The organism is Agromyces kandeliae, assembly GCF_009674665.1.
GTDB lineage: Bacteria > Actinomycetota > Actinomycetes > Actinomycetales > Microbacteriaceae > Agromyces > Agromyces kandeliae.
Map to the genome: position 1 here is coordinate 57,672 of NZ_WKJD01000008.1, position 44,335 is coordinate 102,006.

The following is a 44,335-nucleotide window of genomic DNA, read 5'->3' on the forward strand; positions in this document are numbered from 1 at the left end:
CATCGCCGCCTCCTCGCGCTCCGCCGAGCGCGGCCGGAGCTCACCGACCCGTCGTTCGAGCACACGACGGCCTGGGCGGATGACGCGCTCGACCGGTTCCGGATGGATCGCGGCGCCCCGGACGCGCCCGAACGGGTCGTGGTGCTCGCGAACCTCGGCGCCTCGCCGTGGGCGATCGAGCTCGACGGGCCCGCCGACGTGCTGCTGGCGACCGACCCGGCGCTCGCCGAGCGCGGTGCGCCCGACCGCATGGTCGAACTCCCGCCCGAGACGGCCGTGATCCTCGCCGTCGCGCACGGATCGTAGGCTGGGCGCGTGAGCATCCCGCAGCACCGTGCCGACCTGGTCCGGCAGGCGGTCGACCGCTTCGCCGAGTTCGAGCGCGCGCTCGACGGGCTCGACGGCACCGCGCTCCCCGGTCACGATGAGCCGATGACGGTTGCCGCCGCGCCCGAGCCGCGCGACCGCGACGCGGTCGACGTGGTCAACCACCTGCACGCCTGGCACGTGCTGCTGCTCGGCTGGCTCGCCGACGACGCCGCGGGCGAGGTGCCCGCGTATCCGGCCGACGGCTACACGTGGCGCGACCTCGACCGGCTGAACCGCGACCTGCGCGACCGGTATCGCGGTGAGGGGGATCCCGCCGCCGCCCGGGAACGGCTCCGCGCGAGCCACCTCTCCGCGCTCGCCCGCCTCGACGCGATGACCGACGCCGAGATCTTCACCGACGGTCGAGCGTGGCTCGGCGGGGCGAGCCTGGCAGAGCCCGCCCACGAGTGCCTCGGCGGGCACTACGCCTGGGCGCTCGGCGCCATCGCGGGTCCCGCCGCTCCGACGGTCGCCTGACGCGAGCGGCACCGCGGGGCGGCGGGCGGTCACTTCGGGAGCCGTGCCGTGTCGAGGCCACGCACGATCAGCCACCCGGCGAGGACCAGCCCTTGGACGGCGAGCGGTGCGGTGAGCGCGAGGTAGGGCGCGCCGACCACGTCGACGACGCGCGCCAGCAGCAGGACGCTCGCGGTGATCGCGGACGCGACGCCCGCCACGCCCCAGGTCGACAGCCACGCCGGGACCATCCGCCATCGGAGGAGGAGCACGAGGAGGAGCAGGTCGCCGAGTCCCATGATCGTGATGACCACGACGTGGTTGACGAGGTCGCGCCCGTTCCGCACCGTCTCGGCGAGGATCGCGTACGTCTCGGCCGCCGGAGTGCCGATCGCGGCGTCGTAGCCCTGGGCGAGGTCCAGGAGGAGCGACAGCATGACGACCGCGAGCAGGTGGAATCCGCACATGACCAGCCGGAATCCGACGAAGCCGACGCTGAGTGCCGGACTCGCGCGCCGCAGGATCGGATGGAGGACGAGCGCGAATCCGGCGTACGCGGCGACCATGACGACCTGGAAGAGCGCGCCCGAGATGAGCTCCGCGCGGCGCTCGGTCACCGATCCGAGGTGGTCCGGCTCCTCCAGGACGGGGACCACGCTGAGGATTCCGGCGATGAAGGCCACGAGCACCAGGGCGCCGGCCGTCGCCGCCGCACGGCGCTCGGGTGTCGAGCGCGCGCGCCCGGCCGTTTCGGTCGGACCGCTCCGCGATACGTCGTGCTCTCGTTCCATCTTCGTCTCCTATACAGGTGTAAGGTCAGCGTGACAGCCGCAACTATACACATGTAAGGTCAGGAGTCCACGGTCCCGTGAGGAGATGCCATGCCGGTCCGACCGCCGCTCAGCCCGGAGCGCATCATCGCGGCCGCCGTCTCGCTGGCGGACCAGGGCGGCGTCTCCGGCGTGAGCATGCGCAAGGTCGCGGACTCGCTCGGCGTCGAGGCGATGGCGCTCTACCACCACGTGCCCAACAAGGAGGCGATCGTGGACGCGATCGTCGATTCCGTGTTCGCCGAGATCGAGGTCGCGCGGTCCGATGCGGACTGGCGGAGCGACCTCGAGCGGGCGGGCTGGTCGACACGAGCCGCCGTCGCACGACACAGTTGGGTCCTCGGACTCATCGAGTCACGCGACCACGTCGGCCCCCACCGACTGCGACGGCACGATGCCGTGCTCGGGATCCTCCTCGACGCTGGGTGCGCTCCGATCGAGTCGGTCCTCGCGGTCTCGGCGCTCGACAGCTACGTGTACGGATTCGTGCTGCAGGAGAAGCAGCAGGCCCTCGCCGAGCCGGCGGACGTCGAGCGGGCGGCCGGCCTGCTGCTCGACGGGACCGCGGATGACCTCCCCCACCTCCGTCGCGTCGCCGCGGCCGCGCTCGGGGGGTCGGCCCCGAGTCCGGACGAGGCGTTCGCCCACGGGCTCCGCGTGATCCTCGACGGGCTGCCCTGCGTCCGGCCGCGCTGAGCGACGACTCGGTGCAGACCCTGAGGCCCGAGCCGCGGCCGACGCCCTAGGCTCCGGGCATGTCGACCCGATCCGGCGCCGCGGGCGCCGACGCCCACCACCCTGCACGCCATCCCGGACGGAGCGCACCGGCGACCCTGGCCCTCGCGCTGGCGGCGGCGACCGTGTTGAGCGCCTGCGCGACCCCATCCGGCGACATCGCGTCGCCGACGACCGAGGCGGCCGCGCCGACCCCGTCCGGCGTTCCGACCGAGTCGGCCGCGCCCGGATCGATTCCGCCCGAGTCCCGGTACGACCTCGGATGCGACGACCTCGTCCCCGCATCCCTCGTCGGCGACGTGTTCGCCGCCCCGGTCGAGGCGACCGACCCGCTCGTGACCGCGTCGTCGGCCGGGATCGCCCTGCCGCGGATGACCTCGATCATCGCCGTGGGCGGCCTCGCGTGCGAGTGGTCGAACGGCGAGCCCTACAACAGCCGGTACGGCGCGAACCCCGCGCACGTCGGGCTCCTCGTCACCGTCGTCCCACCGCAGGCCGGCGGGTGGAGCGACACCGCGGTCCGCTTCGGCATGCCGGCGACGGCCACGAGCTGCGGCGGATGGAGCTGCACGGCCACGCAGGTCGCGTCCGGTGCCTGGGTCCAGGCGCAGGCGATGGACGGCTCGGGCGAACCGGACCCGACGGCGTTCGGCCGCGTGGTCGACGCCGCGGTGGCCGCCATCGATGCCGCGAGTCCGCCCGGGCCGCAGGCGACGACGGGTTCGGCGATCCCGGGCGACTGCCAGGCGGTCGTTCCGGACGCAGTCGTGGAATCGGTCACCGGCGTCGCCGATGTCGTCGAGACGTCGTGGGCCGGCGGGTGGAGCGAATGGGCCGAGGCGAAGACGATCGCCGGCGACCGCGGCTGCCTGTGGCTCAGAGCGGACGCCGATGAGGTCGTGGTCGGCACGGACTGGGTTCGCGGCGGCCGCTGGGCATACGACCGCATCGCCGACGGCGGGGGCCTGATGCAGGCCGGATCCGACCTCGGGCTCGACCTCGTCGCCCCTGATCTCGCCGTCCTCCGGTGCGATCCGGCCGACGGCCACTGCGCCGTCGACCTGCTGATCGGTGCCGACTGGGTGCAGGTCAGCGCGCCCGATGAGGCGGTGACGGTCGCCATCGCATCCGAGATCGCGAGCAACCTGGCCGGCTGACGCCCCTCCGGGCCGGTTCAGCCCGCCGACGACGTCTTCCCGGCATCCGCCGCACCTCCGCGCTTCGCGGCGATCGACTGTCGTAGCGCCTCCATCAGGTCGATGACCTCGCCGCCCTCCTCCTCGGCCTGCTCGCCGAACGTCGCGGCCGTGTCGAGGGCGTCGCCCTGCTCGAGCTTCGCCTGGATGAGGGTGCGGAGCTCCTGCTGGTACTCGTCGACGAACTGCTCGGGCTCGAAGTCGTTCGAGAGGCTCTCGATGAGCTGCTTCGAGAGGTCGAGTTCCTTCGAGGTGATCTTCGCCGGCTCGTCGAGGGCGGGGAAGTTCGCCTGCCGCACCTCGTCGCTCCAGAGCAGCGTCTGCACCATGAGGACGTCGCCGAACACGCGGAGCGCCGCGAGCCGCGTCTTCTGGCGCAGCGCCATCCGCACGACCGCCGTGCGGTCGGTCGACTCGAGCGCCTCGCGCAGCAGCACGTAGGCCTTGTTCGACGCCGAGTCCGGCTCGAGGTAGTAGCTCCGATCGAACATGATCGGGTCGATCTGGTCGGTCGGCACGAACTCGACGACCTCGATCTCGCGGCTGCGTTCGGCCGGCAGCGACTTCAGGTCCTCGTCGGTGATGATGACGGTCCGCTCGCCGTCGTCGTAGGCCTTGTCGATGTGCTGGTACGGCACGATCTCGCCGTCGATCTCGCACACCCGCTGGTAGCGGATTCGCCCGCCGTCGGCGTCGTGCACCTGGTGCAGGGACACGTCGTGGTCCTCGGTGGCGCTGTACAGCTTGACGGGCACGTTGACGAGGCCGAACGTGACCGCCCCCTTCCACACGGCTCGCATGCCCCCCAGTACACACCCCGCCCGGCCCGAGCGATACCCCTCGCCCTCCGCGCCGGGCAGGATGGGGGCATGGCGCAGGGCCCCGCGCAGCTGGTCGACGTCGACGGACGTCGGCTCCGCCTGACGAGCCTCGACAAGGTCATGTACCCGGAGACCGGCATGACCAAGGGCGAGATGATCGCCTACTACGCCGAGATCGCGCCGGCGATGCTGCCGCACGTGGCGGGCCGCCCGATCACGCGCAAGCGCTGGGTGAACGGCGTCGGCACCCCGGGGCATCCGGAGCAGGCCTTCTTCGAGAAGAACCTCGAGCACGCGCCCGAGTGGATCCGCCGCGCGGTGCAGCACCACTCCGACGGCGACAAGACCTATCCGGTCGCCGACAGCCGGGCGACCCTCGTCTGGCTCGCGCAGATGGGGGCGATCGAGCTGCACGTGCCGCAGTGGCGCTTCGACGCGTCGGGCGGGCCCGGGAATCCCGATCGCATGGTGTTCGACCTCGACCCCGGCGAGGGGGCCGGCCTCGGCGAGTGCGCCGAGGTCGCCAGGATGGTCCGCGACATCCTGCACCCGATCGGCCTCGACCCGGTGCCCGTGACGAGCGGCAGCAAGGGCATCCACCTGTATGCGCCGCTCGACGGCGCGCAGACCTCCGAGCAGGTGTCGGCCGTCGCCCACGAGCTCGCCCGTGCCCTGGAGGCCGACCACCCCGACCTCGTCGTCTCGAGCATGAGGAAGACGCTGCGGGGCGGCAAGGTGCTCATCGACTGGAGCCAGAACAACGCGAAGAAGACCACGATCGCGCCGTACTCGCTCCGGGGGCGCTTCCGCCCGACCGTGGCCGCGCCGCGCACCTGGGCGGAGCTCGACGACCCGGGCCTCCGCCAGCTCGAGGCCGACGACGTGATCGCGATGGTCGCGGAACGCGGCGATCCCATGCTCGTCGTCGCCGAGGCATCCGCCGCCGGGCCGCTCAGCACCTACCTCTCGATGCGCACCGCCGGGTCGACGCCCGAACCGATGCCCGAGTCGGCGTGGGGCGTCCCGAACGACGGCGACCCGCGCTTCGTGATCCAGGAGCACCACGCGAGGCGCCTGCACTTCGACCTGCGACTCGAACGCGAGGGCGTGCTGAAGAGCTGGGCGGTCCCGAAGGGCGTGCCGGATGACGCGGGCACCAACCACCTCGCCGTGCAGACCGAGGACCATCCCATGGAGTACCTCGTCTTCGAGGGCTCCATCCCGGAGGGGCAGTACGGCGCCGGCTCGATGACCGTGTGGGACACCGGCACCTACGAGACCGAGAAGTGGCGCGACGACGAGGTGATCTTCACACTGCGCGGCCGGGTCGGCGGGCCGCTCGGGCGCGTGCGTCTCGCACTCATCCGGACGCAGGGCGACGGCGAGAGGAGCCAGTGGCTGCTGCACCGCATGAAGGAGCAGCGCGCCGGGCCCGGCCCGCAGCATGCGACGGATGCCGCGGCCGCTCCGGCCACGACGGCGGCGCGGGCCACGCGGCGGCGCGACCCGGGCACCGCCCCGCGCGACCCGATGCCGAAGCCGATGCTCGCGGTCCCCGGCAGCGCCGGGCTCGTCGGGGGCGGTGACTGGGCGATCGAGTGGAAGTGGGACGGGATCCGCGTGATCGCCCGCGTCGACGACGGCGTCGTCCGGCTCGTGACCCGCAACGCGATCGACCGGACCGCGACGTATCCCGAGCTCGCGGGCCTCGCGTCAGCGCTCCGTGCCGACGCGGTCGTCGACGGCGAGATCGTGGCGCTCGACGAGGAGGGGCGTCCCGACTTCGGCCTGCTGCAGCGGCGGATGAACCTCGGCCGGCCGCGGGAGATCGCCGCGGCCGCGGCATCCGTGCCGGTCCGACTGCACCTGTTCGACGTGCTCGAGGTGGCCGGGACGCCGACGGTCGACGAACCGTACGACCGGAGGCGGGAGCGACTCGAGCGACTCGTGCGACCGAGCGCCGACGCGCCCGTCGACGTGCCGCCCGTCGTCGACCTCGACCCCGAGGCCGCGCTCGAGGAGGCGGAGCGGCTCGGCCTCGAGGGCATCGTCGCCAAGCGACGCGGTTCGCGCTACTCGCCGGGCGTCCGGAGCGACGACTGGGTCAAGGTCAAGCTCTCGCAGACCCAGGAGGTCGTGATCGGCGGGTACCGGATGGGGGAGGGGACGCGGATCGGCCGCATCCGCTCGCTGCTCGTCGGCGTGCCGACGCCCGACGGACTGCGGTACGCCGGGCGGGTCGGATCGGGCCTCCGCGAGCGCGAGACGGAGCGGTTGCAGGGAGTGCTCGACGAGCTCGCGGGGGACGCGTCGCCGTTCCTCGACGTCCCGGAGGCGGATGCTGCCGACGCCGTCTGGGTCCGGCCCGAGATCGTCGGGGAGATCGAATTCGGGGAGTGGACGAGGACCGGGGTGGCGCGGCATCCGCGGTGGCGTGGGCTCAGGCCGGACAAATCACCCGATGACGTGCGGTTCGAGGGCGGGACGGGTTCGGGGGACTTCGCTGGGAGGGGTCCGTGAGTCGCGGTCATGGGTGATTTCGCCGGTACCCGCGTGGGGGTTAGTGTTCTGCCGTGGGAACCCTGTATTACGGCGACGCCGGAACGCCGATCGAGATCGACGACCGCGCACTCGCCCACCTGAAGATCGCCATCACGACGAAGCTCCGTCGCAACGAGAGCTTCACCCTGTCCTGGCGTCACGTCGACGGTTCGACGCGCGGCCGCAGTTCGCTGTGGCTGCACCCTGCGATTCCGCTCCGGTTCGTCTTCGAGACGCCCGAGGCGGGCGAGCTCGACCGGGAGTGGATCGAGGACCTCATGCGCGGCGCGAACTCGGGCGGCGGCATCGTGCTCGACCTCGAGCGCGAGGATGCCGGACAGCGCCCTGGGCCGAAGCCCGTCGAGGCGGCCTAGCGGCCGCATGCGGCCGGCGTGGCGCTCAGCGGCGCCGGAGCTCGCCGGCCGCCGGGCAGTCGAACGGGTCGCGTGCGGCGAGCCCGACCCGGTTCAGGTACCGGATCACGATGCCGTACGAGTCCACGAGCGTGGTCTCGGTGTAGGGGATGCCGAGTGAGCGGCAGTGCTCCCGCACGATCTCGCGCGCCCGACCGAGGTGCGGTCGCGGCATGCTCGGGAACAGGTGGTGCTCGACCTGGTGGTTCAGGCCGCCCATGAGCGGGCTCGTCCAGCGGCCCGTGATGTTGCGGCTCGTCAGCACCTGCTTGCTCAGGAAGTCGAGCTTCGCATCGGCGGGGACGAGCGGCATCCCCTTGTGGTTGGGCGCGAACGACGCCCCCATGTAGACCCCGAAGACGGCCAGCTGCACCCCGAGGAACGCGAAGGCCATCCCGAGCGGCAGCGCCCAGAACACCACGGCGACATAGGCGCCCAGCCGCAGCGCGATGAGCGTGAGCTCGAGGGCGCGGCCGGGGATCGCGCGGCGCTCGAACAGCGATCGGATCGAGGTCACGTGCAGGTTCAGGCCCTCGAGGAGCAGGAGGGGGAAGAACAGCCAGCCCTGCCGGCGGGTGATCCAGCCGATCAGGCCGCGCTGGCGCGCCGCGTCCTCCTCGGTGAACGAGATCGTGTCGAACTCGATGTCGGGATCCTTGCCGAGGCGGTTCGGGTTGGCGTGGTGCCTCGTGTGCTTGGTCATCCACCACTGGTAGCTGATGCCGACCATGACGGTCGCGACGAAGCGGCCGACCCGGTCGTTGGCCCGGCCGGAGGCGAGCACCGCGCGGTGCGACGCCTCGTGGGCGAAGAACGCGAACTGCGTGAAGATGATGCCGAGCGCGGCCGCGATGAGCAGCTGGTACCAGGAATCGCCGAGGAGTACGAAGCCGGTGATCGCACCGCCCAGCGCGAGGGCGAGGCCGCCCACGAGCAGGGAGTAGAAGACCGGGGTGCGGCGGAGCAGGCCGCTCTCCTTGATGACCTGGGAGAGTGCGGCGTAGCTCTGGGTCACGCCCGGACGATCGCCGCGCGGTTTGGTGGAGCGGATCGCACCGAGGTGCGATGCAGGGATGAGTGAAGTACTGATGATCCGGCCCGTCGTCGTCGTCGACTTCCCAGCCGGTGTGTTCACGGGCGTCCGCCCGTTGTCGATATGGCAAGCGTACGTGCGCATATGTACCGCCGGACGTACGTTGGGGCGATACCCAGCAGACGCACGGTCGACGCGCGGATCACCCGGCGTCGTCGACGAGCAGCTGCAGCAGGGCGCGCTCGCGGCCCCCGCCGAGGCGGGCCAGCCGGCCGTGCTCGTACGCCTCGACGATGCGCGGGTCGACGTAGCTCGCCCTCGCGATCGCGGGCGTGTTCCCGAGCACCTCGCTCGCGTGCACGATCGCGTCGCGGACCGCAGCGGCGCGCGCCCGCGCCGTCGCCTCGGTGCCGAGCTCGGCGAGCCGGTCCGCGGCGGCGATGGTGCCGCGCAGCGTCCGGAAGTCCTTGGCCGTGAAGTCGCCGCCCGTCCGCGACCGGATGTCCTCGTTGACGTCGACCGGGCCGAGCGGCCGCATGCGCCGCCCGTCCGCGAAGGCGTACAGCCTCGCCGCCGGGGACCGGTCCGACATCCCCTCGACGAACGCGGCGAGCGCCGCATCCTCGAGCACGAGCTCCTGCGCGATGCCGCCCTTCGCGCGGAACCGGAACCGCACCGCGCCGGCGCCGTCCAGCTGGGCGTTCCGCACGAGCAGCGTCGTCAGCCCACGGCTGCGGGCCTGCGCGAGCGACTCCTCCGACCCGATGCGGATGGCGCCGAGGTCGAGCGTTCGGAACGCGGCGGCGAGGACCCGCTCGCGCAGCAGTTCGTCGAGTGCGAGGTCGCGGCGGACGCCGCGCCGCGCGTCCGGGAGCACCTCGGCGAGCGCGGCCATCCGCTCGAACTTCTCCGCGTCCTGTCGCTCGCGCCAGACCGGGTGGTACAGGTACTGGCGTCGACCGGCGGCGTCGACGCCGACCGCGAGGATGTGCGCGTTCGGCGCCTCGGAGATCCACACCTCCGTCCACGCGGGCGGGATCGCGAGGTCCGCGATGCGGTTCCGGTCTGCACGATCGGCGAGCGAGCCGTCGGCGTGGCGGTACGTGAAGCCCCGGCCGCTGCGACGGCGCGTGAGCCCGGGCGACGCGTACGGTTCGACGCGTCGCAGCCGCGGCATCCGTCGCCTCTCAGTGGTTGCGGAGGGCGTCGATGAGTTCGCCCTTGCGCAGGTCGCTGTAGCCCGTGAGGCCGAGCTCCTTGGCCCGCTTCCTCAGTTCGGGCACGGTCCAGTCGTCGTAGCTGCCGGACTCCCCGCCCTTCCGGCCGACGGCGCTGCGGCCGCGCGCTGCGGCGGCGTTCGAGATGCGGGCCGCCTTCTCCTTGGACGCGCCGTCGTCGCGGAGCTCCTCGTAGAGCTCGGGGTCCTTGAGCGAGTTCTCTCCTCGTCGATTGCCGGGCATGTCCTTCTCCCTTCCCTGACGCCGCCTCAGATCGGCGTGCCCCCCGTGACCGGGAGGATCGCCCCGGACGTGAACGACGCGTCGTCGGACGCGAGGTAGACGTAGGCGCCCGCGAGTTCGGCCGGTTGGCCGGCTCGACCCAGGGGCGTGTCCTGCCCGAAGCGGGGCAGCGTGTCGGGCCATCCCGTGGCCGGGATCAGCGGCGTCCAGATCGGCCCGGGGGCGACGGAATTGACACGGATGCCCCGGGGCCCGAGTTCCCCGGCCAGGGCCTTCGTGAAGGCCACGAGCGCGGCCTTCGTCATCGCGTAGTCCACGAGGCGCGAGGACGGGTCGAAGCCCTGGATCGACGACGTCGTGATGATCGACGACCCGGCGTCCATGCGCGGCACCGCCGCCCGGGCGAGGAACACGCTCGAGTAGAGGTTCACGCGCATGACCTCGTCGAAGTCGTCGGTCGGCACCTCGTCGATGCCGCCGCGGTCGCGCTGGTGCGCGGCGTTGAGCACGAGCAGGTCGATGCCGCCGAACGCATCGCAGGTCTGCTGGACGAGGTCGGCGCAGTGCTGCTCGTCGACGAGGTCGCCGGGGAGGAGCTCCGCCTGCTGTTCCGCGTCGCGGACCCAGTAGGCGGTCTCGTCGGCGTCCTCCTGCTCCGAGGGCAGGTACGAGATCGCCACGTCGGCGCCCTCCCTGGCAAAGGCGATCGCGACGGCGCGGCCGATTCCGGAGTCGCCGCCGGTGATGAGCGCGCGACGGCCCGCCAATCTGCCCGAGCCGCGGTAGCTGTACTCGCCGTGGTCCGGTTGCGGGGTCATCCGCGGCGTCATGCCGGGCGGAAGCTGCTCCTGCCGGGGGAAGGGCTCGGCGGTGTGCTTGGTGGTCGGGTCGACCAGATGGTCATGCACCGGGACCTCCTCGTCCGAATGTCCGTGCGGTCACGCTACGCGCCGGCGGGCGATGGGCCGAGGGGGTTGACGGGCTCGGCCCGAGGTGGGCGGGAGCGCGGTAGCGTCGTCGCCATGGGAACCCTGTACTACGGGAACGCCGGGACGCCGATCGGAATCGAGGACAGGGCGTTGGCGCATCTGCAGGTCGCGGTCGTCACGAAGCTCCGTCGCGGCGAATCCTTCACGGTGTCGTGGCAGCACCCCGAGGAGCAGCCGGACGGACGCAGCACCCTGTGGCTCCACCCGAACATCCCACTGAGGTTCGTCTTCGACGACGCCGAGCCGCCCGAGCTCAGCCGGTCCTACCTCGAGGAGCTCATGCGCAGCGCGAACTCGACGGGCGGCATCCAGCTGGTGCCCGAGCAGATCGACCTCGAGTCGGCTTCCGCCGACGAGGGCGACGGGTCCGAGCCCGCTGACGCCTAGGGTCGCAGGTCCGGGTCCTCGCCGACGACGCCGTCCGCGTCGAATGCACCGGAACCGGCGGTCGCGGTCGCCGCACCGCCCCCGTGCACCTCGCCGCGCCAGGTCCCGGTCGGCAGCTCGCGCGCCTCGATGAACTCCTTGAACTTCCGGAGGTCGTGCTCGACCTGCCGGTCGTCGAATCCGAGCGCGGCGCCCGCCTCCTCGACGAAGCCCTCGGGCTCCCACTCGACCGTCACGTCCACGCGCGTCCGGTCCGCCGAGAGCGGACGGAACACGACACGACCGCGATGGTCGACCTCAGCGGTCGTGCTGTGCCAGGCGACGTGATCGTCGGGGACCTGGTCGGAGATGTCGGCGTCGAACTCCCGGGTGACGCCGCCGATCGACACCACCCAGTGGGTCGTCGCGTCGTCGACCTGACGGATCGCGTCCACGCCGCTCATGAACTCCGGGAACGTCTCGAACTGGGTCCACTGGTCGTAGGCCACGCGAACCGGGACGTCCACCTCGATGTCGGCGGTCACGGTCGTGCTCATGGTGTTCTCCCTCCGTCGCGACGCGCAGTGGTGCGCGTCGGGCCGCCACCGTAGGCAGGCCGGCATCGGAGGATCGAGGGGTTGCCGTGGGGGAGGACGGCTGTTATCGCCCGGGGGCCGTGCTCACTCGAAGTCGAAGGGTTCGTTCTCGTCGGGCTCGGGCACGTTCTGCAGGCCGCTCGTGCTGTTGGCGGAGAGGAGCATCTGCTCGATCCACAGGCGGTTGAGCTTCGGCGGGCGGTTGCCGCTGAACACGAACTGCAGCGGAACCGACTCGTGGAGCCAGAGCGTGGTGCGGCCGCTGCCGTGCTCGATTCCGTGGTCCCAGGTCATGGCGAAGCTCTCGGACCGACGCAGCTTGTTGATGATGGCGACGCGCAGGTGCGCGAGGGTGCGGTCCTCGATCTCGATCTCGCGGTTCGAGGAGTTGTAGATCAGCTTGCCCATGGCGGAATGCTAGTGCCGACCGCGGCTTCGGGGACCACCCGCTTCCGATCGGGGATATCCGATCGCCCGCGCGTCCACGGGTCTCACGGCGACGGCGACGGGCGCGACGCGCCCGGGCGGACGCGCTCGATTGGCGCACGGACACGACGTGGGATAGAGTAACCGGGTTGCCTGATGAGCCGAGAGGTTCCGGGCGACATCCCATGCGCCCGTAGCTCAATGGATAGAGCATCTGACTACGGATCAGAAGGTTGGGGGTTCGAGTCCCTCCGGGCGCGCAGGGTGAGGCCCCGGATCACCGCAGAAGCTGCGGATCCGGGGCTTCGTTCGTCGGCGCCACGCTGGTTCGTCCCGCTCCTCGACCCGCGGCGGCTCCCTCGTCAGAAGCGCGGCGGCTCCTCGGCGGGACGCACCCGCAGCCATGCGACGTGGCACGGATCGAGCACGATGCCCCGCTCGAGCGAGACCCGCCGATCGGTGATGAGTTCGTGCGCCTCGGGTGCGAACCCCGAGAGCGTGAGCGCGTCGATCGTCGCCGGTGCGTCGCCGACGTTCGCGAGGCAGAGCACCGCGCCGGGCGCGCCGGGCGCTGCCGTGCCATCCGTCGCCGCCGGGCGCTGGTACGCCAGGACCGTGGGGTGGTTCGGGTCGAACGGCGTGAGCCGCCCGCCCGCGAACTCGGGTGTGCCACGTCGCACGTGGATCAGGCGGGTGAGTCCGGCGTACACCGCGCCGGACGGGGTGTCGCGGTCGTACCGAGCGGCGTACGCGTCGGCGGGGCGGCGCGGCCGGTTGACCCAGCGGCTGTCGTCGGCGAGTGCGGGGTCGTCGACGTAGCCGTAGTCGTTCAACTGGGCGACCTCGTCGCCGAGGTAGACGAGCGGGATGCCGCCGGTCGACAGCGCGATCGCGTGGGCGAGCAGCACGCGGTCGACGCCGTGCGGGTCTCCGGCCTCGACGCCCGCGAGCGACGCCGTCGTGCCGGCCACGCGTGCATCTCCCGTGCGCGGGTTCTCCTGGAACGGCACGCCGCGCGCGAAGCTGCCGGGGAAGCGGTTCACGTAGAACGCGTTGAGGAACCGGCGATGGTCGAAGCCGTCGATGCCGAGTTCGGCGGCGTCCTCGTCGGCGAACGTCCAGCCGATGTCGTCGTGGCCGCGTACGTAGTTCACCCACGCGCAGCCGTCGGGGATCGCGTGCCGGCGTTCGAGGGCCTGACCGAGCATCCGCGGGTCGCGCGTCGCGAGGGCGTCCCAGGTGAGCGCCATCTGCAGCGGGTTGTACGAGAGCTGGCACTCGGCGGGTGAGATGTACTCGACGACCTCGTCGGGGTGCACGATCGCCTCGGACTTGAACAGCAGACTCGGCGCGGCGATGCGCAGCACCGCGTTGAACGCCTGGAGCAGGAGGTGCGCCTCGGGCAGCGACTCGCACGGGGTGCCGAGCCGCTTCCAGATGAAGGCGACCGCGTCCATGCGCAGCACGTCGACGCCGAGGTTCGCGAGGAACAGCATCTCGCCGGCCATCGCCCGGAACACCGCGGGGTTGGCATAGTTCAGGTCCCACTGGAACGAGTGGAAGGTCGCCCAGATCCAGCGCCCGTCGGGCAACTGGACGAACGACCCGGCGTGGTCGTCGGGGAAGATCTCGCGGACCGTCCGCTCGTACGCGTCGGGCATCGTCCGATCGGGGAAGATCAGGTAGAAGTCCTCGTGGGCCGGATCGCCCGCGACCGCGCGCCTGGCCCATTCGTGGTCGGACGCGGTGTGGTTGAAGATGAAGTCGAGCACGAGCGAGATGCCGTTCGCCCGGAGATCGGCGGCCAGGTCGCGCAGGTCGTCGATCGTGCCGAGGTGCGGCGCGACCGCGCGGTAGCTCGACACCGCGTACCCGCCGTCGGAGTTGCCCTCGGGAACGGCGAACAGCGGCATGAGGTGGAGGTAGGTCAGGCCGAGCTCGACGAACTCGGGGATCCGCGCCCGGATGCCGGCCAGGTCGCCCCCGTAGCGGTCGACGTAGCAGACGCCGCCGAGCATGGCGTTCGAGAGGTACCAGGTCGAATCCTCCTCCCGGCGCGCATCGGCCGCCTTCAGCTCGGTCGGACGTTCGGACCAGGATGCCGCCGCGTCGGCGATCACGCCGGCGAGGACGTCGAGGGCGTCGTCGCGCTCGCCGTAGAGACGGTGGAACAGTCCGTGCAGCACGGGGAAGGCGGAGGAGAGGCGCCGCTCGAAGTCGGCGTCGCGGTGGGCGGATGCGGCGGGATCCGCAGGGCGGACCCGGGCGAGGTCGACGTCGGCGTCGGTTCCCATTCGTGCCATACGCCCAGCCTGCACCATCCGCACCGCTGCGGCCCGGTACCCGCTGCCCTTGCCCCTCACCCGCTCGCGTGCCACGATCCCGAGTGGGGGAAGGGGCGACGCATGGCGAAGCGGTACCCGGACATCAGCGACCACGGCCTGATCGGCGACCTGCAGACGGCGGCGCTCGTCTCGACCGACGGCACCATCGACTGGTTCTGCAGTCCGAGGTTCGACGCCCCGAGCGTGTTCGGTTCGCTCATCGACTCCCAGAAGGGCGGCTTCTTCCGCATCCGCCCGGTCGGCATGGAGTACGTGACCCGGCAGCTGTACCTGCCGGACACCGCCATCCTCATCACCAGGTTCCTCACGGATGCGGGCGTCGGCGAGGTGATCGACTTCATGCCGATCGCCGAGGGCCCCGCGACCGACCGGCACGCCATCGTGCGGATGGTGCGGGTGGTCCGGGGTGAGATGACCTTCGAGGGCGAGATCCAGCCGCGCTTCGACTACGGTCGCGCACCGCACCGGCTCGTGCCGTCCGGGCCGGGCGCGAAGTTCGTCTCCGACGACCTCGTGCTGACCCTCCATCGCGTCGGGGACCCGATCCTCCACGGCGACGAGCGTGCCGGGAAGGTCGAGGTCGTCGACCGGGGGGTCAAGGTCACGATCACGCTCCGCGCCGGGGAGCTCACCGGCGTCATGCTGGAATCCGGCGACGTCGATGCCCGCCAGATCAGCGAGGACGAGCTCATCGGCACGTTCCTGGAGACGCGACGCTACTGGCGCCGCTGGAACGACCGCTCGACGTACACCGGCCGGTGGCGGGAGATGGTCGCCCGGTCGGCGATCACGCTGAAGCTCATGACGTACGCGCCCACGGGCGCGCTCGTGGCCGCGCCGACGACGGGGCTGCCCGAGCAGATCGGCGGCGAACGGAACTGGGACTACCGGTACACGTGGATCCGGGACGCCTCCTTCTCGGTCTACGCGCTGCTCAGCCTCGGCTACCAGGACGAGGCGGAGGCCTTCGTCGGCTGGCTGCTCCAGCGGATCCACGAGGGCGTGGGGTCCGACACGGCGCCCCTGCGGATCATGTACCGCGTCGACGGCTCGTCGGACCTCGCCGAGGAGACGCTCGACCACCTCGCCGGGTATCGGAAGTCCAAGCCGGTCCGCGTCGGGAACGGCGCGTCGGACCAGGTCCAGCTCGACATCTTCGGCGAGGCGATGGACTCGATCCACCTCGCCGACACGCACGGCCTCGAGCTGCCGCACGCCGGGTGGATGAAGGTCCGGGAGATGCTCGACTGGCTCTGCGACCACTGGGACACGCCCGAGGAGGGCATCTGGGAGACGCGTGGCGGGCCGCAGAAGTTCACCTACGGACGTTTCATGTCGTGGGTCGCGCTCGATCGCGGCATCCGCATCGCCCGGTCGCACGGGCGGCCCGCGTCGATGACCCGCTGGGTGCACGAGCGCGACCGGATCTACGAGCGCATCATGGAGTCCTTCGACCCCACGCGCCAGGCCTTCGTGCAGCACGAGGGCAGCGACGTGCTCGACGCGTCGCTCCTGCTCATGCCCCTGATGGGGTTCATCACGCCGCGCGACCCGATGTGGATGTCGACGCTCGAGGCGATCGACGAGTCGCTCGTCTCGGACAGCCTCGTCTACCGGTACGACCCCGCTGCCGCGCCCGACGGGCTGAGGGGCTCGGAGGGCACGTTCACCCTGTGCTCGTTCTGGTACGTCGACGCCCTCGCACGCTCCGGCCGCCTCGACGAGGCGCGACTCGTGTTCGAGAAGATGCTCACCTATGCCAACCACCTCGGCCTGTACGCCGAGGAGATCGGGCTCACGGGCGAGCAGCTCGGGAACTTCCCGCAGGCCTTCAGCCACCTCGCGCTGATCAACGCTGCGGTCAACCTCGACTACCAGCTCGACCACGGCTCGGGCGACGTCGAGCCGGTCCTCCGGCGTGGCCGACGGATCGACTGACCGCGCCGCGGTCGGGCGCCGGCTCCGAACCGAGGAGCGGGCGGATGACGCGTGCGCGCGGTCGGCGCCTGTGAATCCGCCATGGATCCCCGCTGTCCCCCGGAAACGGTCTTCGGCGGGACGGAGCCCTCCGGTTAGGCTCTCACCGGTCAGATTCCCGCGATCGAGAGTTCGACTATGAGGGGTGCGAGCGCCGCTGCGACCGGCCAGGCGCCGGTCGCCCGTCACGCTGCCCTGGTGTCGGCGATGGTCGCGATCGCGATCGCCGTCGCCGTCGCCGCCGCGACCCGGCTCATCCACCTCGTCCCCCACGCCCACGAGGGCGTGCACGGCCTCGGGCATGTCGTGGTCGACGTGCTCTGCCTCGTCGTCGCGGTGCTCGTGGCGCTGCTCCTGCTCGCGGCGCTCACGGTCGCCTCCGTGCCCGAGCGGCGACGTGCGGGGCGTTCGGGGTGCTTCGTGCCGCAGGCGAGCCCCCAGATCGGCGCGTTCGCGAACGCCTCGGTGTGGGCGACGATCGCAGCACTCGCGGTCGGCAGTTCCGCCGAGGCCTTCGACGGATTCCCGGGCGGCCACCTCGCTGCGTGCGCCGCGCTCGCGGGTGGGCTGGGGGCCACGACCGGCGCAGTCCATCACCGAGCCCACCACCTGTCCGTCTACCGATCGTTCAACGTCGTCGCGATGCTCCTCGCGGCCGGATGCCTCGCGAGCATGAGCCTCACGGACACAGGCGAGTGGTGGGCGCGCAACTTCAGCACGCTCGGCACGTCCGACGACGTCGCCGCCGTCTGGTTCAACGCCGGCCTGGTGCTCTCGGGCGGGGCGATGGCGGCGATGGCCGGTCGGCTCGTCCGGGGGCTCGCACGCCCCGAGTACCGGCCGCGCAGGGGCGCGCGCGTCGTCGTCCACGCGTTCGTCGGCATCATCGGCTTCGCGCTCGCCGGCGTCGGGCTCGTGCCGATCGACGCCGACGAGACGCTGCACAACGTGTTCGCCAGCGCCGCCGGCGCCGCGTTCTTCCTGCTGGCCGCCGGGTCGCCATGGCTGGTGCGACGGATGCCGCGCAGGCTCGTCGCGACGTCGGTCGCGGCGCTCCTCACCGAGGTGGCGGCATGGGTGGTCTACGACGGGCTCGGCTGGGCGTCGCTGACGGTGTTCGAGGTCGTCGCCTTCGCGCTCGTGTTCGTCTGGCTCATCGCGTTGGTCGTCACGACGCATCCCGAACGCGTCGACGCGCCCGCCCTCGCGGCGGCGGTCGGCGAGCTGGTCGCGGCTCCTGCACGTGGCGCGGTCGCGGTCGGCGACCGGGTCCGCACGACGACGATCCCGACGTTCGCGTTCGCCGGAGTTCCGCCGCCGGGAATGCATCCGAGCCTCGCGCGTTCCACCTGATGAGCCTGCGGGCCGACCGGCCCGCGAGGAGAGGAGACCCCGTGACCGACGACGATGTCGAAATCGTCCGCGACGACGAGGCGAGCCGCTATCGGCTCCTGCTCGGCGGTGGCCAGGCGGGCTTCGCGAAGTTCCGAGCGAGTCCCGGCCGGATCATCTTCACCCACACGGTGGTCGACCCGGCGTTCGAGGGCCGCGGCCTCGGCTCGATGCTCGCGAGGTGGGTCGTGGAGGATGCGATCCGACGCGGCGAGCGGATCGTGCCGCGGTGCCCGTTCATCGCCGCGTGGCTCCGGAAGCACCCGGGCTACGAGGAGTCGATCGACTGGCCCGGCGGGCAGTCCGCCACCGCCTGAGCACGGCCCGAACCGGAACCTCGCGTCCGATCAGTGCCCCCCGCTCTGGGGCACTGCCGCCGTCTCGGCAAAACGATACGATTCCTCAATACCCGAGTCGGGACCCGACCCGACAGATCGCTGCACCGCGGCGAATGCGACCGGATGTCCCAGCACGGTCGCTCGGGAGGTGGCTCGCCGAGCTCAGTTCGGGTCGCTCGGCGGGGAGGGCCTCCTGTGAGGCCGCGGTGGGGCGGGAGGTAGGGTTCCCGTCCCACCGTCATGCCCGCACGCGGCCCCGCGTCCCAGAAAATGAGGACTGTTCGATTCTCTCGAGAGGGAGTAGGAACAGGAGCGGAGCATCGATGCGCCGGAGCGCGCCATCCTCCAGCGCCGATGCGCCGCCGAGCAGATCGCTCGGCCCGACCGGGCGACGGCGGGCGCCGGAGCGCGCCGCGCCCCGAGGCATCCGGGGGGATGACATGCCGTCGATCAACGTCATCGGGATGGGGCGCGGCCACGGACTGGGAACGGTTCGCACCATGCCGGAATTCCGGACCCATGTGGAGTCGAGCGCCCTCACCGATGCCCAGCGCCGGACGCTCGTCGACCAGGCCGAGATCCTGATCGACGGGCTCTACGTCCACCTGCCGCTGAAGCGCGCGATGCACGCCGTCGACCCGCTCCAGAGCCTGCGACTGCTCCGATCCCGGCTGCCCATGCTGACCGAGCCGGAGTTCCACATCGCGCTGCAGCGGGTCTTCCTCGGCCTGCGCGACCTGCACACGAACTACATCCTCCCCGACCGGTACGTCGGCTTCGCCTTCCTCGGCATCCTGGTCGAGCGCTGCGTGGAGGGCGGTCGGCCGCAGTGGATCGTCACGAAGACGTTCGACCACCTCACGGGCGACCCCGACCTGGTCGTCGGCGCCGAGGTGACGCACTGGAACGGCACGCCGATGGCGATCGCGGTCGAACGCAACGCCGCCCGCGAAGCCGGCAGCAACAAGCCGGCCAGCCTCGCCCGAGGGCTGGAGAACATGACGATCCGACCGGTGCGGATGTCGCTTCCGCCCGATGAGGACTGGGTGGACCTGACGTACCGCGTCGGTGGCGCGGAGCACGAGACGCGCCTGCCGTGGCGCGTGTTCGAATCCTCCGCGGAGGTGGGCGGCGGCGATGCGAGCGCGGGGCTGCCGAGCGGCATCGCCTCGCCGGCGTCGCACCTGATCGGGCTGGACCTGAAGACCGAACTCAGCCGCCAGGTGAAACGGCGGCTGTTCGCGCCCTCGTCGCTGAAGGAGGAGGCGCGCGTCGAGCGCAGTACGCTCGACGTTCCGCGGGCCACCAAGGCGCAGCAGGAGGCCGGCATCGTGCCGACCACGCGGCCGACCGAGCTCAAGGCCCGCACGGTCACGACGGCCAGTGGCACGTTCGGGCACCTGCGGATCTTCACGTTCTTCATGCAGGACCGCCAGATCGCGGCGTTCATCGAGGAGGTCGCGCGCCTGATCTCGGTGCTGCCCCGGGACGGGCTGATCCTCGACGTCCGCGGGAACGGCGGCGGCTTCGTCATCGCGTCCGAGTTCCTGCTGCAGTTCTTCACGCCCCGGCGGATCAGGCCCGAGCCGATGCAGTTCATCAACACCCGACTGACCGCGGACCTCTGCGGCCGTGTGGCCGACTACCGCGACTGGAAGCCCTCGATCGACGAGTCGATCACGACGGGGGCGCCGTTCTCGCGGGCGCTGCCGCTCTACCCGGAGGACGTCGTCAACGGCGTCGGCCAGCTCTACCACGGCCCGGTCGTGCTGGTCACCGACGCCCTCTGCTACAGCGCGACCGACATCTTCGCCGCCGGCTTCCAGGATCATGCGATCGGCCCCGTGCTCGGCGTCGACGAGAACACCGGAGCGGGCGGTGCGAACGTGCTGACCCACGAGGACCTGCGGGCGGAGTGGACGGGTGGCCCGCTGCGATCGCTGCCGTCGGGCGCCGCGTATCGGGTGTCGCTCAGGCGTTGCCTGAGGGTGGGCGATCGCTTCGGCCAGCCGGTCGAGGATCTCGGGGTCGTGCCCGACGAGTCCCACCAGCTCACCCGTCGGGACGTGATGGAGGACAACGTGGACCTCATGGAGACCGCGGGGACGCTGCTGGCCGCGGGAACCGCCCGGCTGCTCGAGGCCGAGCTCGGCGCCACGGCGAACGGGCGGCGCACCCTCACGCTGCAGACCGACTCGATCGACAGCGTCGACGTCTACCTCGACGGACGGCCGGTGGGCACCACGATCACCCAGGACGGGACCACCGAGCTCGAGGTCGCGGTCGCCGGCGCGAGCGCCGACAGCGTGCTCCGACTGGAGGGGTTCGACGGCGACGACCTCGTGGCGTCGCGCCTGATCGCGTTGTAGCGTCGCCGACGTCCCGGCGTCCCGACGTCCCGACGTCCGCCGGATCAGTCGCCCGGCCGGTGGTCGGGCCGGGTCGCGTCCTGCGCCTCGCGGAGCCGATCGCACAGGCCGATGAGCTGCTGCAGCTCGTCGTCGTCGAGGGTGCCGCCGACGCGGTCGGTGATGGCCTCCATGTGGTGGATGGCGGCGCGGCGGAACTCCTGGAAGCCCTTCGCGGTGAGGTGCACGATCGTGCCGCGACCATCGAGGGGGTCGTCGGTCTTCTCGACCCACTCGCGCGCGGCGAGTCGGTCGACGAGTCGGCTCACGCTCGGCTGCGAGATGAGGACGTGCCGATTGAGCTCCTTCAGTCGGAGCCGTCGGCCGGGCGCGCGCGAGAGGTTGAAGAGCACGTCGTACTCGTTGAGCGACATGACCTCGGTCGGGAACTCGGCCGAGAGCCGTCGCATGATCGAGACCTGGGCGCGGAACAGCGCCTCCCAGGCCGCCACCGCCATCGCGCGATCCGCCAATCCCGGCTCCTCTCCTCGGACGGGCGGCGCACCGCCGCCGATGAGACCAAGGATAGGGATGCATGGACTCCCGTGGTCGTCCGGTGGCCGGGATGGCGTGGCCGGGGCCCCTCAACTGGGGGCGGACACGGTTGAGGGCCGGTCGTAGAGGCTGACGACCGGCCCTCTCCCTTGCACCAAGAGTGTCCTGCAATCACATTCCGCACCGGCCGCCACAGCAAACAACCGGTGCGCTACGAATATATAACGGATCGATAACGGGCGCTAGTGGAATGTGCCCCGAATGCGGGGGAGTTTCCTGCGAGTCCGGAGTCGAAGCTCAGAACACGTCGGGGCTCGGCGTGGAGGCCTGGCGGATGGAGACGTCCGCATGCCGGTCGAACCGGTAGCCGACGCCGCGGACCGTCCGCACGATGTCCTGGTAGTGCGCGAGCTTCGAGCGCAGCCGGCGGATGTGCACGTCGATGGTGCGCTCGTTCGGGATCTCGTCGTCGCCGGCCCAGAGCCCGTCGATGAGCTCGTGGCGGTCGATCGTGCGGCCCTCGCGGAGGACGAGGTACTGCAGGAGCTCGAACTCCTTGTACGTCAGGCCGGCGGGCTCGCCGTCGAGCAGGACGCGCTTCCGCGAGATGTCGATGATGACGCCGTCGGGGTGGCGATCGGCGTCGTCGCTGAGCCCCTGCGCCTCGCGCTGGCGGGCGAGCGCCGCCGGGTCCTGCAGGGCGAGCCGGACGACGTCGACGTCGCGGCCGCCGGCGCCCTCGGGTGCGAGGGCGACGGCCGCGTAGGTCTCGGCCGAGGGGGCGAGCTCCGCGGTGAGCGTGCGCAGTGCCTCGACGATGCGGTGCAGGCTCGTGCCGTCGGCCGCGGCCTTCAGCTCGTCGATGCCGACGTAGAGGACGAAGCCGCGCGCCTCGGTGCCCTCGGGCACGGCGCGGACCCTCGGTGCCGCGTGCGCCGCAGATGCCGCGGGCGAGACGGGCGCCGCGGTCGGAGTGCCGGCGGGGTTCGGTGCGGCCGCCGGGGCCTCGGTGCGGGCAGCGGTCGGCTGGGGTCGGTACGCCGCCGGGTGCGTCGGGCGGGCGACAGGGTGGGCGGTGCGGACGGCGGGAGCGAGGGTGAGAGACATGGCGGATCCTTGTGCTGAAGATGCGTCGACGGCCCCGTCGCAGCGGGGTCGGAGCGAAGGCCCGAGTGGGCCGGGGAGAACCCGATCAGAGCTGTCGGGTTCGACGGAGCCGTTCCGATCGGGGTGGGATCGGTCGCGTGCTCGGCGGGGGTTCGCTGGTCAGCGGCACATTCGACAACACATGGGCGCACGCGCCGGCATCATCGTGCCGGCAGTCCGCTGAGCCTCGAGGGCGGTCAGGGAGCGTGCGGTGTCAGTCATGAGCGAAAGTCAAACCCACGCCCTCGGATGTGTCAAACCGTGACCATCCGAAGACCGTGTGTGACGTCGCACGCGGTGCGCGAGGGGCGACCGAGACGGAGGAGGTCAGACGCCGCCGGGGTTGCTCGCAGAAGATCCTTCGACGAGGCGCGAGTTTCTCGAATCTTGCCAGATCGCTTCCGCGTCGGCGTGTCTCACAGCGAAGATCCTGCGAGGTGAGGGGTTCGTAACACGAAATGTCGGTCACCGGCGCGCCGTGACGCGCGAGCCGCCGGCGAGGTCAGACGGTGCCGTACAACCGGTCGCCGGCGTCGCCGAGGCCCGGCACGATGTAGCCGTGCTCGTTGAGGCGCTCGTCGACCGCGCCGAGCACGACCGTGACGTCGCGGCCGGCCATCGCCTGCTCGACGGCCTGGAGGCCCTCGGGCGCCGCGAGGATGCAGATCGCCGTCACATCCGTCGCCCCGCGTGCGAGCAGGAAGTCGATCGCGGCGATCAGGGAGCCCCCCGTGGCGAGCATGGGATCGAGCACGAAGCACTGGCGACCCGACAGGTCGTCGGGCAGGCGCTCCGCATACGTCGTCGGCTCGAGCGTCTCCTCATTGCGGGCCATGCCCAGGAACCCGACCTCGGCCGACGGCAGGAGCTTCACCATGCCCTCGAGCATGCCGAGGCCCGCGCGCAGGATCGGCACGATGAGCGGCTTCGGGTCGGCGATGCGCACCCCGGTCGTCGGCGCGACCGGGGTCACGATCTCGAGGGGCTCGACGCGCACCTCGCGCGTGCCCTCGTAGGCGAGCAGCGTCATCAGCTCCTCGACGAGCGACCGGAACACCGGCGAGGGCGTGTTCTCGTCGCGGAGCACCGTGAGCTTGTGGGTGACGAGCGGGTGGTCGGCAACGTGGACTCGCATAGGCTCGAGTCTAGTTGCGGGGGTTCCGCCGATGAGAAGGGGCGAACGATGCCGGTGCAGCGCCCTGAGCACGTCGAATGGATGCGGCTCGCCCTCGCCGAGGCATCCGCCGCCCTCGTCACGGGCGACGTGCCCGTCGGCGCCGTCGTGGTCCGCGGCGGCGAGGTCATCGCGACCGGGCGCAACGAGCGCGAGCTCCACGAGGACCCGACGGCGCACGCCGAGCTCCTCGCGATCCGAGAGGCCGCACGCGTCACCGGAGACCGCCACCTCACCGACTGCACGCTCGTCGTCACGCTCGAGCCCTGCGTGATGTGCGCGGGCGCGATCCTCGCCGCACGCGTGCCGACGGTCGTGTTCGGCGCCTGGGACGAGAAGGCCGGCGCCGCCGGCTCGGTCTACGACGTGCTGCGCGATCGTCGACTGAACCACCGGGTCGAGGTCTACGCGGGCATCGAGGCGGATGCCGCGGGGCGCCTGCTGCGCGACTTCTTCGAGGACCCGCTGCGCCGACCGACCGGCGCGGGCTGAGTCAGCTCGCCCGCGGCAGCGCGCCGCGCCGGGCGAGGCCCTCGACGAACTCGCCGAGGATCGCCGCTGATGCCGCGCCGGCGGCGGGGCCGCATGAGACCTGCAGTTCGCGCATCCCGTCGGCAGAGAGCCCGTACTCCGGCAGCTCGTCCCCCCACGCGGCCAGCCAGTCCTCGTGGATCTCGCGATCCACCTCCGGGTGGAACTGCACCGCGAGCAGCCAGTCGCCGCGTCGGAACGCCTGGTTGGCGTACTGCGGCGATCCTGCGAGCCGCTCGACGCCCTCGGGCAGGTCGAACGTGTCGCCGTGCCACTGCACGAATCGCACGCCGGCCGCGTGCCGCACCGGCGAACCCTCGCCCGCCTCGGTGAGCTCGACCCCGAGCCAGCCGACCTCCTTGCGCGGGCCGCGGTACACGTCGGCACCGAGCGCCGCAGCGAGCAGCTGCGCGCCGAGGCATACGCCGAAGATCGGCGCCTCCGCCGCGATACGAGCCCGCAGCAGTGCGAGCTCGTCGGTGAGGTAGGGGTACTCGTCGGCCTGGTAGACGCCCTCGTCACCGCCGAGCACCACGACGAGGTCGGGCGTCAGCGGGTCGATCGCAGTGACGTCCTCGTCCGGTGCATCGAGGAACCGCACCTCGTAGCCGTGCGCCTCGAGCGTCGGCCCGAGGTTGCCCAGGCCGATCGCGGAGTCGTGCCGGAGGACGAGCGCGACGGGGCGGCCGGTCGTGCCGGCGGCATCCGTCATTCGAGGCCCTTGATGACGATCGCGTCGGTGGGCGGCGCCGTGAGGTTCGGATCGACGTAGATGTCGGGCTCGACGTAGATCACGCGCGCCGCGGGCACCGCGTGGCGGATGCGCTGCTCGATGACGTTGATCGCGGTCGACACCTCCGCGAGGGTCTCGCCGCCGTGGAAGCCGAGCTTCGCGGCGACGAGCAGCTCGTCGGGGCCGAGGTAGAGGGTCTTCATGTGGATGATCCGCTCGGCCTCCGGCCCGGCCATGATCGCCTGCCGGATCTTCGCCACGTCGGCCTCGTTCGCGCCCTCGCCCACGAGCAGGCTCTTCGTCTCGACGCCGAGGATGATCGCCACGATGATGAGCAGCGTTCCGATCATGAGCGTGCCGATCGCGTCGAACACCGAGTCGCCCGTGATCACGGTGAGCCCGACGCCCAGGAGGGCGAAGAAGAGACCCGTCAGGGCGGCGACGTCCTCGAGGAGCACGACCGGCAGCTCGGGCGCCTTCGCACGGCGGACGAACTGCACCCAGTTCTGCGTGCCGCGGATCCGGTTCGACTCCTTCACCGCGGTGCGCAGCGAGAGGGACTCGAGGACGATCGCGATGACGAGCACGAGGATGGGCAGCCAGGGCACCTCGAGCTCGTGCGGATGCGTGAGCTTGTCGATGCCCTCGTAGATCGAGAACACGCCGCCGACCGAGAACAGGATGATCGAGACGACGAACGCGTACACGTAGCGCTCGCGCCCGTACCCGAACGGGTGCTCGCGGTCGGCCTCGCGCTTGGCCTGGCGGCCGCCGACGAAGAGCAGCAGCTGGTTGCCGGCATCGGCCACCGAGTGGACGGCCTCCGCGAGCATCGACGCCGACCCGGAGAAGAACCACGCGATGAACTTCGTCAGGGCGATGCCCGTGTTCGCGAGGAATGCCGCCAGGATCGCCTTCGTGCCGCCGGATGCGCTCATGCGCCAATCCTAGGATGGCTGCCATGGCCCCCTCGCAACCCGTTGACCTGCCCGCGATCGCCTTCCTCGGCGCCGGATCGATGGCCCGCGCAGTGCTCGCCGGGCTGCTCCAGCCCCACGTCGCCGTCGCGGGCATCCGCGCCACGAACCGGTCGGAGTCCCGCGCCGCCGAGTTCGCCGACGAGCCGCGCGTGACGGCGTACGCGATCGAGTCGGATGCCGCGGCGAACCGCCGTGCCGTCGCCGGCGCGAAGCTCGTCGTGGTCGCCGTGAAGCCCGCGATGGTGCCCGAGCTCCTCGACGAGATCGCCGACGCGCTCGAGCCCGGCACGATCGTCGTGAGCGTCGCGGCGGGGGTCACGGTCGCGACCTTCGAGGCGCACCTGCCCGAGCACGTCGCCGTGGTGCGCACGATGCCGAACACGCCCGCGGTCGTCGGCCGTGCCGTGACCGGCGTCTCCGCCGGCACGCGGTCGTCGGAGGACGACCTCGCGCTCGTCGTGTCGCTGTTCGAGACGGTCGGCGACGTGCTCGTCGTCCCCGAGTCGCAGCTCGACGCGCTCTCGACGATCTCCGGGTCCGGCCCGGCGTACGTCTTCCTGCTCATCGAGGCGCTCGAGCGGGCGGCGATCGGCAAGGGCTTCACGCCCGAACAGGCGGCCGTGATGGTGCAGGGCACCTTCCGGGGGGCGAGCGAGCTGCTCGCGTCATCCGTCGACGACCCCGCCGAGCTGCGCCGGCGCGTCACGAGCCCGAAGGGCACCACCGAGCGGGCGATCGCCGTGCTCGAGGAGGCCGACCTCGCGGCGCTCTTCGATCGCGCGACCGACGCCGCGCTCGCCCGCGCCCGGGAGCTCGCGGCCGGCGCCTGATCGGCGCCTCGCGGTCCTACCCGGCAGGTGAGACGCGCTCGAGCAGCACCATGACCTCGAAGTGCGTCGTCTGCGGGAACATGTCGAACACGCGGGCCCTCACCGGCCGGAGCGACGGCATCGCGGCGAGGTCCCTCGCGAGCGACGCGACGTTGCAGCTCGAGTAGAGCACGTGCGCGGCGTCCGACCGCTCGAGCCAGCCCGCGAGGTCCGCCCCGATCCCGCGGCGGGGCGGGTTCACGACGACGAGGTCGGGGGCGGATGGCGCGGCCAGCGCGAACTCGGTCGCGTCGCCCGCGGCGAAGCGCACGCGCGAGAGCGCGGCATCCGTCCGGCTCAGTTCGGCGCTCGCGACCGCCTCGACGCTCGTCTCGATGCCGGTGACGGCGGTGTCGCCGCCGGCGAGGTGCAGCGCGAAGCCGCCGACGCCCGAGTACAGGTCCCACGCGTCCTCGGGTGCGAGGTCGCTGATCCAGTCGCGGGCCTCGCCGTAGAGCGCTTCGGCGATCGCGGTGTTCGTCTGGAAGAAGCTCTGCGGCCGCAGGTGCATGGTCACGTCGTTGAGGCGCATGGGCAGCGTGTCCGCCTCGGTGAGCAGGACCTCGTCGGAGCCCTCGAGCACGGCCTTGTGCTCGGGAAGCAGGTTCGCGGTGACGACGCGCGCCTGCGGGAGCTCGGCGAGCAGCGTCGGCAGGTGCTTGCGCATGCGGCCGAGCGGCTCGGTCGAGCGGAGCACGAACCGCACCATGAGCTCGCCGTCGGGCGACTCGGTGACGATGAGGTGCTTCAGCTCGCCGCGGCGGACGCTCACGTCGTACGGGGTGATCCGGGCGAGCGTGATGAACCGGGCGAGCACGGGGAACGCCGCCCGATGGCCGGGGGAGCAGATGCCGCACGCCTGCAGGTCGACGCCGTGGCCGTCGGCGTCGAGGATGCCGATCGTCGGCGCGTCGACGGTGCCGCCGACGACCATCTTGGCCTTGTTGCGGTAGTCGCGCTCACCGCTCGCGACCGGCGGCAGCCAGGCGGGCACGTCGAAGGGAGCGAGCAGTTCCTCGGCGTGCGCCTGCTTCTCGTCGAGCTGCACCGGGTACGGGCGCCCCATGAGCGAGCACGACCGGCATCGCCCCGCGTCGAAGTAGGCGCAGTCCACCCGTCAAGGCTACGCGGATGCCGGGGGCGGGAGCTCGACGCCCGCAGCCGGACGTTCGGGCAGGCGACGGGCGCTCACGGCGGGTCAGCCGTCGGTCGTGAGCTCGCGCCGCCCCATCGCGGCGACCGCCAGGGCGACCGCAGCGGCCGAGACGCCGAGCATCCAGAACCCGCCCGTCCAGTCGACCTCCCCGCCGACCGGCAGCGGAGCGTGGGCGAACGGGGACAGGTCGTGCACCCAGTCGGGCAGGCCGAGGATCTCGCCGAAGATGCCGAAGAACGCGCCGGCGGCGAGCAGCGCCCATCCCACCGGGATGGTGAGTCGCGGCGCCAGGACGAAGACGAGCAGGCCCAGGCCGAGGAAGACGAGCGCGGCCGGCGCCTGCGCGAGGGCCGACTTCAGCGCGTTCTCCGCCGAGGCGGCGGGGTCGTCCGCCGCGAGCGAGCCGAGCAGCGCCCCGCCCGCCGCGAGCACCAGGATCAGGACGATCGCGAGCGCGCCGACGAGCGCGTACCCGCCGAGCCATGCGCGCCGCGGCACGGGCGCCGCGAGCACCGGCTCCGCGGACCCGTGCGCCTCCTCCTGGCGTGCGCGCATGACGGCCTGCAGCGCGGCGGCGGCTGCGAGGATGCCCACCATCGAGAAGAACGTGACCGTGAACGCCTCCTCGAGTGACGCGCTGGGGCCGGCGACCTGCCGGAGCGTGTCCGCGATCGCCGGCGCATCCGTGCCGATCTGGTCCACGAGCGGCGTGAGCGTGGTCGCGAGCGCACCCGCGAGCACGGCGCCGACGGCCCACGAGGCGATCGCGCCGACGTTCAGCCGCCATGCGAGCCCCACGTTCCCGCGCAGCATCGGGCCGGCCGTGGCGCGCCCGGCGCGCCCGGGCAGCAGGCTCGCGCCGCTGTCTCGGGCGGACTGGAACATGAACACCAGCCCGATGAGCACCGCGGCCAGTCCGACCGAGAGCAGCAGCGGCGCGAGGTCGTTCGCGGCGAACGGCTCGGTGCGCTGCGCCCACCCGATCGGCGAGAGCCAGCTCGGCCACGCCGCGGTCCGGACCAGCCCGTCATCGGATGCCTCGCCGAGCGCGTCGCCGAGACCGCGGACGAGGTAGGCGGCCAGCACGAGCGAGACCGACAGCGCGTTCGCGCTCCGCGACGTGCGGAACAACTGCGCCGCGACGAGGCCGATGGCGAGGAAGGCGACGCCGGTCGCGCCGACGGCGATGCCGGCGACCGCCGAGCCCGAGGCATCCAGCCCGCTCGCCATGAACGCCCCGGCGACGGCGATCGCGAGGAGCAGGTTCGCCAGGACGCCGTGGACCACGGTGGCCACCGTGGGGAGCGTGCGTGCCGCCGGGGTCGCGGCGACCAGCTCGGCACGGCTCTGCTCCTCGTCGCCGCGGGTGTGCCGCACCGCGAGGAACGTGCTCATCAGGCCCGCCAGGAGGGCGAGGAAGGCGAGGATGAGGAACACCGCGAACTCGCCCTCGCCCGCGCCGTTCGGCGTGCCGCGGAAGATCAGGATCGCCGGCGCGACGATCGTCAGCCGCAGGATGGCCTCGCGTTCGGTCTCGTCGCCGAACGTGCTGCCCACCGCGGCGGTCGCCATGAGCGCGAGGCCCGCGGTGCCGACGATCCAGAGCGCCAGCTGCAGCCGGTCGCGACGTGCGCGCTGCGCGAGGAGCGGGAGCAGCAGTCCCATCGGGCTCACCTCGGGGCCCCGGCTCCGGTCGTCGGCGCCGACGGCGGAGCATCCGCCATCGCCGGATCGTCGCCGTAGTGGCGCAGGAAGAGCTCCTCGAGGGAGGGCGGCGCCACCGTCAGCCCCTCCACGCCGAGCCGTCCGAGTTCGGGCAGCAGCGCGGCGACGCGATCGCTGTCGGCCGTGAACTGCACGCGCCCCGCGCTCACGACGACGTCGTGCGCGCCGTCGAGCGACTCGACGGCGGACTCCTGGCCCGGCACGTGCGCGAAGGCGACCGAGGACCGGGTCAGGTGGCGGAGGTCGGCGAGGGTGCCCGTCTCGACCCGACGCCCGGCCCGGATGATGCTCACGCGGTCGCAGAGCGCCTCGACCTCGGAGAGGATGTGGCTCGACAGCAGCACCGTCGCGCCGCCCGCCGCGGCGCGGGCGATCTCGCGGTTGAAGACCTGCTCCATGAGCGGGTCGAGCCCGCTCGTCGGCTCGTCGAGGATGTACAGCTCGGCGGGGGTCGCGAACGCGGCGACCAGGGCGACCTTCTGGCGATTGCCCTTCGAGTAGGCCCGACCCTTCTTGCGCGGGTCGAGCTGGAACGCCTCGACCAGCCGCGCCTTCCGCTCCGCGTAGACGGCCCGGTCCGCGGTTCCGCCGCGCAGCCGCGAGAGCAGGTCGATCGCCTCGCCGCCCGACAGGTTGGGCCAGAGGCTCACGTCGCCGGGCACGTACGCGACCCGACGGTGCAGCTCGGCCGCATCCCGCCACGGATCGCGATCGAAGAGCCGTGCCTCACCGCCGCTCGCCCTCGCGAGGCCCAGCAGGATGCGGATCGTCGTGGACTTGCCCGCGCCGTTCGGCCCGAGGAAGCCGTGGATCTCGCCCGACGCCACCTCGAGGTCGAGCCCGTCCAGGGCGACGGTGCGACCGAAGTGCTTCTCGAGACCGCGGATGCTGATGACGCTGCCCATGGCCGCGATGCTACGCGTGTGCCCGCGCACGCCACCAGCGGCGCGCGACGCGGCACGTCGACGGGTCCGCCGCGACCTCCCCACCGCGTCGTCCTGCGGCTCGGATCGCGGGTACGCTCAGCGCCATGGACCCGCTCGACGTCATCGCCCTCGCCGGCGAGGTCATCGCGTGGGTCGCCCTGGCGGCAGGCGGCGTGCTGCTGCTCGCCTTCGCGTTCGCGCGCATGGCGGACGGGGCATGGGATGCGATCGAGGTCGCGATCGTGGAGCGCGACGACGGCACCGTGGTGCGCTGGTTCGCCGGCGGGGAGTTCCACGAGCGACCCGTCGAACCGGGCGAGGAGCCGAAGCCCGATTCCGAGGACGGCGAGCCGCTCGCCTGGGTGCGTCGGCGGAGTCCCGACCGGCTGCGGTTCGAGGCCGCGTCGCATCTGCCCCGCGTGCTCGGCACGATCGCGGTGATCCTGGTCGGGATCGGCATCGTGGCCACGGTCGCGTCGACGGTCGCCGGCGTCGTCGGCTGAGCGCGAGGCGACGCGGTGACGCGAGCCCGGGGCGCTGCCGCGCCGACGCATGCGCCCCGCGGCATCCGCTACTCGAGCGCCGCGAACTTCTCGATGTCGCCCTCGGTGCCCGACACGATGATGAGGTCGTGGTTGGACACGACCGTCTTCTCGGTCGCGTACGTGAACGGCTTGCCGGGGCTCTTCACGCCGACGACGGTCACGTTGTGGCGGGAGCGGACGCCCGAGTCGGTGAGGTTCTTCCCACGGATCGGCTTCGGCGGGTACATCTTCACGAGGGCGAAGTCGTCGTCGAACTCGATGAAGTCCAGCATGCGACCCGACACCAGGTGCGCTGTCCGCTCCCCGGCCTCGCGCTCGGGGTAGATGACGTGGTTCGCGCCGATGCGCTCCAGGATCTTGCCGTGCGAGGTCGAGATCGCCTTCGCCCAGATCTGCGGGATCTTGAGGTCGACGAGGTTCGCCGTGATGAGCACCGACGCCTCGACGGACGAGCCGACGGCGCACACCGCGATCGAGAACTCCTGCGCGCCGATCTGCTTCAGCGCGTCGAGGGACTTCGCGTCGGCGACGACGGCGTGCGTGACGCGCTCGGCCCACTTCTGCACGAGGCCCTCGTCCTCGTCGACGGCGAGCACCTCGCGGCCGAGGCGGTCGAGCTGGCCGGCGGTGGCCGCCCCGAACCGGCCGAGTCCGATGACGAGCACTGGGGCGTCGTGCTTGATGCGATCAACCAACGATGGGCCTCTCTTCCGGTCGTCTGAACAGCTGGCGCTTCTGCGCGGCCGCGAGGGCCGCCGCGAGGGTGACCGTGCCCACGCGTCCCATGAACATGGTCGCAGCCATCACGTACTTCCCCTCGGGCGGCAACGACTCGGTGAGCCCGGTCGAGAGCCCGCAGGTGGCGAACGCCGAGATCACGTCGAACAGCACGAAGTCGAGCGCCGACTTCGTGATCTGGGTGATGATCACGGTCGAGACGGCCACGATGGTCGCGCCCCAGAGCACGACGCTGACGGCGAGGCGCAGGATGTCGCGGGGGATGCGCCGCCCGAATGCCTCCATCGCCGGCGCACCGCGCGCCTCCGCGTACGCCGCGAGGAACAGCACGGCGAGCGTGGTCACCTTGATGCCGCCCGCCGTCGAGGCGGAGCCGCCGCCGACGAACATCAGCATGTCGGTGACGAGCAGGCTCGAGCCGTAGAGGTCGGCCATGTCGATCGTCGAGAAGCCGCCGGACCGGGTCATCGTCGACATGAAGAACGCCTCGTAGAAGGTCTTCACGAAGCTGAGGCCGCCGTACGTCTTCGGGTTGTTGTACTCGAGCACCAGGAACGTGACCGCGCCCGCGATCCACAGCACGATCGTCGTGGTCAGGGTGAGCTTGACGTGGACGCCCCAGCGGCGCGGGCTCTTCCACGTGCGCAGCAGGGCGAAGATCACCGGGAACCCGAGGCTGCCGAGGAACACCGCGAGCATCATCAGCGACTGGAACCAGTAGTCGTCGAAGAACTCGACCGGGCCGAGCGGGTTCGGGTTGAAGCCCGTGTTCGTGAACGCGCTCACCGCGTAGTAGGCCGAGTACCAGACGCTCGTGCCGAAGTCATATCCCTTGGCGAGCACGCTCGGGATCATGCCGAGCATGATCACGGCCTCGATCGACAGCGTGCTGATCGCGACCGTCGCGAGCAGGCCGCCGACCTCGCCGAGTCGCACCGCCTGCCGCTCGGACACCGGTCCCGCGTGCACGCGCGACGGGTTCGTGTCGCTCGCGGCCATGAGCCTGGCACGCAGGCCGAGCCGCCGCGAGACGACGAGGCCGAGGATCGACGCCAGCGTCAGCACGCCCATGCCGCCGACGTTCATGCCGAGGAAGATGATCCCGTTGCCGAAGGGCGACCAGTGCGTCGCCATGTCGACGGTGGTGAGGCCGGTGACGCAGATCGTGGAGACCGCAGTGAAGAGCGCGTCGTAGAGCGGGGTGCCGCGGCCCTCGCCGGCGCGTGCGATCGGGAGCGACAGCAGCATCGTCGTGATGAGGATCAGCGCGGCGAAGACGAGGATCGCGAATCGCGAGGGCGAGCTCTTCACGAGCACGTCGAAGGCGTCGCGTACACCGCCGAGCCATGAGCGCCGGGCCGGGCCCCGACGACCCACGGTGTTCGAGGCCATCCGCCCTCCTCCGCTCGACGCGAGAGTCATGGTACTCCCCGCCTCCGGCGCGACTGGCTACCCTTGCACCATGGCGGACATCTTCGACGTGGTGGCGGATCCGACCCGGCGCGACATCCTCGGCGTGCTCCTCGACCGGGAGACCTCGCAGCCCGAGTCCGGCGGGGAGATCAGCGTCGGCGAGATCGTCACGGCGCTCGGCGTGAGCCAGCCGACCGTGTCGAAGCACCTGAAGGTCCTGCGCGAGTCCGGCCTGGTCGGGGTGCGCGAGGAGGGCCAGCATCGCTATTACCACCTCGACCGAGCGCCGCTGGAGCGTCTCGAGGACTGGTTGATCCCCTTCGTGACGACGGATGCCGCGGCCGACGCGGCGACCCTGGCCGGCGCGGACGCCGGCGCCGACGAGACCCTGAACGACGACCAGCGGGCATTCGCGTCGGCCCTTGGGAAGGCCTTCGCCGACACGGCCCGCCAGGTCACGGCGGTGGTCGGCGCGAAGCGCCGGCGGTGATCGCCGAGCGTCCGCGGCGGGTCAGCGCAGGCGCTTCACCATCTCGAGTTCGAGCCCGCCGGGATCGAGTTCGTACTCCCGGCTGTGGCCCGTGTAGGCGAAGCCGCGGCGCTCGTAGTAGCGACGCGCCCGCGGGTTGTCCTCGTGCACCTCGAGGCGGAGCGTGTCGGCGCGGCCGACCGCCCACCGCTCGATCTCGTCGAGCAGCGCGTCGGTCACGCCCGAGCCCCCGCCCCGTCGCTCGGGCGTGACGTAGACGCCGACGAGCAGCGGCCCGGTCGCGGCATCCGGCACGTAGCAGCCCATCGTGCCGACCCAGCGGCCGCCCTCGATCGCGACGATGACGGTCTGCGTGGCCGATTCGCCGCGCTTCGCGCGCGTGCGCCACTCGGCTTCGTCGAACTCGATCGCCCGCTCGTATCGGTCGCCGAAGGCGATCGGGGTGTCGCGGAGCATCTCGAGACGGAGGTCGCGGACCTCTCGCCAGTCGTCCTCGCGTGTGGTCCGGATGACGAGTTCGGGTCGGGCCATCACCCGAACCTAGCGGATGCCGCGGGGCGGCCGGATCGATCCGGACGCCGCCTCACGGTCGAATGGGCTAGACTACCGCGGGGCGTTTCCGCCCACGGCTGCGGCACGCGCGGCCGACCCGATCTTTGTGAGGTTTTCGTGGGTTCCGTCATCAAGAAGCGTCGCAAGCGCATGGCGAAGAAGAAGCACCGCAAGCTGCTTCGCAAGACGCGCCACCAGCGTCGCAACAAGAAGTAGTCGCGCAGCGACCACGGCAGGGCGCCGGGCCTTCGGCCTGGCGCTTTTCGCTGCCCGCGGCGCGATCCGCACCTCGCACGGCGGCGGGGGAACCTGCGGGTGCGCGACGTATCCTGTCGGGGTGAACCCGACGCTCCGCGACATCCGCCTCACCCTCATCGGCAAGCCCGGATGCCACCTCTGCGACGACGCGCGAGAGGTCGTCGCGTGCGTCCGCGAGGAACTCGCCGCGACGCCGGGGTCGCCGCGCACCACGCTCGAGGAGCGCTCGATCGTCGACGACGAGGCGCTTCGCGCGCGGTACGCCGAGGAGATCCCCGTGCTGCTCATCGACGACGAGGTGCACGGCTACTGGCGCCTCGATCCCGTTCGGCTCAAGACCGCGCTGCTCGCGCGCGGCTGAGTCCGCCGCGGTCGGCCGCGTCAGTCGTCCGAGGCGTCGGGTGGGCGGATGCTGCCGCGCCGACCGACCTCCGGGGTGTCGAGCCACGTCGCGCGCGCCTCCCGGTCGGCCGCCTCGCGGCGCGCGAACCAGCCGGCGATGGGCACGTCGGTCGACGAGTGCGCGACGATCGAGAGCACGATCGCGACGACGACGACGTGGAACATGAAGTCCGCCTCGGGCGCACCGCTCTGGAGGACGAGCAGGCCGTACAGCACCGAGGCGAACCCCTTCGGGCCGAACCAGGCCGCCGTGGCGCGCTCCTCCCACGGCAGCCCGCTGCCGATGAGCGAGAGCTCGACCGCGGCCGGGCGGGCGAGCACCATCAGCAGCACGCCGAAGAGGTATGCCGTCCACGGCACGGAGGCGAGCAGTTCGGGTGAGATGAGCGCGCCGAACATCAGGATGGCGAGGAGCTTCATCAGCTCTGAGAACTGCCCGCCGAACTCGGCGAACGCGTCGCGCATCTCGGGGGCGGCGGTCGCGATGGTCATGCCGGCTGCGTACGCGGCGAGGTAGAGGTTCGCGTGCGTGACGGTGCAGATCCCGAGCACGATGAGCGCGACCGCGACCGGCGTGAGCGACGCGTACAGCGGCGTGCGCGAGAACACCCGGCGACGCACCAGCCACGCCACGATGAGCGGGACCGCGATGCCGACCGCGATCCCGAGCGCGAGCTCCTCAGCCAGCACGAGCGGCTCGACCTCCGGCCCGCCGACGGTCGCGATGAGGATCAGCACCACCGGCAGCGCCAGGCCGTCGTTGAGCCCCGACTCGACGCCGAGCAGGTGGCGCACGCGGTGCGGGATCTCGGCGCGACCGACGATCGCCGACGCGAACACCGGGTCGGTGGGCGCGAGCACCGCCGCGACCAGGGCCGCCTCGAGCCAGCCGAAGCCGAGCAGCCACACACCGAGCAGGGTCGTGATCACGAACGTGATCGGCATGCCGAGCAGGAGCGCCCTGCCGGGCAGCCGCCACGCGGCGCGCAGCTGCTGCAGCGCGACCTCCTGTCCGTCGGTGAAGAGCACGACGAACAGGGCCAGCGATGAGACCGTGGTGACGGTGGGGTCCGTCGGGGTCAGCACGATGACGTCGAGCATCCCGCTGCCCAGGACGAATCCGGCGACGAGGAACAGCACCGTCGTCGAGAGCACCGTGCGGTGCGCGATCCCGGAGATCAGGATCGCGGCGAGCAGCACGAGAGCGAACGACAGCAGCAGGGCATCCACAGGCCCGAGTCTGCCGAACCCGGCGTCCGCCTGTCACGCACCCCGCCGCATCCGCCCGCCTGCCCGCCCCGCCTCCCCGCCCCGCCCCGCCGCCCCCGCCCCGCCCCGCCGCCCCCGCCCCCGCCCCCGCCCCCGCCCCCGCCCACCGAGATGACGCGAACTGCGCTCCCGGCGCCCGTTCAGCGCCGTTCGCGTCATCTCGCGGAGGGCTTGCCGGAGACGACCCGTCCTCCACAGGGAGCGGGCATCGCGGGGAGCGCCCGGCTTGGGCGGAATGGTCGAGCGTCACGGGCCGCGCGGACGAGGGTTGCGGGGTGGGCGCACGCACGGGACTGCCGGAGGAGCTCGCCGGAACGGCGTTCTCGGTCGCGCGGGCGCGCCGCGCCGGGGTCGGAGCGGGTCGGCTCCGGGGCTCCGACCTGGCCCGTCCGTTCCACGGCGTGCGGCTGCCGGCATCCGTCGACCTCGACGTGCTCGCCGTCTGCCGCGCCTACGCCGAGCGCATGCGGCCCTGCGAGGCGTTCAGCCACCGCACGGCCGGCGCCCTCCACGGGCTCCCCGTCGCGGGTCGGCGGCCCGACGGCACGATCGACGTCGCCGCCGTGGAGCCCAACGGCCTGCCACGTGCACGCGGCGTCCGCGGGCATCGCATCCGCCCCGAGTTCGTGCGGGTCGGCACGATCCACGGGGTTCGGGTGGTCTCCGCGATCGACGCGTGGTGCCAGCTGGCCGGCGAGCTGACGGAGCGCGAGCTCGTCGTCATCGGCGACGCGCTGGTCCGTCGGCGGCACCCGTCGGCGACGCTCGACGGCCTGCAGCGTGCCGTGGCGCGCACGGCCGGCCGCCGCGGGCACCGCCGCCTCGTGAGGGCGCTCTCGCGCGTGAGGCCCCGTACCGATTCGCCCGCGGAGACCCTGCTCCGACTCGACCTCGTCGACGCCGGACTGCCCGAGCCCGACGTCAACGTGCCGATCCACGACGCGTCGGGGCGGCAGATCGCCATCGGGGACCTCGTCTACGCGCGCTGGCGCGTGCTCGTCGAGTACGACGGCGAGCACCACCGGAACGACCGCGCCCAGTACTCCCGCGACGTCGACCGGCTCGACGACCTCGCCCATGCGGGATGGCGCGTGATCCGGTTCAACGCGGCCCACCGCGGCCGGCGGCGGGTCGACCGTATCGACCGCGTCCGCGCGGCGCTCATCGCCGCCGGCTGGGGCCCAGTCGAGCTGAGCCCCGTCGAGCTGAGCCCCGTCGAGCTGAGGCCCGCCGCACCGAGATGACGCGAATCGCGGTTCCGGCGACGCCGGACGACCGTTCGCGTCATCTCAGCGCGCGGGAGGCCGGCGGGCGGGCGCGCGGGGCAGGTGCGGCTAGGGGAGCAGGCGGGTCGGGCCGCGGAAGAGGTACGTGGTCTCCCGGATCGAGTGCTCGTCGAGCATGAGCATCATGAGGCGCGCGAGGCCCATGCCGAACCCGCCGTGCGGCGGGACGCCGTAGCGGAAGAAGTCGAGGTAGAACCCGAGCTCCTCGGGATCGAGACCCTTCTCCTTCGCCTGCTCGACGAGGATGTCGATGCGGTGCTCGCGCTGCGCGCCCGTCGAGATCTCGACGCCGTTGTAGATGAGGTCGTACGAGTTGGTGATGCTCGGGTCGCCCTCGCGGCGCATGTGGTAGAACGGCCGGATGCTCGAGGCGTAGTCGGTGAGGAACACGAAGTCGTGCCCGTAGGCCTCCTTCACGTACGCCGAGATCTGGCGCTCGCCCTCGGGGTCCATGTCGGCGTCGGCGCGGGGCACGACGTAGCCGCGCGACGCGACGATCTCCTTGGCCTCGGCCAGGGGGATGCGCGGGAACGGCGTGGTCGGCACCGTGACCTCGACACCGAAGAGCTCGCGGATCTCGTCGGCGTGCTTGGCGACCACGGCCGTGAAGCCATGCACGAGGAGCTCCTCGTGCATGGCCATGACGTCCTCGTGCGAGTCGATCCAGCTCATCTCGGCGTCGATCGAGGTGAACTCGGTCGCATGGCGCGAGGTGAACGACGGGTCGGCGCGGAAGGCGGGGCCGACCTCGAAGACGCGGCCGAGGCCCGCCGGCTGCGCCATCTGCTTGAAGAACTGCGGGCTCTGCGCGAGGTACGCCTTGCCCTCGAAGTAGCCGAGCTCGAACAGCTCGGCACGCGACTCCGAGGCCGAGGCCATGAGCTTCGGGGTCTGGATCTCGACCCAGTCGCGCTCGACCCAGTAGGTGCGGAGGGCGTGCAGGAAGGTCGTCTGCACGCGGAAGATGAGGTTCTGCTTCGGGTGGCGGAGGTCGAGGAAGCGCCAGTCCATGCGCTTGTCGAGGCTGGAGTCTGCCGCGATCGGAGTCTCTTCCGCCTCGGTGACGACCTCGAGCGTCTCGATCTTCACCTCGAGCCCGCCGAGCTTGACGCGCTCGTCGTGCTTGAGCTGCCCCGTGACGGTGATGAACGTGCCGTGGCCGAGCGCCGAGATCTGCTCGGTGAGCGCGAACGCCTCGGCCGCTCCGACGCTGACGCCCTCGGGGTCGAGCTCGCGCACGGCGGGGTTCACGAGCTGGACCGCCCCCGACTCGTCGCGCAGGATGATGAACTGCACCTTCTTCTGATCCCGGACCGTCTCGACCCAGCCGGCGACGGTGACCGGCCCGTCGGGAAGGGCGGCGAGCTGCTTGACGAGGGTGCGCGTGTTCACGACAGGCCATCCTACCGGCCGGGGATTCGGCGCCCGACCGGCCGGGCTCGCGGCATCCGCCCCGCATCCACGACTCGCCTTCGCCCACCCGAGTGTCCAGGAGATGCGAGATCGCATCCCGACATCCGGCAGTCCCAGGACACTCGCCGCGTTCGGACGGCGGCGCGGCTCGGAAGGCGCACGGCGGATTCCTAGGGAACCGCTTCGTAGACTGGGGGGCGTGCCGGCCGAGCAGATCCATCTCGTGCGCCACGGCGAGGTCTTCAACCCGCAGGGCGTGCTCTACGGCCGACTCCCCGGATTCGGGCTGAGCGACCTCGGCCGCGCGATGGCGGAGTCCGCCGCCGCCGACCTCGTCGCCCGCAAGCGGCCCGTCGCCGCGCTCGTCTCCTCCCCGCTGCAGCGCACGCAGCAGTCGGCCGAGCCGATCGCGAAGGCGTTCGGGCTCGAACCGACGCTCGACGAGCGCATCATCGAGCCGACGAACCGATTCGAGGGCAAGCGGATGTCGGGGCGCGACTCCGCCCTCCGCGACGTGCGCAACTGGGCCTTCCTGGTCAACCCGTGGGAGCCGAGCTGGGGCGAGCCGTTCCGCTCGATCGCCGACCGCATGGTCGAGGCGATGTCGCATGCCGCCGATTCCGTCGACGAGGGCGACGTCGTGATGGTCAGCCACCAGCTGCCGATCTGGATGGTGCACCGCCGCGTCGCCGGCCGGTCGCTCGCCCACGACCCGCGTCGCCGCCGCTGCGCGCTCTCGAGCATCACGACGTTCGAGCGCCGCGGCGCCCGGTTCGTCGAGGTCGGCTACCGCGACCCCGCCGCGGGGCTCCAGTCGCGGGCCACCGACGTGGGGGCGGTGTGATGCGCGCACGCAGGACCGCGGCGCTCGGCGCGCTCGCCGTGGCATCCGTCATCGCCCTGGCCGGCTGCTCGAGCGACCCGCTCGCCGAGCAGTACCGCGAGGGCAGCGGCAAGGGCTACATCGCCGGCGACGGCACGATCGCCGAATTCCCGGCCGAGCAGCGCGGCGAGCCCGTCGAGTTCTCGGGGACGACGATCGAGGGCGACGCGCTCGGCTCCGGCGACCTGACGGGTGAGGTGGTCGTCGTCAACTTCTGGTACGCGGGCTGCGCGCCGTGCCGCGCCGAGGCGCCCCTGCTCCAGGAGGTCTTCGAGGAGTTCGACGGGAACGGTGCGGCGTTCGTCGGCGTGAACGTCCGCGACCAGGCCGCGACCGCGGCATCCTTCGAGGAGGGCTTCGGCATCACCTACCCCTCGATCGTCGACGCGAACGACGGCGCCGTGCAGTACGCCTTCGCGGGCGACGTGCCGCCTGCGGCCGTCCCCACGACCCTCGTGCTCGACGCCGAGGGGCGGGTGGCCGCGCGCATCCTCGGGCAGCTGAAGGACGCGTCGATCCTCGAGACCATCGTGCGCGACGTCATCGCCGAGCAGGCGTAGCGAGCGGCGCGGGAATGGACCTCGGGGAGATCGTCTTCAGCGGGCAGCTGCTCGCCGCGTTGCCGATCGCGCTCGCCGCGGGGCTCGTGTCGTTCCTCTCGCCGTGCGTGCTGCCGCTCGTGCCCGGGTACCTCGGCTACCTGGGCGGGTTCGCCGACGCCTCCGCCGAGGCCGACGAGGCCCGCCGCGCGCGCCGCCGACTGCTCCTCGGCGTGCTCCTCTTCATCGCGGGCTTCACGCTCGTGTTCCTCGTCTTCACGACCGCGTTCGGCGTGCTCGGCGCGTGGCTCGCACGGTGGTCCGACCTGATCATCCGGGTGCTCGGCGTGGTGCTCATCCTCATGGGCCTCGTCTTCATCGGGCAGTTCACCTTCCTGCAGCGCACGTTCAAGCCGTCGTGGCGACCGGCGACCGGACTCGCGGGCGCGCCGCTGCTCGGGATCGTGTTCGGCCTCGGGTGGACGCCCTGCATCGGCCCGACGCTCGCGGTCGTGCTCGCGCTCAGCGCGGACTCGGCATCGGCGGGTCGCGGCGCGCTGCTCGGCCTGGCGTACTGCATCGGCCTCGGCATCCCGTTCGTGCTCGTCGCGCTCGGCTTCGGCTGGGCGGCGAACGCGCTCGCGTTCGTGCGCCGGCACATCCGCGCCGTGAACCTCATCGGCGGCGCGCTGCTCGTCGCCATCGGCCTGCTGATGGTGTCGGGCCTCTGGACCATCTGGATGTACGAGTTGCAGGCGGTGATCAGTGGTTTCGTCCCGGCGATCTGAGGCTGAGCGAGCGGATGCCGCGTCCGCGCGCGACACGGGCGTCGACCCGATGCGGCCGGCCGACTACGACGACGGCACGGCGGCGGCAGGTCCGGTCGGCCCCGGGGCATCCGTCACCGCACCCCGGCTCGGGCCCGTCGAGTGGCTGCGCTTCGCGTGGCGCCAGCTCACGAGCATGCGCACGGCGCTGCTGCTCCTGCTGCTGCTCGCGATCGCCGCCGTACCGGGCTCGCTCGTGCCGCAGCGTTCGAGCGATCCGAACGGCGTCGTGCAGTACTTCGCCGACAACCCCGACCTCGCGCCGGTGCTCGACTCGTTCCAGATGTTCGACGTGTACACGTCGGTGTGGTTCTCGGCGATCTACCTGCTGCTGTTCGTCTCGCTCATCGGGTGCATCATCCCGCGCACGAAGCACCACCTCGAGGCGCTCCGGGCCCGTCCGCCGAAGACCCCGGCGCGGCTGTCTCGACTGTCGGCGTACACCGAGCGCGAGCTCGCCGACGCCGGGCCCGCGGGCGGCGACGCGGAGGCGGCGATCGCATCCGCGGCCGCCGCCCTCGGGAAGGCGGGCTACCGCGTCGAGCGCTACGACCAGCGCGGTGCCCCGTCGGTCTCGGCCGAGCGCGGCTACCTCCGAGAGACCGGCAACCTGGTCTTCCACACGGCGCTCGTCGGGGTGCTGGTCGCCGTCGCGATCGGCGGCGGATTCGGCTTCTCGGGCCAGCGGGTCATCGTCGAGGGCCAGTCGTTCGTGAACACCCTCGCGGCGTACGACTCGTTCAACCCGGGGCGGTTCTTCGACGACGGCCGGCTGACGCCCTATCGGCTGACGCTCGACGAGCTCGACGCGGTCTACGAGACCGAGAACACCGACGCGCTCGGCCAGCCGATCGACTTCACGGCGCACGTCACGATCGACGGACCGGACGGGGCGAACGAGCGGGACGTGAAGGTGAACGAGCCGCTGTACGAGTACGGCACCGACGTGTACCTGCTCGGGAACGGCTACGCGCCGACGATCACGGTGCGCGACCCCGACGGCGAGGTCGTCTTCACCGATTCGGTGCCGTTCCTGCCGCAGACGGCGAACCTCACCTCGATCGGCGTCGTCAAGGTGCCGGACGGCCTGTCCGAGCAGATCGGCCTCGTCGGCTTCTTCTACCCGACGCAGGACGTGCTCTCGACCGGCGCGTACACCTCGACCTACCCCGACCTCGTCTACCCGGTGCTCACGCTCAACGTGTACTCGGGCGACCTCGGCATCGACGACGGCACGCCCCGCTCGGTGTACCAGCTCGACACGAGCGGCATGGAACAGCTCACGGGCGGGCAGACGGGCGTCGATTCGGTCGAGCTCATGCCGGGCGAGTCGACCGAGCTGCCGAACGGGCTCGGCACGGTCGAGTTCGAGTCGGCGTCGCCGGATGCCGCGAGCGACGACTTCTCGCAGAGCGTGGCGCGCTTCGCCTCCTTCGACGTGCACCACGACCCGTCGCAGGTGTGGGTGCTGGTGTTCGCGCTGCTGATCCTCGGCGGGCTGCTGCTCTCGCTCTTCGTGCCGCGTCGGCGTGTGTGGGTCAAGGCCGTCACGCGGCCCGACGGACGTGTCGTGCTCGAGTACGCGGGCCTCGCGCGCGGCGACGACCCGGGTCTCGAGCGGGCGGTCGAGGAGTTCGCCGACCGCCACGCCGGCCCCGTCTCGTCGAGGGCCGAGGCCGCATCCGGGCCCGAGAATCCTTCGACGTAAGGTGGAACAGTGACGCTCGACGAGATCTCCATCATCGCGGTGTACTCGGCGATGGCCGTGTACGCGATCGCGTTCATCGCGTACGCGATCGACCTGGCCCGCCGGTCCGCCGCGTCGGCGCAGGCGACGGATGCCGCGGCTGCGGGCATCGCGGAGAACGCCGACCTCGGCGACGCGTCCGGGCGCGAGCCCGTGCTCCAGGGGGCGGCCGCATCCGCCCCCGCCGCGACCGCCGGCTCCGCCGACGGGACCCCGTCGTCGACGCCGCCCGCAGGCAGGGGAGCCGGCCGCCGCGGCGCCGGTGCGGGCGCCGCGCCATCCGTCGACTACGGCCGCTCGCCGTCGCTGCGCGTCGCCGTCGCGATGACGGTCATCGCCTGGGCGCTGCACCTTGCCGCGACCGTGCTCCGCGGCATCGCCGCGAGCCGTGTGCCCTGGGCCAACATGTACGAGTTCGCGCTCACCGGCACCCTCGTCATCACGACGGTGTTCCTGGTGGTGCTGCTCATCGCCAAGACCGACCTGCGATTCCTCGGCACGTTCGTGACCGGCCTCGTCCTGGTGCTGCTCGGCGTCGCGACCGTGAACTTCTACGTCAGCGTCGTGCCGCTGCCGCCCGCGCTGCAGTCGGTGTGGCTCGTGATCCACGTGTTCGTCGCCACGTCGGCCGTGGGGTTCTTCGCCCTCGGCTTCGCGCTCTCGGTCGTGCAGCTCATGCAGTCCCGTCGGGAGTCGATCGCCGCGACCGCCGACTCGGTGAAGAAGTCGTTCCTCGCGACCCTGCCCGACTCGACCGCGCTCGAGAACCTCGCGTACCGCGTGAACATCGTCGGCTTCATCCTCTGGACGTTCACGCTCATGGCCGGCGCGATCTGGGCCGAGAAGGCGTGGGGCCGGTACTGGGGCTGGGACACCAAGGAGGTGTGGACCTTCATCATCTGGGTGGTCTACGCCGGGTACATCCACGCGCGGGCGACCCGCGGATGGCGCGGCTCGCGCTCGGCGTGGCTCGCGATCATCGGCTTCTCCGCCGTGCTGTTCAACTTCACGGTCGTGAACCTGTTCTTCAAGGGCCTGCACGCGTACTCCGGCCTGTGATCCGCAGGCCCGTCGCGATCGTCATCGAGGGCTCCCGCCGGCTTCGGCCGCGGGGGCCCTCGACCGTCTCGCGGCGTGCGATCCAGGCCGGCGGATGGCGCGTGAAGGCCCGGCTCGAGTGGGGACCAGGGCGCGACACGCCCGGGATGCAGGTCCGATTTGCCCGGGCGTTCGGCGGCACGTAGATTCTTCTTCGTTGCCACGGCAGCCGGGAGCGAGAAGCTTTACGGAGCCGGACAGCGAATCCCAGCCAAACAGCCTCGTAGGCGCCTCGTGCGACTCGGTTGCTTCAAGCCTGGGAAGACGTATCACCCACCAACCGCTCGGCTTCGAGCGGGCTCCCGAACGCTCAGCGTTCGTGAAGCCGGTGGTGGTACTGTAGGGAAGTTGCCCCGGTGGGGTCGGCTCGGTTTCGAGTGGGCCTGTCGGGTGCGTCCGTTCCTTGAGAACTCAACAGCGTGCACTATGTTCAATGCCAATTTATTTGA

General features: G+C 71.7%; 45 protein-coding genes and 1 tRNA gene (1 of these 46 running past the window's edge). 24 read left to right on the plus strand and 22 right to left on the minus strand.

Annotated features, from left to right (window positions below; all coding sequences use genetic code 11):
• Both treZ and GJR97_RS05170 read left to right on the plus strand, forming a co-directional pair.
• Positions 1–306: the end of a malto-oligosyltrehalose trehalohydrolase gene (treZ, locus tag GJR97_RS05165; RefSeq protein WP_154345456.1), read on the plus strand. The gene continues 1,461 nt to the left of window position 1, outside the view; 306 of the gene's 1,767 nt are visible here — the last part of the coding sequence; the start codon falls outside the window, past its left edge; it ends in the stop codon at positions 304–306.
• A gap of 9 nt (positions 307–315) precedes the next feature.
• Positions 316–846: a ClbS/DfsB family four-helix bundle protein gene (locus tag GJR97_RS05170; protein ID WP_154345457.1), complete on the plus strand. Its 531-nt coding sequence runs from the start codon at positions 316–318 to the stop codon at positions 844–846.
• A 29-nt stretch (positions 847–875) separates the two neighbouring features.
• Here GJR97_RS05170 and GJR97_RS05175 read toward each other — a convergent pair whose 3' ends face one another.
• Positions 876–1,616 (minus strand): DUF4386 domain-containing protein, encoded by a 741-nt coding sequence (locus tag GJR97_RS05175; RefSeq protein WP_154345458.1) that lies wholly within the window; start codon positions 1,614–1,616, stop codon positions 876–878.
• Between the two features lie 90 nt (positions 1,617–1,706).
• On the opposite strand from GJR97_RS05175, the gene GJR97_RS05180 reads away from it, so the two are divergent.
• Both GJR97_RS05180 and GJR97_RS05185 read left to right on the plus strand, forming a co-directional pair.
• Positions 1,707–2,351, plus strand: a complete 645-nt coding sequence (locus GJR97_RS05180; protein WP_154345459.1) for a TetR/AcrR family transcriptional regulator — start codon at positions 1,707–1,709, stop codon at positions 2,349–2,351.
• A 59-nt stretch (positions 2,352–2,410) separates the two neighbouring features.
• A complete protein-coding gene (locus GJR97_RS05185) occupies positions 2,411–3,547 on the plus strand; it encodes a hypothetical protein (RefSeq protein WP_154345460.1) in 1,137 nt (378 codons plus the stop codon).
• A 17-nt stretch (positions 3,548–3,564) separates the two neighbouring features.
• Here the strand turns inward: GJR97_RS05185 and ku are convergent, their stop codons facing one another.
• On the minus strand, positions 3,565–4,386 hold the full coding sequence (gene ku / locus GJR97_RS05190) for a non-homologous end joining protein Ku (RefSeq protein ID WP_154345461.1): 822 nt from the start codon (positions 4,384–4,386) through the stop codon (positions 3,565–3,567).
• Positions 4,387–4,455: 69 nt separating this feature from the next.
• Between ku and GJR97_RS05195 the strand changes: the two genes are divergently transcribed.
• Together GJR97_RS05195 and GJR97_RS05200 are read left to right on the plus strand one after the other, a co-directional pair.
• Complete coding sequence (locus GJR97_RS05195; protein WP_154345462.1) at positions 4,456–6,927, plus strand: ATP-dependent DNA ligase; 2,472 nt, start codon at positions 4,456–4,458, stop codon at positions 6,925–6,927.
• A gap of 53 nt (positions 6,928–6,980) precedes the next feature.
• Complete coding sequence (locus tag GJR97_RS05200) at positions 6,981–7,322, plus strand: DUF7882 family protein (protein WP_324613178.1); 342 nt, start codon at positions 6,981–6,983, stop codon at positions 7,320–7,322.
• A 25-nt stretch (positions 7,323–7,347) separates the two neighbouring features.
• Here the strand turns inward: GJR97_RS05200 and GJR97_RS05205 are convergent, their stop codons facing one another.
• From GJR97_RS05205 to GJR97_RS05220, 4 genes are all read right to left on the minus strand, one after another.
• Positions 7,348–8,376 carry a fatty acid desaturase family protein gene (locus GJR97_RS05205; protein ID WP_407643575.1) on the minus strand — a complete coding sequence of 343 codons (1,029 nt, stop codon included), beginning with the start codon at positions 8,374–8,376 and terminating at the stop codon, positions 7,348–7,350.
• A gap of 220 nt (positions 8,377–8,596) precedes the next feature.
• Positions 8,597–9,571, minus strand: a complete 975-nt coding sequence (locus tag GJR97_RS05210; protein ID WP_154345464.1) for a DNA topoisomerase IB — start codon at positions 9,569–9,571, stop codon at positions 8,597–8,599.
• A gap of 10 nt (positions 9,572–9,581) precedes the next feature.
• Positions 9,582–9,854 carry a DUF7218 family protein gene (locus GJR97_RS05215; RefSeq protein WP_154345465.1) on the minus strand — a complete coding sequence of 91 codons (273 nt, stop codon included), beginning with the start codon at positions 9,852–9,854 and terminating at the stop codon, positions 9,582–9,584.
• A gap of 26 nt (positions 9,855–9,880) precedes the next feature.
• Positions 9,881–10,762, minus strand: a complete 882-nt coding sequence (locus tag GJR97_RS05220; protein ID WP_324613179.1) for an SDR family oxidoreductase — start codon at positions 10,760–10,762, stop codon at positions 9,881–9,883.
• 114 nt (positions 10,763–10,876) lie between these two features.
• Here GJR97_RS05220 and GJR97_RS05225 point away from each other — a divergent pair, with 114 nt between their 5' ends.
• Entirely contained in the window at positions 10,877–11,230 is a 354-nt protein-coding gene (locus GJR97_RS05225) for a DUF7882 family protein (protein ID WP_154345466.1), read from the plus strand.
• Here GJR97_RS05225 and GJR97_RS05230 read toward each other — a convergent pair.
• Together GJR97_RS05230 and GJR97_RS05235 are read right to left on the minus strand one after the other, a co-directional pair.
• Complete coding sequence (locus tag GJR97_RS05230) at positions 11,227–11,766, minus strand: SRPBCC family protein (protein ID WP_154345467.1); 540 nt, start codon at positions 11,764–11,766, stop codon at positions 11,227–11,229. The two genes, GJR97_RS05225 and GJR97_RS05230, sit on opposite strands and share 4 nt — an antisense overlap.
• A 123-nt stretch (positions 11,767–11,889) precedes the next feature.
• On the minus strand, positions 11,890–12,213 hold the full coding sequence (locus GJR97_RS05235; protein WP_154345468.1) for a DUF7882 family protein: 324 nt from the start codon (positions 12,211–12,213) through the stop codon (positions 11,890–11,892).
• A 205-nt stretch (positions 12,214–12,418) separates the two neighbouring features.
• Here GJR97_RS05235 and GJR97_RS05240 point away from each other — a divergent pair.
• Positions 12,419–12,491 (plus strand) — tRNA-Arg (locus tag GJR97_RS05240).
• A 102-nt stretch (positions 12,492–12,593) separates the two neighbouring features.
• On the opposite strand, the gene GJR97_RS05245 is transcribed toward GJR97_RS05240, so the two are convergent.
• Positions 12,594–14,534 (minus strand): alpha-amylase family protein, encoded by a 1,941-nt coding sequence (locus GJR97_RS05245; RefSeq protein WP_154345469.1) that lies wholly within the window; start codon positions 14,532–14,534, stop codon positions 12,594–12,596.
• Positions 14,535–14,636: 102 nt separating this feature from the next.
• Between GJR97_RS05245 and GJR97_RS05250 the strand changes: the two genes are divergently transcribed.
• The 4 genes from GJR97_RS05250 to GJR97_RS05265 all read left to right on the plus strand — a co-directional run bounded on the left by GJR97_RS05250 (position 14,637) and on the right by GJR97_RS05265 (position 20,652).
• On the plus strand, positions 14,637–16,514 hold the full coding sequence (locus GJR97_RS05250; RefSeq protein WP_154345470.1) for a glycoside hydrolase family 15 protein: 1,878 nt from the start codon (positions 14,637–14,639) through the stop codon (positions 16,512–16,514).
• Between the two features lie 177 nt (positions 16,515–16,691).
• Positions 16,692–17,906 (plus strand): DUF998 domain-containing protein, encoded by a 1,215-nt coding sequence (locus GJR97_RS05255; RefSeq protein WP_154345471.1) that lies wholly within the window; start codon positions 16,692–16,694, stop codon positions 17,904–17,906.
• Between the two features lie 41 nt (positions 17,907–17,947).
• A complete protein-coding gene (locus GJR97_RS05260; protein WP_324613180.1) occupies positions 17,948–18,262 on the plus strand; it encodes a GNAT family N-acetyltransferase in 315 nt (104 codons plus the stop codon).
• 521 nt (positions 18,263–18,783) lie between these two features.
• Entirely contained in the window at positions 18,784–20,652 is a 1,869-nt protein-coding gene (locus GJR97_RS05265) for a S41 family peptidase (protein ID WP_195760612.1), read from the plus strand.
• Positions 20,653–20,696: 44 nt separating this feature from the next.
• Here the strand turns inward: GJR97_RS05265 and GJR97_RS05270 are convergent, their stop codons facing one another.
• The 3 genes from GJR97_RS05270 to upp form a co-directional block, all read right to left on the minus strand.
• A complete protein-coding gene (locus GJR97_RS05270) occupies positions 20,697–21,164 on the minus strand; it encodes a MarR family winged helix-turn-helix transcriptional regulator (protein WP_324613181.1) in 468 nt (155 codons plus the stop codon).
• Between the two features lie 319 nt (positions 21,165–21,483).
• Positions 21,484–22,293, minus strand: coding sequence for a winged helix-turn-helix domain-containing protein (locus tag GJR97_RS05275; RefSeq protein WP_154345474.1), 810 nt, complete (start codon positions 22,291–22,293; stop codon positions 21,484–21,486).
• Between the two features lie 541 nt (positions 22,294–22,834).
• Entirely contained in the window at positions 22,835–23,467 is a 633-nt protein-coding gene (gene upp / locus GJR97_RS05285) for a uracil phosphoribosyltransferase (RefSeq protein ID WP_154345475.1), read from the minus strand.
• A gap of 48 nt (positions 23,468–23,515) precedes the next feature.
• On the opposite strand from upp, the gene tadA reads away from it, so the two are divergent.
• Positions 23,516–23,998 (plus strand): tRNA adenosine(34) deaminase TadA, encoded by a 483-nt coding sequence (gene tadA / locus GJR97_RS05290; RefSeq protein WP_229276005.1) that lies wholly within the window; start codon positions 23,516–23,518, stop codon positions 23,996–23,998.
• Position 23,999: 1 nt separating this feature from the next.
• Here tadA and GJR97_RS05295 read toward each other — a convergent pair whose 3' ends face one another.
• Positions 24,000–24,749, minus strand: coding sequence for a glutamine amidotransferase-related protein (locus GJR97_RS05295; RefSeq protein WP_154345476.1), 750 nt, complete (start codon positions 24,747–24,749; stop codon positions 24,000–24,002).
• The gene (locus GJR97_RS05300) at positions 24,746–25,708 is read right to left on the minus strand and encodes a cation diffusion facilitator family transporter (protein WP_154345477.1); all 963 of its coding nucleotides are present in this window, start codon (positions 25,706–25,708) and stop codon (positions 24,746–24,748) included. Before GJR97_RS05300 ends, GJR97_RS05295 begins: the two co-directional genes overlap by 4 nt.
• A gap of 23 nt (positions 25,709–25,731) precedes the next feature.
• Here GJR97_RS05300 and proC point away from each other — a divergent pair, with 23 nt between their 5' ends.
• Positions 25,732–26,580, plus strand: a complete 849-nt coding sequence (proC, locus tag GJR97_RS05305; RefSeq protein WP_154345478.1) for a pyrroline-5-carboxylate reductase — start codon at positions 25,732–25,734, stop codon at positions 26,578–26,580.
• A 16-nt stretch (positions 26,581–26,596) separates the two neighbouring features.
• Here proC and rlmC read toward each other — a convergent pair whose 3' ends face one another.
• The 3 genes from rlmC to GJR97_RS05320 all read right to left on the minus strand — a co-directional run bounded on the left by rlmC (position 26,597) and on the right by GJR97_RS05320 (position 30,405).
• Positions 26,597–27,733 (minus strand): 23S rRNA (uracil(747)-C(5))-methyltransferase RlmC, encoded by a 1,137-nt coding sequence (gene rlmC / locus GJR97_RS05310; RefSeq protein ID WP_324613182.1) that lies wholly within the window; start codon positions 27,731–27,733, stop codon positions 26,597–26,599.
• A gap of 84 nt (positions 27,734–27,817) precedes the next feature.
• Positions 27,818–29,440, minus strand: coding sequence for an ABC transporter permease (locus GJR97_RS05315; protein WP_154345479.1), 1,623 nt, complete (start codon positions 29,438–29,440; stop codon positions 27,818–27,820).
• A gap of 5 nt (positions 29,441–29,445) precedes the next feature.
• Positions 29,446–30,405 (minus strand): ABC transporter ATP-binding protein, encoded by a 960-nt coding sequence (locus GJR97_RS05320; RefSeq protein ID WP_154345480.1) that lies wholly within the window; start codon positions 30,403–30,405, stop codon positions 29,446–29,448.
• Between the two features lie 125 nt (positions 30,406–30,530).
• On the opposite strand from GJR97_RS05320, the gene GJR97_RS05325 reads away from it, so the two are divergent.
• On the plus strand, positions 30,531–30,929 hold the full coding sequence (locus GJR97_RS05325; RefSeq protein WP_154345481.1) for a hypothetical protein: 399 nt from the start codon (positions 30,531–30,533) through the stop codon (positions 30,927–30,929).
• Positions 30,930–30,997: 68 nt separating this feature from the next.
• Here GJR97_RS05325 and GJR97_RS05330 read toward each other — a convergent pair whose 3' ends face one another.
• Both GJR97_RS05330 and GJR97_RS05335 read right to left on the minus strand, forming a co-directional pair.
• Positions 30,998–31,666, minus strand: a complete 669-nt coding sequence (locus GJR97_RS05330; RefSeq protein ID WP_129233667.1) for a potassium channel family protein — start codon at positions 31,664–31,666, stop codon at positions 30,998–31,000.
• Entirely contained in the window at positions 31,659–33,101 is a 1,443-nt protein-coding gene (locus GJR97_RS05335) for a TrkH family potassium uptake protein (protein ID WP_154345482.1), read from the minus strand. Before GJR97_RS05335 ends, GJR97_RS05330 begins: the two co-directional genes overlap by 8 nt.
• A 70-nt stretch (positions 33,102–33,171) precedes the next feature.
• Here GJR97_RS05335 and GJR97_RS05340 point away from each other — a divergent pair, with 70 nt between their 5' ends.
• Positions 33,172–33,612, plus strand: coding sequence for an ArsR/SmtB family transcription factor (locus GJR97_RS05340; RefSeq protein ID WP_154345483.1), 441 nt, complete (start codon positions 33,172–33,174; stop codon positions 33,610–33,612).
• A 21-nt stretch (positions 33,613–33,633) separates the two neighbouring features.
• Here GJR97_RS05340 and GJR97_RS05345 read toward each other — a convergent pair whose 3' ends face one another.
• Positions 33,634–34,143 (minus strand): GNAT family N-acetyltransferase, encoded by a 510-nt coding sequence (locus tag GJR97_RS05345; RefSeq protein ID WP_154345484.1) that lies wholly within the window; start codon positions 34,141–34,143, stop codon positions 33,634–33,636.
• A 138-nt stretch (positions 34,144–34,281) separates the two neighbouring features.
• Between GJR97_RS05345 and GJR97_RS05350 the strand changes: the two genes are divergently transcribed.
• Together GJR97_RS05350 and GJR97_RS05355 are read left to right on the plus strand one after the other, a co-directional pair.
• Positions 34,282–34,380 carry a 30S ribosomal protein bS22 gene (locus GJR97_RS05350; RefSeq protein ID WP_003792170.1) on the plus strand — a complete coding sequence of 33 codons (99 nt, stop codon included), beginning with the start codon at positions 34,282–34,284 and terminating at the stop codon, positions 34,378–34,380.
• 121 nt (positions 34,381–34,501) lie between these two features.
• The gene (locus GJR97_RS05355) at positions 34,502–34,783 is read left to right on the plus strand and encodes a glutaredoxin family protein (protein ID WP_324613183.1); all 282 of its coding nucleotides are present in this window, start codon (positions 34,502–34,504) and stop codon (positions 34,781–34,783) included.
• A gap of 20 nt (positions 34,784–34,803) precedes the next feature.
• On the opposite strand, the gene GJR97_RS05360 is transcribed toward GJR97_RS05355, so the two are convergent.
• The gene (locus GJR97_RS05360; RefSeq protein WP_324613184.1) at positions 34,804–36,054 is read right to left on the minus strand and encodes a cation:proton antiporter; all 1,251 of its coding nucleotides are present in this window, start codon (positions 36,052–36,054) and stop codon (positions 34,804–34,806) included.
• Between the two features lie 314 nt (positions 36,055–36,368).
• On the opposite strand from GJR97_RS05360, the gene GJR97_RS05365 reads away from it, so the two are divergent.
• Complete coding sequence (locus GJR97_RS05365; RefSeq protein WP_324613185.1) at positions 36,369–37,337, plus strand: endonuclease domain-containing protein; 969 nt, start codon at positions 36,369–36,371, stop codon at positions 37,335–37,337.
• Between the two features lie 90 nt (positions 37,338–37,427).
• Here GJR97_RS05365 and aspS read toward each other — a convergent pair whose 3' ends face one another.
• Positions 37,428–38,771 (minus strand): aspartate--tRNA(Asn) ligase, encoded by a 1,344-nt coding sequence (aspS, locus tag GJR97_RS05370; protein ID WP_324613186.1) that lies wholly within the window; start codon positions 38,769–38,771, stop codon positions 37,428–37,430.
• A 220-nt stretch (positions 38,772–38,991) separates the two neighbouring features.
• Between aspS and GJR97_RS05375 the strand changes: the two genes are divergently transcribed.
• From GJR97_RS05375 to ccsB, 5 genes are read left to right on the plus strand one after another with little or no spacing between them, the layout of a single operon-like run.
• Positions 38,992–39,636 (plus strand): histidine phosphatase family protein, encoded by a 645-nt coding sequence (locus GJR97_RS05375; protein ID WP_324613187.1) that lies wholly within the window; start codon positions 38,992–38,994, stop codon positions 39,634–39,636.
• Positions 39,636–40,235, plus strand: coding sequence for a TlpA family protein disulfide reductase (locus tag GJR97_RS05380; protein ID WP_154345487.1), 600 nt, complete (start codon positions 39,636–39,638; stop codon positions 40,233–40,235). Before GJR97_RS05375 ends, GJR97_RS05380 begins: the two co-directional genes overlap by 1 nt.
• A 14-nt stretch (positions 40,236–40,249) precedes the next feature.
• Complete coding sequence (locus GJR97_RS05385) at positions 40,250–41,002, plus strand: cytochrome c biogenesis CcdA family protein (protein WP_154345488.1); 753 nt, start codon at positions 40,250–40,252, stop codon at positions 41,000–41,002.
• A gap of 49 nt (positions 41,003–41,051) precedes the next feature.
• Complete coding sequence (gene resB / locus GJR97_RS05390; RefSeq protein ID WP_154345506.1) at positions 41,052–42,749, plus strand: cytochrome c biogenesis protein ResB; 1,698 nt, start codon at positions 41,052–41,054, stop codon at positions 42,747–42,749.
• A 51-nt stretch (positions 42,750–42,800) separates the two neighbouring features.
• Positions 42,801–43,847 (plus strand): c-type cytochrome biogenesis protein CcsB, encoded by a 1,047-nt coding sequence (gene ccsB, locus GJR97_RS05395; protein WP_154345507.1) that lies wholly within the window; start codon positions 42,801–42,803, stop codon positions 43,845–43,847.
• The last annotated feature ends 488 nt before the right edge of the window (positions 43,848–44,335 follow it).

Coding starts and splice junctions, on each gene's coding strand:
- GJR97_RS05175 (WP_154345458.1), bottom strand. CDS start 1,616: ATGGAACGAGAGCACGACGTATCGCGGAGCGGTCCGACCGAAACGGCC.
- GJR97_RS05180 (WP_154345459.1), top strand. CDS start 1,707: ATGCCGGTCCGACCGCCGCTCAGCCCGGAGCGCATCATCGCGGCCGCC.
- GJR97_RS05185 (WP_154345460.1), top strand. CDS start 2,411: ATGTCGACCCGATCCGGCGCCGCGGGCGCCGACGCCCACCACCCTGCA.
- ku (WP_154345461.1), bottom strand. CDS start 4,386: ATGCGAGCCGTGTGGAAGGGGGCGGTCACGTTCGGCCTCGTCAACGTG.
- GJR97_RS05195 (WP_154345462.1), top strand. CDS start 4,456: ATGGCGCAGGGCCCCGCGCAGCTGGTCGACGTCGACGGACGTCGGCTC.
- GJR97_RS05210 (WP_154345464.1), bottom strand. CDS start 9,571: ATGCCGCGGCTGCGACGCGTCGAACCGTACGCGTCGCCCGGGCTCACG.
- GJR97_RS05215 (WP_154345465.1), bottom strand. CDS start 9,854: ATGCCCGGCAATCGACGAGGAGAGAACTCGCTCAAGGACCCCGAGCTC.
- GJR97_RS05225 (WP_154345466.1), top strand. CDS start 10,877: ATGGGAACCCTGTACTACGGGAACGCCGGGACGCCGATCGGAATCGAG.
- GJR97_RS05230 (WP_154345467.1), bottom strand. CDS start 11,766: ATGAGCACGACCGTGACCGCCGACATCGAGGTGGACGTCCCGGTTCGC.
- GJR97_RS05235 (WP_154345468.1), bottom strand. CDS start 12,213: ATGGGCAAGCTGATCTACAACTCCTCGAACCGCGAGATCGAGATCGAG.
- GJR97_RS05245 (WP_154345469.1), bottom strand. CDS start 14,534: ATGGCACGAATGGGAACCGACGCCGACGTCGACCTCGCCCGGGTCCGC.
- GJR97_RS05250 (WP_154345470.1), top strand. CDS start 14,637: ATGGCGAAGCGGTACCCGGACATCAGCGACCACGGCCTGATCGGCGAC.
- GJR97_RS05255 (WP_154345471.1), top strand. CDS start 16,692: ATGAGGGGTGCGAGCGCCGCTGCGACCGGCCAGGCGCCGGTCGCCCGT.
- GJR97_RS05265 (WP_195760612.1), top strand. CDS start 18,784: ATGCCGGAATTCCGGACCCATGTGGAGTCGAGCGCCCTCACCGATGCC.
- GJR97_RS05275 (WP_154345474.1), bottom strand. CDS start 22,293: ATGTCTCTCACCCTCGCTCCCGCCGTCCGCACCGCCCACCCTGTCGCC.
- upp (WP_154345475.1), bottom strand. CDS start 23,467: ATGCGAGTCCACGTTGCCGACCACCCGCTCGTCACCCACAAGCTCACG.
- tadA (WP_229276005.1), top strand. CDS start 23,516: ATGCCGGTGCAGCGCCCTGAGCACGTCGAATGGATGCGGCTCGCCCTC.
- GJR97_RS05295 (WP_154345476.1), bottom strand. CDS start 24,749: ATGACGGATGCCGCCGGCACGACCGGCCGCCCCGTCGCGCTCGTCCTC.
- GJR97_RS05300 (WP_154345477.1), bottom strand. CDS start 25,708: ATGAGCGCATCCGGCGGCACGAAGGCGATCCTGGCGGCATTCCTCGCG.
- proC (WP_154345478.1), top strand. CDS start 25,732: ATGGCCCCCTCGCAACCCGTTGACCTGCCCGCGATCGCCTTCCTCGGC.
- GJR97_RS05315 (WP_154345479.1), bottom strand. CDS start 29,440: ATGGGACTGCTGCTCCCGCTCCTCGCGCAGCGCGCACGTCGCGACCGG.
- GJR97_RS05320 (WP_154345480.1), bottom strand. CDS start 30,405: ATGGGCAGCGTCATCAGCATCCGCGGTCTCGAGAAGCACTTCGGTCGC.
- GJR97_RS05325 (WP_154345481.1), top strand. CDS start 30,531: ATGGACCCGCTCGACGTCATCGCCCTCGCCGGCGAGGTCATCGCGTGG.
- GJR97_RS05335 (WP_154345482.1), bottom strand. CDS start 33,101: ATGGCCTCGAACACCGTGGGTCGTCGGGGCCCGGCCCGGCGCTCATGG.
- GJR97_RS05340 (WP_154345483.1), top strand. CDS start 33,172: ATGGCGGACATCTTCGACGTGGTGGCGGATCCGACCCGGCGCGACATC.
- GJR97_RS05345 (WP_154345484.1), bottom strand. CDS start 34,143: ATGGCCCGACCCGAACTCGTCATCCGGACCACACGCGAGGACGACTGG.
- GJR97_RS05380 (WP_154345487.1), top strand. CDS start 39,636: ATGCGCGCACGCAGGACCGCGGCGCTCGGCGCGCTCGCCGTGGCATCC.
- GJR97_RS05385 (WP_154345488.1), top strand. CDS start 40,250: ATGGACCTCGGGGAGATCGTCTTCAGCGGGCAGCTGCTCGCCGCGTTG.
- resB (WP_154345506.1), top strand. CDS start 41,052: ATGCGGCCGGCCGACTACGACGACGGCACGGCGGCGGCAGGTCCGGTC.
- ccsB (WP_154345507.1), top strand. CDS start 42,801: ATGGCCGTGTACGCGATCGCGTTCATCGCGTACGCGATCGACCTGGCC.